This window comes from Rhodopseudomonas sp. P1, from assembly GCF_039642825.1.
GTDB lineage: Bacteria > Pseudomonadota > Alphaproteobacteria > Rhizobiales > Xanthobacteraceae > Rhodopseudomonas > Rhodopseudomonas palustris_H.
This window is the reverse complement of the sequence record NZ_CP088006.1, coordinates 4,852,501-4,908,593: the sequence shown is the minus strand read 5'-3', so window position 1 is coordinate 4,908,593 and position 56,093 is coordinate 4,852,501. Positions and strand designations below refer to the sequence as shown.

The 56,093-nt window shown below is 65.1% G+C and carries 52 protein-coding genes, 2 tRNA genes, 1 rRNA gene, 1 other RNA gene, 1 pseudogene and 1 riboswitch (2 of these 58 only partly in view); of the genes and pseudogenes, 33 read left to right on the top strand and 24 right to left on the bottom strand.

The features are described from left to right. Positions 1–33, top strand: partial view of a hypothetical protein gene (locus LRC39_RS22710; protein ID WP_346295717.1) — the end only. 420 nt of this gene lie to the left of the window's left edge; only the last 33 of its 453 coding nucleotides appear in the window; its start codon lies beyond the left edge, outside the window; its stop codon occupies positions 31–33. Here the strand turns inward: LRC39_RS22710 and LRC39_RS22705 are convergent. The 3 genes from LRC39_RS22705 to LRC39_RS22695 all read right to left on the bottom strand — a co-directional run. Then, on the bottom strand, positions 1–1,150 hold the 5' portion of the coding sequence (locus LRC39_RS22705) for a YeeE/YedE family protein (RefSeq protein WP_346295716.1). 53 nt of this gene lie to the left of the window's left edge; 1,150 of the gene's 1,203 nt are visible here — the first part of the coding sequence; it begins with the start codon at positions 1,148–1,150; its stop codon lies off the left edge, out of view. The two genes, LRC39_RS22710 and LRC39_RS22705, sit on opposite strands and share 86 nt — an antisense overlap. Positions 1,151–1,226: 76 nt before the next feature. After that, entirely contained in the window at positions 1,227–1,601 is a 375-nt protein-coding gene (locus tag LRC39_RS22700) for an ArsR/SmtB family transcription factor (RefSeq protein WP_011160008.1), read from the bottom strand. Positions 1,602–1,639: 38 nt separating this feature from the next. Then, positions 1,640–2,038: a thioredoxin fold domain-containing protein gene (locus tag LRC39_RS22695; protein ID WP_346295715.1), complete on the bottom strand. Its 399-nt coding sequence runs from the start codon at positions 2,036–2,038 to the stop codon at positions 1,640–1,642. Between the two features lie 40 nt (positions 2,039–2,078). On the opposite strand from LRC39_RS22695, the gene LRC39_RS22690 reads away from it, so the two are divergent. After that, positions 2,079–2,822: a cytochrome c biogenesis CcdA family protein gene (locus LRC39_RS22690; RefSeq protein ID WP_346295714.1), complete on the top strand. Its 744-nt coding sequence runs from the start codon at positions 2,079–2,081 to the stop codon at positions 2,820–2,822. 28 nt (positions 2,823–2,850) lie between these two features. Next, positions 2,851–3,444, top strand: coding sequence for a SoxW family protein (locus tag LRC39_RS22685; RefSeq protein ID WP_346295713.1), 594 nt, complete (start codon positions 2,851–2,853; stop codon positions 3,442–3,444). A 143-nt stretch (positions 3,445–3,587) separates the two neighbouring features. On the opposite strand, the gene LRC39_RS22680 is transcribed toward LRC39_RS22685, so the two are convergent. The 3 genes from LRC39_RS22680 to soxA form a co-directional block, all read right to left on the bottom strand. Beyond that, entirely contained in the window at positions 3,588–4,085 is a 498-nt protein-coding gene (locus tag LRC39_RS22680; protein WP_346295712.1) for a GlcG/HbpS family heme-binding protein, read from the bottom strand. Positions 4,086–4,254: 169 nt separating this feature from the next. Then, on the bottom strand, positions 4,255–4,998 hold the full coding sequence (gene soxX / locus LRC39_RS22675) for a sulfur oxidation c-type cytochrome SoxX (protein ID WP_346295711.1): 744 nt from the start codon (positions 4,996–4,998) through the stop codon (positions 4,255–4,257). Positions 4,999–5,010: 12 nt separating this feature from the next. Further along, positions 5,011–5,832 carry a sulfur oxidation c-type cytochrome SoxA gene (gene soxA, locus LRC39_RS22670; RefSeq protein WP_107356983.1) on the bottom strand — a complete coding sequence of 274 codons (822 nt, stop codon included), beginning with the start codon at positions 5,830–5,832 and terminating at the stop codon, positions 5,011–5,013. A 185-nt stretch (positions 5,833–6,017) separates the two neighbouring features. Between soxA and soxY the strand changes: the two genes are divergently transcribed. The 11 genes from soxY (at position 6,018) to LRC39_RS22615 (ending at position 16,111) form a co-directional block, all read left to right on the top strand. Beyond that, the gene (gene soxY / locus LRC39_RS22665; protein WP_107356982.1) at positions 6,018–6,482 is read left to right on the top strand and encodes a thiosulfate oxidation carrier protein SoxY; all 465 of its coding nucleotides are present in this window, start codon (positions 6,018–6,020) and stop codon (positions 6,480–6,482) included. Positions 6,483–6,517: 35 nt separating this feature from the next. Beyond that, positions 6,518–6,847 carry a thiosulfate oxidation carrier complex protein SoxZ gene (soxZ, locus tag LRC39_RS22660; RefSeq protein WP_346295710.1) on the top strand — a complete coding sequence of 110 codons (330 nt, stop codon included), beginning with the start codon at positions 6,518–6,520 and terminating at the stop codon, positions 6,845–6,847. A gap of 142 nt (positions 6,848–6,989) precedes the next feature. After that, positions 6,990–8,687, top strand: coding sequence for a thiosulfohydrolase SoxB (soxB, locus tag LRC39_RS22655; protein ID WP_346295709.1), 1,698 nt, complete (start codon positions 6,990–6,992; stop codon positions 8,685–8,687). A 69-nt stretch (positions 8,688–8,756) separates the two neighbouring features. After that, positions 8,757–10,052, top strand: a complete 1,296-nt coding sequence (gene soxC, locus LRC39_RS22650) for a sulfite dehydrogenase (RefSeq protein ID WP_346295708.1) — start codon at positions 8,757–8,759, stop codon at positions 10,050–10,052. Next, the gene (locus tag LRC39_RS22645) at positions 10,036–10,791 is read left to right on the top strand and encodes a c-type cytochrome (RefSeq protein WP_346295707.1); all 756 of its coding nucleotides are present in this window, start codon (positions 10,036–10,038) and stop codon (positions 10,789–10,791) included. The genes soxC and LRC39_RS22645 overlap by 17 nt, the downstream gene beginning before the upstream one ends. A gap of 210 nt (positions 10,792–11,001) precedes the next feature. Beyond that, complete coding sequence (locus LRC39_RS22640; protein WP_346295706.1) at positions 11,002–12,114, top strand: YeeE/YedE family protein; 1,113 nt, start codon at positions 11,002–11,004, stop codon at positions 12,112–12,114. Between the two features lie 39 nt (positions 12,115–12,153). Next, positions 12,154–12,573: a c-type cytochrome gene (locus LRC39_RS22635; protein ID WP_346295705.1), complete on the top strand. Its 420-nt coding sequence runs from the start codon at positions 12,154–12,156 to the stop codon at positions 12,571–12,573. A gap of 27 nt (positions 12,574–12,600) precedes the next feature. Continuing rightward, positions 12,601–13,866 carry an NAD(P)/FAD-dependent oxidoreductase gene (locus tag LRC39_RS22630; RefSeq protein WP_346295704.1) on the top strand — a complete coding sequence of 422 codons (1,266 nt, stop codon included), beginning with the start codon at positions 12,601–12,603 and terminating at the stop codon, positions 13,864–13,866. A 38-nt stretch (positions 13,867–13,904) separates the two neighbouring features. Continuing rightward, the gene (locus LRC39_RS22625) at positions 13,905–15,197 is read left to right on the top strand and encodes an NAD(P)/FAD-dependent oxidoreductase (RefSeq protein WP_346295703.1); all 1,293 of its coding nucleotides are present in this window, start codon (positions 13,905–13,907) and stop codon (positions 15,195–15,197) included. Positions 15,198–15,221: 24 nt separating this feature from the next. Further along, complete coding sequence (locus tag LRC39_RS22620) at positions 15,222–15,698, top strand: methyltransferase family protein (protein WP_346295702.1); 477 nt, start codon at positions 15,222–15,224, stop codon at positions 15,696–15,698. Between the two features lie 23 nt (positions 15,699–15,721). Next, positions 15,722–16,111 carry a rhodanese-like domain-containing protein gene (locus LRC39_RS22615; RefSeq protein ID WP_107346029.1) on the top strand — a complete coding sequence of 130 codons (390 nt, stop codon included), beginning with the start codon at positions 15,722–15,724 and terminating at the stop codon, positions 16,109–16,111. A gap of 86 nt (positions 16,112–16,197) precedes the next feature. Here LRC39_RS22615 and LRC39_RS22610 read toward each other — a convergent pair whose 3' ends face one another. Next, positions 16,198–16,734: a recombinase RecQ gene (locus tag LRC39_RS22610; protein WP_346295701.1), complete on the bottom strand. Its 537-nt coding sequence runs from the start codon at positions 16,732–16,734 to the stop codon at positions 16,198–16,200. 81 nt (positions 16,735–16,815) lie between these two features. On the opposite strand from LRC39_RS22610, the gene LRC39_RS22605 reads away from it, so the two are divergent. Further along, positions 16,816–16,995 (top strand): cadmium ABC transporter ATPase, encoded by a 180-nt coding sequence (locus tag LRC39_RS22605; protein ID WP_346295700.1) that lies wholly within the window; start codon positions 16,816–16,818, stop codon positions 16,993–16,995. 13 nt (positions 16,996–17,008) lie between these two features. Here LRC39_RS22605 and LRC39_RS22600 read toward each other — a convergent pair whose 3' ends face one another. Continuing rightward, entirely contained in the window at positions 17,009–17,473 is a 465-nt protein-coding gene (locus LRC39_RS22600; protein ID WP_346295699.1) for a hypothetical protein, read from the bottom strand. Positions 17,474–17,637: 164 nt separating this feature from the next. Here LRC39_RS22600 and ssrS point away from each other — a divergent pair. The 3 genes from ssrS to LRC39_RS22585 all read left to right on the top strand — a co-directional run bounded on the left by ssrS (position 17,638) and on the right by LRC39_RS22585 (position 19,304). After that, a non-coding RNA gene (gene ssrS / locus LRC39_RS22595) (6S RNA) lies at positions 17,638–17,798 on the top strand. An 83-nt stretch (positions 17,799–17,881) separates the two neighbouring features. After that, on the top strand, positions 17,882–18,475 hold the full coding sequence (locus LRC39_RS22590; RefSeq protein ID WP_346295698.1) for a 5-formyltetrahydrofolate cyclo-ligase: 594 nt from the start codon (positions 17,882–17,884) through the stop codon (positions 18,473–18,475). 1 nt (position 18,476) lies between these two features. After that, positions 18,477–19,304 (top strand): TIGR00282 family metallophosphoesterase, encoded by an 828-nt coding sequence (locus LRC39_RS22585; protein ID WP_346295697.1) that lies wholly within the window; start codon positions 18,477–18,479, stop codon positions 19,302–19,304. A gap of 207 nt (positions 19,305–19,511) precedes the next feature. On the opposite strand, the gene LRC39_RS22580 is transcribed toward LRC39_RS22585, so the two are convergent. From LRC39_RS22580 to LRC39_RS22565, 4 genes are all read right to left on the bottom strand, one after another. Further along, a complete protein-coding gene (locus LRC39_RS22580; protein ID WP_346295696.1) occupies positions 19,512–20,972 on the bottom strand; it encodes a pyridoxal phosphate-dependent decarboxylase family protein in 1,461 nt (486 codons plus the stop codon). Continuing rightward, positions 20,969–22,204, bottom strand: coding sequence for an ATP-grasp domain-containing protein (locus tag LRC39_RS22575; protein WP_346295695.1), 1,236 nt, complete (start codon positions 22,202–22,204; stop codon positions 20,969–20,971). Before LRC39_RS22575 ends, LRC39_RS22580 begins: the two co-directional genes overlap by 4 nt. Then, entirely contained in the window at positions 22,194–23,786 is a 1,593-nt protein-coding gene (locus LRC39_RS22570) for a hypothetical protein (protein ID WP_346295694.1), read from the bottom strand. Before LRC39_RS22570 ends, LRC39_RS22575 begins: the two co-directional genes overlap by 11 nt. 210 nt (positions 23,787–23,996) lie before the next feature. Further along, a complete protein-coding gene (locus LRC39_RS22565; RefSeq protein WP_346295693.1) occupies positions 23,997–25,688 on the bottom strand; it encodes a methyl-accepting chemotaxis protein in 1,692 nt (563 codons plus the stop codon). 537 nt (positions 25,689–26,225) lie between these two features. Here LRC39_RS22565 and LRC39_RS22560 point away from each other — a divergent pair. The 5 genes from LRC39_RS22560 (at position 26,226) to LRC39_RS22540 (ending at position 28,447) form a co-directional block, all read left to right on the top strand. Continuing rightward, positions 26,226–26,576: a hypothetical protein gene (locus LRC39_RS22560; protein WP_346295692.1), complete on the top strand. Its 351-nt coding sequence runs from the start codon at positions 26,226–26,228 to the stop codon at positions 26,574–26,576. Between the two features lie 4 nt (positions 26,577–26,580). Further along, positions 26,581–27,207, top strand: coding sequence for an RNA polymerase sigma factor (locus LRC39_RS22555; protein WP_346295691.1), 627 nt, complete (start codon positions 26,581–26,583; stop codon positions 27,205–27,207). Next, a complete protein-coding gene (locus LRC39_RS22550; RefSeq protein ID WP_346295690.1) occupies positions 27,204–27,623 on the top strand; it encodes a hypothetical protein in 420 nt (139 codons plus the stop codon). Before LRC39_RS22555 ends, LRC39_RS22550 begins: the two co-directional genes overlap by 4 nt. Beyond that, the gene (locus LRC39_RS22545) at positions 27,620–28,063 is read left to right on the top strand and encodes a periplasmic heavy metal sensor (protein ID WP_346295689.1); all 444 of its coding nucleotides are present in this window, start codon (positions 27,620–27,622) and stop codon (positions 28,061–28,063) included. Before LRC39_RS22550 ends, LRC39_RS22545 begins: the two co-directional genes overlap by 4 nt. A gap of 96 nt (positions 28,064–28,159) precedes the next feature. Then, positions 28,160–28,447: a cysteine rich repeat-containing protein gene (locus LRC39_RS22540; RefSeq protein ID WP_234820031.1), complete on the top strand. Its 288-nt coding sequence runs from the start codon at positions 28,160–28,162 to the stop codon at positions 28,445–28,447. 73 nt (positions 28,448–28,520) lie between these two features. Here LRC39_RS22540 and LRC39_RS22535 read toward each other — a convergent pair whose 3' ends face one another. The 4 genes from LRC39_RS22535 to LRC39_RS22520 all read right to left on the bottom strand — a co-directional run bounded on the left by LRC39_RS22535 (position 28,521) and on the right by LRC39_RS22520 (position 33,016). Continuing rightward, positions 28,521–29,366, bottom strand: coding sequence for a DUF1499 domain-containing protein (locus LRC39_RS22535; protein WP_164638915.1), 846 nt, complete (start codon positions 29,364–29,366; stop codon positions 28,521–28,523). Between the two features lie 293 nt (positions 29,367–29,659). After that, positions 29,660–30,028, bottom strand: coding sequence for an endonuclease domain-containing protein (locus LRC39_RS22530; RefSeq protein WP_346295688.1), 369 nt, complete (start codon positions 30,026–30,028; stop codon positions 29,660–29,662). A 264-nt stretch (positions 30,029–30,292) separates the two neighbouring features. Next, complete coding sequence (locus LRC39_RS22525; protein ID WP_346294990.1) at positions 30,293–31,255, bottom strand: IS5 family transposase; 963 nt, start codon at positions 31,253–31,255, stop codon at positions 30,293–30,295. Positions 31,256–31,387: 132 nt separating this feature from the next. Then, positions 31,388–33,016, bottom strand: a complete 1,629-nt coding sequence (locus tag LRC39_RS22520) for a fatty-acid--CoA ligase (RefSeq protein ID WP_346295687.1) — start codon at positions 33,014–33,016, stop codon at positions 31,388–31,390. Positions 33,017–33,136: 120 nt separating this feature from the next. Here LRC39_RS22520 and LRC39_RS22515 point away from each other — a divergent pair. Continuing rightward, positions 33,137–34,215: pseudogene (locus LRC39_RS22515) on the top strand (extensin family protein). 202 nt (positions 34,216–34,417) lie between these two features. On the opposite strand, the gene LRC39_RS22510 reads toward LRC39_RS22515, so the two are convergent. Further along, positions 34,418–35,101, bottom strand: coding sequence for a L,D-transpeptidase (locus tag LRC39_RS22510; RefSeq protein WP_107346013.1), 684 nt, complete (start codon positions 35,099–35,101; stop codon positions 34,418–34,420). 345 nt (positions 35,102–35,446) lie between these two features. Between LRC39_RS22510 and LRC39_RS22505 the strand changes: the two genes are divergently transcribed. Next, positions 35,447–36,427, top strand: a complete 981-nt coding sequence (locus tag LRC39_RS22505; RefSeq protein WP_107346012.1) for a magnesium transporter CorA family protein — start codon at positions 35,447–35,449, stop codon at positions 36,425–36,427. A gap of 107 nt (positions 36,428–36,534) precedes the next feature. Here LRC39_RS22505 and LRC39_RS22500 read toward each other — a convergent pair whose 3' ends face one another. After that, positions 36,535–37,992 (bottom strand): MFS transporter, encoded by a 1,458-nt coding sequence (locus tag LRC39_RS22500; protein ID WP_346295686.1) that lies wholly within the window; start codon positions 37,990–37,992, stop codon positions 36,535–36,537. Between the two features lie 84 nt (positions 37,993–38,076). Between LRC39_RS22500 and LRC39_RS22495 the strand changes: the two genes are divergently transcribed. Then, positions 38,077–38,919, top strand: a complete 843-nt coding sequence (locus tag LRC39_RS22495) for a helix-turn-helix transcriptional regulator (RefSeq protein ID WP_346295685.1) — start codon at positions 38,077–38,079, stop codon at positions 38,917–38,919. A 147-nt stretch (positions 38,920–39,066) separates the two neighbouring features. On the opposite strand, the gene LRC39_RS22490 is transcribed toward LRC39_RS22495, so the two are convergent. The 3 genes from LRC39_RS22490 to LRC39_RS22480 are packed head-to-tail and all read right to left on the bottom strand — an operon-like array spanning position 39,067 to position 41,990. Continuing rightward, on the bottom strand, positions 39,067–40,008 hold the full coding sequence (locus tag LRC39_RS22490; protein WP_107356958.1) for a prephenate/arogenate dehydrogenase family protein: 942 nt from the start codon (positions 40,006–40,008) through the stop codon (positions 39,067–39,069). After that, positions 40,005–41,102, bottom strand: a complete 1,098-nt coding sequence (gene hisC, locus LRC39_RS22485) for a histidinol-phosphate transaminase (RefSeq protein WP_107357621.1) — start codon at positions 41,100–41,102, stop codon at positions 40,005–40,007. Before hisC ends, LRC39_RS22490 begins: the two co-directional genes overlap by 4 nt. A 42-nt stretch (positions 41,103–41,144) precedes the next feature. Next, positions 41,145–41,990, bottom strand: a complete 846-nt coding sequence (locus LRC39_RS22480) for a chorismate mutase (protein ID WP_346295684.1) — start codon at positions 41,988–41,990, stop codon at positions 41,145–41,147. Positions 41,991–42,160: 170 nt separating this feature from the next. After that, a riboswitch (SAM riboswitch) is annotated at positions 42,161–42,240 on the top strand. A gap of 106 nt (positions 42,241–42,346) precedes the next feature. Here LRC39_RS22480 and metX point away from each other — a divergent pair. The 3 genes from metX (at position 42,347) to LRC39_RS22465 (ending at position 45,213) form a co-directional block, all read left to right on the top strand. Beyond that, positions 42,347–43,546, top strand: coding sequence for a homoserine O-acetyltransferase MetX (gene metX, locus LRC39_RS22475; protein ID WP_430624911.1), 1,200 nt, complete (start codon positions 42,347–42,349; stop codon positions 43,544–43,546). Between the two features lie 2 nt (positions 43,547–43,548). Next, positions 43,549–44,244 (top strand): methionine biosynthesis protein MetW, encoded by a 696-nt coding sequence (gene metW / locus LRC39_RS22470; protein ID WP_346295682.1) that lies wholly within the window; start codon positions 43,549–43,551, stop codon positions 44,242–44,244. A 222-nt stretch (positions 44,245–44,466) separates the two neighbouring features. Further along, positions 44,467–45,213 (top strand): TIGR02594 family protein, encoded by a 747-nt coding sequence (locus LRC39_RS22465; protein ID WP_263989719.1) that lies wholly within the window; start codon positions 44,467–44,469, stop codon positions 45,211–45,213. 188 nt (positions 45,214–45,401) lie between these two features. On the opposite strand, the gene LRC39_RS22460 is transcribed toward LRC39_RS22465, so the two are convergent. Beyond that, positions 45,402–46,190 (bottom strand): MOSC domain-containing protein, encoded by a 789-nt coding sequence (locus LRC39_RS22460; protein WP_346295681.1) that lies wholly within the window; start codon positions 46,188–46,190, stop codon positions 45,402–45,404. A 225-nt stretch (positions 46,191–46,415) separates the two neighbouring features. Between LRC39_RS22460 and clpB the strand changes: the two genes are divergently transcribed. Next, positions 46,416–49,055, top strand: a complete 2,640-nt coding sequence (gene clpB, locus LRC39_RS22455; protein WP_107356953.1) for an ATP-dependent chaperone ClpB — start codon at positions 46,416–46,418, stop codon at positions 49,053–49,055. A gap of 150 nt (positions 49,056–49,205) precedes the next feature. Here the strand turns inward: clpB and LRC39_RS22450 are convergent, their stop codons facing one another. Both LRC39_RS22450 and LRC39_RS22445 read right to left on the bottom strand, forming a co-directional pair. Beyond that, positions 49,206–50,834, bottom strand: a complete 1,629-nt coding sequence (locus LRC39_RS22450) for a hypothetical protein (RefSeq protein ID WP_346295680.1) — start codon at positions 50,832–50,834, stop codon at positions 49,206–49,208. Positions 50,835–50,979: 145 nt separating this feature from the next. Continuing rightward, on the bottom strand, positions 50,980–53,022 hold the full coding sequence (locus LRC39_RS22445) for a M23 family metallopeptidase (RefSeq protein WP_205502747.1): 2,043 nt from the start codon (positions 53,020–53,022) through the stop codon (positions 50,980–50,982). A 949-nt stretch (positions 53,023–53,971) separates the two neighbouring features. On the opposite strand from LRC39_RS22445, the gene LRC39_RS22440 reads away from it, so the two are divergent. From LRC39_RS22440 to LRC39_RS22430, 3 genes are all read left to right on the top strand, one after another. Next, positions 53,972–55,459: ribosomal RNA gene (locus LRC39_RS22440) — 16S ribosomal RNA — on the top strand. Positions 55,460–55,659: 200 nt separating this feature from the next. Beyond that, positions 55,660–55,736: transfer RNA gene (locus LRC39_RS22435), tRNA-Ile, on the top strand. A gap of 33 nt (positions 55,737–55,769) precedes the next feature. Then, positions 55,770–55,845: transfer RNA gene (locus LRC39_RS22430), tRNA-Ala, on the top strand. The last annotated feature ends 248 nt before the right edge of the window (positions 55,846–56,093 follow it).

Below are 56,093 nucleotides of genomic sequence, written 5' to 3'. Positions count from 1 at the left end.
CAGGACGACGGCTGGGCTTATTTGCGGCCGTAACGGCCGGTGTCCGGCGTCGCCGCAGCCATTCGTGCCAGGCATCGAACCGGCGGCGGATCAGCTCACGCGGCGAGCCGTCGACCAGCACCGCAATGCCGATGCGGGCGCCGAGCATCATGCCGGCGATGGCGATCGGCCACGACAGCGCCATCACCGAGCCGGCGGTGATGCCCTGGCCGATGGTGCAGCCGCCGGTCAGGATGCCGCCGAATCCCATCAGCGCCGCGCCGGCGACGTGACGGCGCATCTCGTGGTCGTCGTCGAATGCTTCCCAGCGCAGCTCGTCGGTGTGCCACGCGGCTAGAAACGCACCTGCAACCACGCCGAACACGGTGCCGACACCGAAGTCGGCGAAGTTGGCGACGTTGAGCAGCCCGGCATACACCGCTTTGCCGACCGTCGAGACGAAGGTCAGGCTTTGCGGATGTACCGGCCCGGCGAACGGATCGGCGAGCTTGGTGGTCGCGAGCCAGCCGACCACCGTCAGCACGCCGAGCGCGACGCCGGCAGCCAGCAGCCGCGGCGTCCGCCGCAGCCGCTTGTCGCCCAGCGCGATCAGGCACAGCACGCCGCCGCCCAGCGCGGCGATCACCGCGCGCAGATCCATTCCAGAGAGATGCTGCGTGAGCGCCGCCAGATCGGTGTTGACGCCCTCCGGCATCGTGATCGCGAAACGCTCCAGCACGGTGATGCGGAAGCCGGAGAACATCCCGCGCAGCGTCGCATAGGCGGCGCCGCCGAGCACCAGGATCACCACGAAGCTGCGCAGATCGCCGCCGCCGAGCCGCACCAGCGAACCGAAGCCGCAGGTGCCGACGAATGCCATGCCGATGCCGAACAGCACGCTGCCGATCGCGATCGAAATCAGCGGCAGCGCCGGGGCGGTGTAGTTGGATTGGCCGGGATCGAGCTGGCCGGCGATCACCAGCGCCTGAGTGCCGAGCAGCGCGATGCCGAGCGCCAGACCGAAGATGCGCAGGCGTCGCGTATCGCCGCCCATCAGCGCGTCTTCGACCGCCCCGAACGAGCATAGCCGCGCCAACCGCACGAAAAAACCAGCGGTGACGCCGACGCACAGGCCGGCGAGCGCGAGCATCCAGGCGGATGCATCCTGCATGGGGTTCCCTCGTTTGCGCGCAGGCGTACGATGCGCGCTTGCGTCGGCTTATTGTTAGCGTGTCGCGAGGGATGGCTTACTTCTGGCCGTCTCGCGCGGACGAGCAGAAGATATCATAGATCACCGAGATCACGCGACGGACGTCATCATTGGCGAGGCTGTAGTAAATGGTCTTACCATCCCGCCTGGTGTCGACCATGCCGTCGTAGCGCAGCCGGGCAAGTTGCTGTGAGACCGCCGACTGCCGCAGCGACAGGATGTTCTCCAGCTCGCTGACCGAGCGTTCGCGCTCGGCGAGCAGGCACAGCAGCAACAGCCGGTTCTCGTGCGACACCGCCTTGAGGAAATTGCTCGCCTTGCGCGCCCGGCGCATCAGCATGTCGAGCTCGGGCGAGTACTCCGCGCCGTCGCGCAGTTCGGTCTCGATATCGGGTTCGAGGATCGGGGGCATGGCGATCTGCTAACGTCTCCGTTGGCGTTGCGATACGATCAGATGTGACTGCGCGGCGGTACGATCTTGGTGGCAAGCGCGCCGAGCAGGCCCCAGAACGCGTCGTCGTTGATGTAGCCGGTGATACGTCCGACCTCGCGGCCCTGGTCGATCACCACGAAAGTTGGCGTAAACCGCACCGGACTTGCAAGTCCGAGGCCAGGATCTTTGTCGTGGTCGATGTTGATGCGGCGCAGCGGCAGCCGCTTGGCCTCATCGGTCTTGGGATAGATCGGGCCGACATCGCGGTCCCAGCGCGCGCACCAGACGCAGCCGTCGCGCTCGAACATCACCAACTCGGCCGCGTGCGCCGCCACAGCTGATAGCTGCGCCGCACCCAACAGAATCGCGCCGATGAGAGTCGATTTCAGCATCTTCCCGGTCATTCTATGATACATATAGACGAATTCGCATGTATAAACTAGGGGCGGAAGCGCGGTGGTTTCGAATATCTCGCTGGTCGGCGCCTTCGGGGCCGGGGTGTTGTCGTTCCTGTCGCCCTGCGTGTTGCCGCTGGTGCCGCCTTATCTTTGCTTTTTGGCCGGCGTCAGCCTCGATCAGCTGACCCGCGGTGCCGATCAGCCGTCCAAGGCGATCGACGGGCGCGTGGCCGGCGCTTCGCTGGCGTTCGTGCTTGGCTTCTCCACCGTGTTCGTCGCGCTCGGGGCGTCCGCCTCGGCGATCGGCAAGGCGGTGACCGACCATTTCGAAGCGCTCGGCATCGTGGCTGGGGTCATCATCATCGTGCTCGGGCTGCATTTCCTCGGGCTGTTCCGGATCGGCCTGTTGTATCGTGAGGCCCGGTTTCACAACGTCAGCTGCGGCGTCGGCTTCGTTGGGGCTTACGTGGTCGGTCTCGCCTTCGCGTTCGGTTGGACGCCGTGCGTCGGGCCGGTGCTGGCGACGATCCTGCTGGTTGCCGGCGTCGACGGCTCGGCGGCGCACGGTGCGGTGCTGCTCGGCGCGTACTCGCTCGGGATCGGGCTGCCGTTCCTGCTGGCGTCGCTGTTCTCCGGCGCGTTCATCCGGCTGATGGCGCGGCTACGGGCACAGATGGCGACGGTCGAGAAAGTGATGGGCGGTGCATTGGTGCTGACCGGCGTGCTGTTTCTCACCGGTGCGATGCCGAAGATTTCCGGATGGCTGCTGCAAACCTTTCCTGCCTTCGGCGAGATCGGCTGACGGCGCCCGGCAACAGGGAGGACAGGTGATGACAAAGACTGGAGTCTCGCGCCGCAGCGCCATTGCCACGCTGGGATTTGGCGCGCTCGGTGCGCTGTCGCTGCGTGCTGCGCCGGCAAGCGCGGCGGAGCCGGTGCTCGGCGACGACGGGCTGTATCAGCTCGACTGGTATCTGCAGAGCTTCCTCGATCTGAAGGAAGATCTCGAAGGCGCCACCGCCAAGGGCAAGCGCTTCGCGATCCTATGGGGGCTCAAGGGCTGCCCTTACTGCAAAAAGCTGCACGACGTGCATATGCGCGATCCGGCGATCGAGAGCTACATCCGCGATAATTTCGAGATCGTGCATCTCAATCACATCGGCGCCCGCGAAGTCACCGATTTTGGCGGCGGCAAACTGAGCGAGAAGGCATTTGCGCAGGCTTACGGCATCCGCTTCACCCCGTCGCTGCAATTCTTCCCCGAGAGCGCCGATGGCCTCGCCGCCAAGAAGCCGCAGGATCGCGAAGTCGCCCGCATGCCCGGCCTGCTCGAGCCGCCGGAATTCCTGGCGATGTTCAAATATGTCCGCGAGAACGGCTATCAGTCGATGCCGTTCACCGACTGGCTGAAACGGCCAGTGTAGCAACTCGTCATTCCGGGGCGCTCGCGCTCAGCGAGCGAACCCGGAATCTGCAGCGGGCACGGCTCGGCAGTTGCCTCGCACACTCACCTCGGGATTCCGGGTTCGCGCCTGACGGCGCGCCCCGGAATGACGCGATGTGGCGTTTAGAAATCCAGTTTGTCCTTGATCGCTTCGATGCCGGCTTTGGCGCAGGCTTCGTCCGCTTCGCCGCCGGGAGCGCCGGAGACGCCAATGCCGGCGACCAGCGAGCCGGCGGCTTCGACGATCAGTCCGCCGCCGAGCACCACGACGCCGGGCAGGTCGCGCAAACCTGATTGCGGCATGCCCGGCTTGGTCATGTTGGCGAGCTCGCCAGTGCCGGTCTTGAATGACACCGCGGTCCAGGCCTTGCCGGTCGCGGTGCTCGGTGTGTGTGCCCCGGCGAAGCGGTCGCGCAGCATCACCTGCGGCAGGCCGCTGCGATCGACGACGGTCACTGCGACCTGAAAGCCCTGCTTGCGGCATTCGCCGAGCGCCACCTTGGCGGCGTCGAGTGCCAGTTCCGGGCTGAGCGACTTACTGGTCACCAGCGCGTCGTCGGCGCGCGCTGGTGCGGCCAACAGCGTGAGGCCGACCACGACTAATCCGATCTTACTGAGCATCAGACTGCTCCATCTTCGATGAGAAATGTGTCTGGTCCGTCGTCATGGCGAGAAGCACCCAGATCGACGCTTCGCGTCTTCCGTTCACAGGCTCCGCGACGAAGCAATCCGTGTCGATAAAGAGCTGGATTGCTTCGCTTCGCTCGCAATGGCGCACGTTTTGGTGGTGCTATTCCTTGTTCACCGGCGATTCCGGATCGAACAGGAACGCCATCACGTCCTTGATCTGCTGTTCGGTGAGGAAGCCGTTGGTGCCGAACCGCGGCATGTTCGAGCACGGCACCACTGCCTGCGAATTGTAGATCTTGGTGTAGGCCTGCTTGATCTCGGCTTCGGTGTAGTTGCGGTCCTTGCCGTAGTGGGTGAGGCTCGGGCCGAGCGTGCCGAACGATACTTCCGACTTCGCCATCTGATGGCAGGCGTAGCAATTGCCGCCATGGACCGTTTCCGGCTTGTCGGAGAACTGGCCGCCTTGGCCGTTATTGGCGATCTTGGCGCCTTCCTTCCAATTGCCGAGGAATTTGCCATCGCCCGGATAAACCACCTTGGTGATCTCGCGCTTCATGATCGCATCGCCGACCTCGTGCGGCACGTCGTTGCGATACTTGTTGCAGGCCTGCATCGTCTCGTCGGGGACGATGCGCTGCTGCCAGTCTTCCGGCGCCTTGCCGAACGTCGCCTTGATGTAACCGTCGACGGTTTCGGGCGAGACCTTTGAGGCGACGGTCGCGGTCTTGGCGGGAGCCGGCGAGGGGCCGGGCTTCGTCGCCTCGGCTGTCTTGTCGGCAGCCTTGCTCATCGCACCGGCCGGCTTGCTGACCGGCTGGTCGGCGGCGAGGCTCGCGATCGGGGCGGCACAGCTCAGCGCGCCACCGAGGGCGAGCGCCAGCATCGAAACGTGCAACTTCGTCATGGCGTCGCTCCCTCAGCGCTTGATCGACGGCACGGCGAGTTCGCCGCCCGCCGCGATCTTGTTGAGATACAGCGTCAGCGCGGTGATGCCGTCGGAGCCGTACTCCGGCGCCGGCCAGCGCTGCTGGCGATAACAGTCCCACAGCCGGTGCTGGAATGTGCGTAGCGCGCTCTGCGACACGCGGTAGGTCGGCCAGCTCGCCATCGTGACTTGCGCGTCCTTGCCGGGGCCGGCGAGGTAGGGCAGGGCCTGGAGACGGATGCGCTTGCCTTCGGCGCCGTGGCAGGTCGAGCACGAGAAATCCATCACGCCGCCGCGGCGGTGGAACAACTCTTCACCGACAGCAGCCATTTCCTGCTCTTTAGGATGGCTGAGCTGCGGCTCGATCTTCATGCCGCTGGATTTGTTGGCGATGAACGCCACCAGGTCTTCCATGTCGGAAGGTTTGCCCGGACCCGAGAAGCGGCGCGCGACCACGTCCTTGGTGTCGAGCCCCTGGATGTTCTGCATGCACCACAGCAGGCGCTGCTCCAGGTCCATCACCCGGTCGGCATCTTTGAAGTAGCGCGGCAGCTGCGCGAACGCGCCTTCGAGCTTGCCGGCGCCGAGACCGAGATCGCAGCTTTCGAGCGAGACATTCTTGGTGCCGCGCTTCTCCGCCCACAATTGTTCGCCACGATCGACCGCAAGGAATCCGGGATTGGACATCGGGTCGGAAATCATCTCGCGATAGCGCTCGATTTCCTTCTCGCTGGCGTCCTGCGCCTTTGCGACGATCGGCATTGTGCAAAGCACAACAGCGATCACCGCCGATAGAGCGGTGATGGGTCTCATGTGTCCTCCCTCCTCGGCGACCGTCTTGTGAGTTGCGGCCGACGATACCTCGGCGCGCTGCCTGGCATCTTTACATTCAAGAAAAACAATATAATGATGTTTGCGGATCATGACCGATCGCGCTTGCAAACGTCAAGCGTTAGTATGGCAAGGGACGCGAAAGACTCCCTGATGGAGGATGCCCAATGGTGTTCATGAAGACCGAGACGAGCCGTCGCGAGGCGTTGGCGTTGGCGGGCATCGCCGGCCTTGCCGCGCTCCTGGCGCCGCGGATGTCCTTCGCCGATGCGGCGATGGTCGATGCCGAGATCAAGAAGCTGTACGGCGACAAGAAGTTCGACAGCGGCAAGATCAAGCTCGATGTGCCGGAGATCGCCGAGAACGGCCTAGTGGTGCCGATCACCGTCGATGTCGAAAGCCCGATGACCGATGCGGACTACGTCAAGGCCGTCCACGTGTTCGCCGATGGCAATCCGCTGCCCGGCATCGTCAGCTACAAGTTCACTCCGGCGTGCGGCAAGGCTTCGGCCTCGACCCGGATGCGGCTGGCGCAGACCCAGAACATCATCTGCATCGCGGAGATGTCGGACGGCAAGCTGTACTCGACCAAGTCGAGCGTGAAGGTCACCATCGGCGGCTGCGGCGGCTAATCCGGCAACGGCAACAAATAGGCGAGGAAATTTCAATGTCCGTCAAACCGACTCCGCGCGTCCGCGTTCCGACCCAGGCCAAGCCGGGCGAACTGATCGAAATCAAGACGCTGATCTCCCACGAAATGGAATCCGGCCAGCGCAAGGACGCGTCCGGCAAGATCGTGCCGCGCAAGATCATCAACACCTTCACGGCCCAGTTCAACGGCAAGACCGTGTTCGAGGCCGATTGGAATCCGGCGATCTCCGCCAACCCATATCAGTCGTTCTTCTACAAGGCGTCGGAGAGCGGCGAGTTTGCCTTCCTGTGGAAGGACGATGACGGCTCGGTGTACGAGTCCAAGCACAAGCTGACCGTCGCCTGATCGCGACCAACGTCACGACCTAACTATCCGTCGCAGACCACCGGGAGCCGGATCGGCTCCCGGAACGAGGATCTGCGGCTGAATCAACGGTTGCCAGTCACGGCGGCGGTGCCGAACGCGGCGCGAAGCAAGGGATGAAACGATGATCTCGAGGCGGGAATTCCTGCAGGCGACGGCCGCCGCATCGGCTCTGACGATCACCGGCGGCCTGGGGCCGATCGGGCGGGTGGCGGCTCAGCAGCGGCTGACGCAGGCCGACATCCTCAAATTCGATCCGCTCGGCACGGTGACGCTGCTGCACATCACCGACACGCACGCTCAGCTCGTGCCGCTGCATTTCCGCGAGCCCTCGGTCAATCTCGGCGTCGGCGAGGTCAAGGGCAAGCCGCCGCATCTCACCGACGAGGAATTCCGCAAGTACTTCCATATCGCCACCGGCTCGCCGGATGCGTTCGCGCTGACCGCGGACGACTTCACCGCGCTTGCCCGCAACTACGGCAAGATGGGCGGCTTCGACAGAATCGCCACGCTGGTCAAGGCGATCCGCGCCGAGCGCGGCGCCGACAAGGTGCTGCTGCTCGACGGCGGCGATGCGCTGCAGGGCAGTTGGAGTTCGCTGAAGAGCAACGGCCAGGACATGATCGACGCGCTCGCCGGGCTCAAGGTCGATGCGATGACCGGTCATTGGGAGTTTACCTACGGCGCCGACCGCGTAAAAGAAATCGCCGAGAAGGCACCGTTTGCTTTCCTGGCGCAGAACGTCCGCGACATCGAATGGCAGGAGCCGGTGTTCGAGGCGCGCAAGATGTTCGAGCGCGGCGGCGTCAAGATCGCGGTGATCGGCCAGGCATTGCCACGTACCGCCGTCGCCAATCCGCGCTGGATGTTTCCGAACTGGGAGTTCGGCATCCGCGAGGAGGATATGCAGAAGCAGGTCGACGATGCGCGCGCCGAAGGCGCCGCGGTCGTGGTGCTGCTGTCGCACAACGGCTTTGATGTCGACCGCAAGCTCGCCGGCCGGGTGAAGGGCCTCGACGTCATCCTCACCGGCCACACCCACGACGCTATGCCCGGCGTGGTCAAGGTCGGCGACACCGTGCTGGTGGCGTCGGGCTCGCACGGCAAGTTCGTGTCGCGGCTGGACATCAAGGTCGACGGCGGCAAGGTTGCGGACATCCGCTTCAAGCTGATGCCGGTGTTTGCCGACGCGATCGCGCCGGACCCGGAGATGGCCAAGCTGGTCGAGAAGCTGCGCGAGCCTTACGCCAAAGATCTCGCCCGCGTCGTTGGCAAGACCGACTCGCTCTTGTATCGCCGCGGCAATTTCAACGGCACCTTCGACGATCTGATCTGCGACGCGATGCTGAAGCAGCGCGACACCGAGATCGCGCTGTCGCCCGGCTTCCGCTGGGGCGGCACGCTGCTGCCGGAACAGAGCATCACCTGGGAGGCGATCGCCAACGCCACCGCGATCACCTATCCGAACTGCTACCGCACCGAGATGACCGGCGAGCAGCTGAAGAACGTGCTCGAAGACATCGCCGACAACATCTTCCATCCCGACCCGTACTATCAGGGCGGCGGCGACATGGTGCGCACCGGGGGCATGGGCTACGCGATCGACGTCTCCAAGGAGATGGGCTCGCGCATCTCCAACATGACGCATCTGGCGACCGGCAAGTCGATCGAGGCGTCGAAGAAGTACACGGTGTCCGGCTGGGCCAGCGTCAACCAGGGCACCGAAGGGCCGCCGATCTGGGAGGTGCTGGAGAAGCACGTCGCCAGCGCCGGCCCGGTGAAGATCGAACCCAACAGCGCGGTCAAAGTCTCCGGCGCCTGATCCGCGCCGGAGGTGCGGACTGGTGCGTTCCATACATTCACGTATCGCAATGAGAAAGAGGCTAGCGGCATGAGTGAAAAGCCCACATCCGACGTCCTCAACCGCCGCCGGTTTCTCGGCGCGGCGGGGCTTGGTGCGGCCGGTCTCGCCGGTGCTGGGTCGATGCTGCCATCGCTTGCGGCCAAGGCCGGTGAGGCGGCCAAGCCCGACCCGGCGATCACCGAGATCCAGGATTGGAATCGCTATCTCGGCGACGGCGTCGACAAGCGTCCCTACGGCGTGCCGTCGAAATTCGAGAAGGACGTGATCCGCCGCGACGTGTCGTGGCTCACCGCGTCGCCGGAGTCCTCGGTCAACTTCACGCCGCTGCATGCGCTCGACGGCATCATCACGCCGTCCGGCCTGTGCTTCGAACGGCATCACGGCGGCGTCGCCGAGATCGATCCCGCGCAGCACCGTCTGATGATTCACGGCCTGGTCGACACCCCGCTGGTGTTCACCATGGATGACATCAAGCGGATGCCGCGCGTCAACAAGATCTACTTCCTGGAGTGCGCGGCGAACTCTGGGATGGAGTGGCGCGGCGCGCAGCTCAACGGCTGCCAGTTCACCCACGGCATGATCCACAACGTGATGTACACCGGCGTCACGCTGAAGACGCTGCTCGACCAGGCCGGGGTGAAGTCGAACGCCAAATGGCTGCTGCTCGAAGGCGCCGACTCTGCCGGCATGGATCGGTCGTTGCCGCTGGAGAAGGCGCTCGACGACGTGATGATCGCCTATGCGATGAACGGCGAGGCGCTGCGTCCGGAAAACGGCTATCCGCTGCGCGCGGTGATCCCCGGCTGGCAGGGCAATCTGTGGGTGAAATGGCTGCGCCGCATCGAAGTCGGCGACATGCCGTGGCAGACTCGCGAAGAGACCTCGAAGTACACCGACCTGATGCCAGACGGCCGCGCGCGCAAGCATACCTTCGTGATGGACGCCAAGAGCGTGATCACCAGCCCGTCGCCGCAGATGCCGCTGAAGTTCAGGGGTCGCAACGTGCTCACCGGCATCGCCTGGTCCGGGCGCGGCACCGTCAAGCGCGTCGACGTCTCGATGGATGGCGGACGCAACTGGTCCGAGGCGCGGATCGACGGCCCGGTGCTGAACAAATCGATCGTGCGGTTCTACGTCGACTTCGACTGGAACGGCGAAGAGCTGATGCTGCAATCGCGCGCGATCGACGAGACCGGTTATGTGCAGCCGACCAAAGCGGAGCTGCGCAAGATCCGCGGCGTCAACTCCGTGTACCACAACAACGGCATCCAGACCTGGCTCGTGCATCCCGACGGAGTGACCGAAAATGTCGAAATCGCTTAAGGCTCTCGCTGGGTTCGCCGTCGTCGCCGCGATGGTGCTGCCGCTGGCGCAGGCCGGCGCTGAACACAAGCCGGGTCACAAGGCCAAAGACGCGGTGAAGGAAGCCAAAGCACCGGCGCAGGCCGCCGTGCCGGCTGCGCCGCCCGCGCCGGTGAAGCTAGGTCTGGGCCGTCCGGCGCTGCCGGAAGAGATCGCGGCCTGGGACATCGATGTCCGTCCCGATGGCCAGGGGCTGCCGCCGGGGCGCGGCACCGCCAAGGAAGGCGATGCGCTGTTTCAGGAGAAGTGCTCGACCTGCCACGGCGAATTCGGCGAAGGCGTCGGCCGCTATCCGGTGCTGTCCGGCGGTCACGGCACGCTGAAGGCGGATCGTCCCGATAAGACGATCGGCTCGTACTGGCCGGACGCCACCACGGTGTACGACTACGTCCGCCACGCGATGCCGTTCGGCAACGCGCGCTCGCTCAGCAACGACGAGATCTACGCACTGACGGCGTACATCCTCAACATGAACGACGTCATCAAGGATCAGGACTTCGAGCTGAACCAGACCAATCTCGCCAAGGTGAAGATGCCAAACGCGGACGGTTTTTACGAAGACGATCGCGATACGGCCGAGAAGGCATTCTGGAACAAGAATCCGTGCATGAAGGATTGCGGGCCTGCCCCGAAGGTGATCGGCCGCGCGATCGCAGTCGACGTCACGCCCGACGACAAGGCCGGGCCGAAAGTCGATTGATACGTGATGGCGTACGCTGTGGTTCCAGCGCGGCGCCCGCCAAGTAATTGCACCAGCGTTCGGCTGGCTGATTAGTTCGGTTGCGCCAGATCAATGTCGATCGGCGCATGCGGAGGACAATCTGTCGTTCCGCGGCCGCTGTTTGGAAGATCGAAGACGACCGACGACGGGTTGCAGTCGAGCGTGCCGCAAAGACGAGGAACGCTTCTTTTGGATCTCGACCTTCTCATCGAGCGCTTCGGCGAAACCACACTGCTGACCGCGGGCGGTCTGCTGGTGGGGCTGGTGTTCGGCGCGACCGCCGAACGCAGCAAGTTCTGCCTGCGCTCGGCAGTCATCGAGTTTTCCGAAAGCTCGTTCGGTCCCAAGCTCGCGGTGTGGCTGCTGACGTTCTCGGCCGCGGTTGCCGCGACACAAGTCGCAATCACCTCCGGCGTGCTCGATGTGTCCGAAGCGCGGCAGCTCGCCGCCACCGGCAGCCTGTCGGGCGCGATCATCGGCGGGCTGATGTTCGGCGCCGGCATGATCCTGTCGCGCGGCTGCGCCAGCCGGCTGCTGGTGCTGTCCGGCACCGGGAACTTGCGCGCGCTGGTCACCGGTCTGATCCTCACCATCGTGGCACAGGCGTCGCTGCGCGGCGTGCTGTCGCCGGTGCGCGAGTTCCTGACGTCGCTGTGGACGCTGCCGGGCGGCGCATCGCGCAACCTGCTCACCGTGGTTCACGCCGGTCCGGTGATCGGCGCCGCCTTCGGCTTTGCCGTCCTGGTGTGGGCGCTGTGGCTCGGCTGGCGCAACCGGATCGGGATCATCACCGGCATTGCCGCGATCGGCGTCGGCCTCGCCGTCACCGGCGGCTGGCTGGTCACTTACATTCTGGCCCAGCATTCGTTCGCGCCGACCCAGATCAAGAGCGTCAGCTTCACGGGGCCCTCGGCCGATACGCTGATGGGACTGATCAACTCGCCCTCGGTGCCGCTCGGCTTCGACATCGGGCTGGTGCCGGGCGTGTTCGCCGGCTCGCTGCTCGCCGCCTTGATCAGGCGGGATTGGAAGCTGCAGGGCTTCCATGATGGTCTCAGCATGGGTCGCTACGCGGCTGGGGCTTTCCTGATGGGATTCGGCGGCATGCTGGCCGGCGGCTGCGCGGTCGGCGCCGGCGTCACCGGTGGTTCAATTTTTGCGGTCACCGCCTGGTTGGCGCTGGCTTCGATGTGGCTCGGCGCGCTGGCGACGCATACGCTGCTCGACGCGAGAGCGGCGGCCAAAGTGGCCGCGGCCCCGGCGATCGAGCCGGCTCTTTCGGCGAAACAGACCGGCAACTAAGCCGGCACGCCACGACGACTTTGTCTCGGGAGGATGACGATGGCCGTGCTCGGCCGATATTTCGATCGTTCGGATTGCGCCCGCTCGCCGGCGCTGCAGATGCGTGCCGTGTTGCGGGCGCGGCTCAGCGCCGCAGCGATGCTGCTCGTCTGCGTGCTTGCGGGGCCGGCGCTGGCCGGCGGTGACCGCGAGCTCGGCGAGTATCTGTCGAGCGAATGTGTCACCTGCCATCAGATCAGCGGCCGGTTCGACGGCATCCCGTCGATCGTCGGCCGCGACGAGCCGGAGCTGATCGCCGCGCTCACCGAATATCGCGACAAGGTCCGCGACAATCCGGTGATGCGGGCGATCGCCGCCAAGTTCAACGACGAAGAGATCGCGGCGCTCGCGAGCTACTTCGGCAGCATCGAAAAACAACAAATCGAGCGCACCGCGGACCGGAGTGGAGACATCCGGTAGTCGATCAACATAATTGGAGGGGACGAGATGAGGATCAATCGGCGCCATTTTTCGGCTGTCTTATTGGCGGCCGCGGGTGTGGTCGGAATGCCCGGCGTGCTGCGTGCACAGGCCAAGCCGCGCGTGGTGGTGATCGGCGGCGGGCCGGGCGGCGCCACCGTGGCGAAATATGTGGCGCGGGACTCGCAAGGCGCGGTCGAGGTCACGATGATCGAACCGCTGGAGACGTTCGTCACCTGCTTCCACTCCAACCTCTATCTCGGCGACATGCGTTCGTTCGAGTCGATCAGTCATGGCTACAAGCTCGGCAGCTACGGCGTGAAGCATGTCCGGCAGTTCGCCGCGGCGATCGATCGCGACAAGAAGGAGGTCAGGCTCGCCGACGGCTCTGTCGTGCCCTACGATCGGCTGGTGATGGCCCCCGGCATCGATATCAAATTCGACTCGGTGCCCGGCTATTCTGAAGCCGCGGCCGAGATCATGCCGCACGGCTGGAAGCCGGGGGCGCAGACCAAGCTGGTCAAGCAGCAGCTCGACGCGCTGCAGGATGGCGCGACCATCGTGATGGTGGCGCCGCCGAATCCGTATCGCTGCCCGCCGGGTCCGTATGAGCGCGTCTCGGTGATGGCCAAGGTGCTGAAGGCCAAGGGCCATACCAAGTCCAAGATCATCGTGCTCGATCCGAAGGACAAATTCTCCAAGATGGCGCTGTTCCAGGAAGGCTGGCAGAAGCACTATCCGGGCATCGTCGAATGGATGGACCCGAAGATGCACGGCGGCATCAAGGGCGTCGATCCGGCCGCGATGACGGTGACGACCGATTTCGAGACCATCAAGGCCGACATGGTCAACGTCATCCCGGCGCAGATGGCGGGCAAGATCGCGCGCGAGGCCAATCTCGTCAATGAAACCGGCTATTGCCCGATCGACGCCACCAACATGAAGTCGGCGATCGATCCCAACATCTACGTGCTGGGCGACGCGTCGATCGCCGGTGCGATGCCGAAGTCGGCGTTTTCGGCCAACAGCCAGGCCAAGGTGGTTGCCAATGCGGTGCGTGGCGAGCTGACAGGATCGCGCACCTTCCCGGCGCGTTATGCCAACACCTGCTGGTCGGTGCTGGCCCAGGACGATACGGTGAAGATCGGCGGTCGCTATGAGCCGAAAGACGGCAAGATCGCCGAGATCGAAGGGTTTGTGTCGAAGACCGGCGAAGACGCCGGCATTCGGCTGCAGACCTCCGAAGAGAACATGGGATGGTATGCCGGCATCACCGCCGACATCTTCTCCTGACGTCACTGCGGGCCGGCGCTTCGCGCGTCGGCCCGCGCTTGAATTTGCGGAGCTACGACGTGTCCAAGCCGAACCTGATCAGCCGCCGCGGCGTGATCCGCGCCACCGCGGCGGCAACGGCGATGTTCGCCTGTCCGGTGATCGCCAAAGCCAAGCCGCGCGTGGTCGTGGTCGGCGGCGGGGCGGGCGGCGCGACGGCAGCGAAATATCTGCGTCACGGCAATGATGCGATCGACGTCACGCTGATCGAAGCCAATCGCCGCTACGTGACGCCGTTCACCTCGAATCTGTATCTCGGCGGCCTGAAGTCGTTCGACACCCTGACGTTCGGCTACGAAGGCGTCGCCGCGCATGGCGTCGGCCTAGTGTTCGACCAGGTCTCGGCGATCGATCGCGACAACAAGGAAGTGCGCACCGCCAGTGGCGCGCGGCTCGGCTACGACCGGCTGGTGCTGTCGCCGGGGATCGACTTCCGCTGGGATGCGGTCCCCGGCTATTCCGAAGCCGCTGCCGAGCGGATGCCGCACGGCTATCGCGGCGGCGCGCAATTTCAACTGCTGAAGAGCCAGCTCGATGCGCTCGGCGATGGTGCTCTGATTGTGATCATCGCGCCGCCGAATCCGTATCGCTGTCCGCCGGCGCCGTACGAACGCGCCTCGATGATGGCGCACGCGCTGAAGAGCCGCGGCGTCAAGAATGCACGCATCGTGATCCTCGACGCCAAGGATCACTTCGCGATGCAGACCTTGTTCATCGACGGCTGGGAGCGGCACTACTCCGGCATAATCGAGTGGCAGGATCCAACCATCCACGGCGGCATCAAGGCTGTCGATCCGAAGGCGATGACCGTGACCACCGATTTCGAGACCCACAAGGCGGCGCTGGTCAATGTCATCCCGCCGCAGATCGCCGGCAAGCTCGGCCGCGACGCCGGGCTCGCCGATGCCAGCGGATTCTGCCCGGTGGATGCCGGCACCATGGCGTCGCTGATCGATCCCTCGATCCATGTGATCGGCGATTCTGCGACCGGCGGCGAGTTTCCCAAGTCCGGCTTCGCCGCCAACAACGAGGGCAAGACCGCCGCGATGATCATCCGCGCCGATCTGATCGGCGACCGCCGGATGCCGGTGCGCTTCACCAACCATTGCTGGAGCGACATCGCACCCGATGACGCGATCAAGAACGGCGCGCGCTATACGCCGCAGGACGGCAAGATCGTGATGTCCGACCCTTATACCTCGCAGCTCGACGAGAGCCCGCAGCTCCGCGCCAAGCAGGCGCGTGAAGCGGCCGGCTGGTATATCGGCATGACCACCGATATATTCGGTTGATCGAATGTACGCCGACGAGTTGCAATGACTGGTTCCGAGGGCTCCCGCCCGAACAAACTACCGTGGCCGCCGATGCTGCTGGCGATCGCGGCCGTGATCGCGATCGGGCTCGGCATGGTGCTGCCGCTGCCCTTGCCGCGCAGCGACATCGTGGTGTGGGCCGGCTATCTTGTCGCCGCACTCGGCTTCGCGCTCGACGGCTGGGCGATCCTGACGATGCGGGCTGCCCGCACCAACATCCTGCCGCATCGCGCCGCCGACCGGTTGGTGACCTGGGGCCCATTCCGCTTCAGCCGCAACCCGATCTATCTCGCCAACACGCTGCTGTTGATCGGCATCGGGCTTGCCGCCGGCAATGGCTGGTTCGTGCCGCTCGCTTTGTTGATGGCGGTGCTGGTCGACCGGCTGGCAATTCGCCGCGAGGAGCGCCATCTCGCGATTCGTTTCGGCAACGCCTGGATCGACTACGCGGCGGCGACGCCGCGCTGGCTGATCCGCTGAGCCATGTCCCACAGGAGACTGCCATGACCACGTTGAAGCAGATGATGGAAGCCGCCAACGCCGCGGTGCCGCGGGTGAGCGTCGACGACGCACGCCATCTGATCGAGCAGGGCGCGCTGGTGATCGACGTCCGCGATGCGCCGGAAGTCGGCAACACCGGCAAGGTCGCCGGCGCCGTCAACATCTCGCGCGGCATGCTGGAATTCCGCGCCGATCCGGATTCGCCGTTCCACGACAAGCACCTCGCCAAGGATCGCCCGGTAATCGTGTACTGCGCCTCGGGCGGCCGCTCGGCGCTGGCCGGCAAGGTGCTGAAGGATCTCGGCTATGAAAAGGTGTTCAACCTCGGCGCCTTCAAAGACTGGGCCGAAGCCGGTGGCGCCGTCGAACAGCCGATCGAACGCGGCATGTAATCTCCGCGACCAAGCAATCCAGCGGTGCGAGACGCTGGATTGCTTGGCTTCGCTCACTACGGCGTCGAACTGACGTTCTGGTCCTCTCACCGCTTTTTCGTTTTTGCAGTCTTCGCGGACTTCGTCTTTGCTTTGGAAGCCGCAGACTTCGTCGTCTTGGACTTCGCGCCCGACGCCTTGGCGGTCTTTGATGACGCGGTCTTTGACGTTGAGGTTTTAGACTTCGTCGTTTTGGCCTTCGACGTCTTGGCCTTGGAAGCTCCAGACTTGCTGGCAGCCGACTTCGTCGCGGTCTTGGCCGCTGTCTTCGCGCCCGACGTTGCTCCCGCCTTCGCGGCGGTCTTGTTCTTGTTCGGCGAGGGCTTGGCCAAGGGCTTGGTGAATTCGGCGAGGCCGGCGCGCGCCGCAGCCTTCGTCACCGTGGCCTTGACCGGACCGCTGACCAGCCGCCGCACCGCGCGCTTGGCCGCGACCTTGGTGATCTCGACCGCGCCGTCCACCACCATGTCGATCAGATTGTCGACCAGCGGCAGGCGTTTCTCGGCTGATTTGCGCGGCCCCGCCGCGGCCTTGTCCTGGTTCGGCGCCTGATCGCGCCCGTCGTCGTTCACGCTCTCGTTCACGCTGCTGTCTCCCGCGCTTGGCTCGGCTGAGGAACGTTTCAGTCCACCTGTCCTTGACCTTCTTTGCGAAGGTGTCGGCAGATGACGGGTGAGGACCTGAATTGGTTCCAGACCGCGGTGCGCGTGCTGTTCCTCGCGGCGGTGTTTTCCTACGCGGCAGTGATCAGCGTTCGGCTGCTCGGCCGGCTCGGCGGCATCTTCCGCCGCGGTCCGCGCGTGGTGCGTTTGGGCAAGTATCGAGAACTGGGGCGTCGGCGCTGAGCTGCCGGCTGCGCTACTTGGTCAGAAACTTCCACGCCACCACGATCGCGCACAGGGCGGCGAAGATCAGCAGCGCGGGGATCGGGCGACCGGCGCCGCCGGATGGTGCGGGACGAGCGCCGCGATCGGCCATCCGCGTCACCTTCGGCTTCTGCGGCTTCTTGAAGCGGACGACGTTGTCGACCACCGCCTCACCGCGGTCGGCCGGCGGCGGCGAACGTGGCTCGGGCTCGGGAGCTTCGCCGGTGCCGCCCATGTCGCTGTAATAGGCCTGATAGGTCTCGCGCACCGCGATCGTCTTGGACTCGATTTCGCTCATCCGGTCGAGCCGCTCGCGATATCCGTTCAGCACCTTCTGGGCATTGTCGGGCAGGGTGTCGAAGCTGCCGAGCTTGGCCATCATCAGCCAGGTCGCGAAATCGGCTTCGGCCCGGGTTCGGGCTCTGCGGGCGATGGTGGTGCTGGACTTCGAGGCCATGGCGATCCGGGTTGAGCGTCCTCGCTTTGAGTCGCCGAGCTTCGTGGCGATCGTGGGACAGCTCTTGATAGCCGAAACGGTTGTCCACGTCAGGTGGTTCATCGTTGCCGCGAATTCCCCGGAGCGGGCTGGCGAACCGGCGGTATGATCGCTACATTGGCAGGGCGAAGCTGCGGGACGCGTCAGGAGCCATATATCCCCGGGGCCTTATCGATCCTTTCGGGAACTGTCCCTGGCCGGGTCCGTGGACCCGGTCATATGGTGCCCACCTACTTTCGTAGGGAACTCCGGGATCGAGTGCTTCAACGGTCACCGCGGCCTCGCACTTTAACCATCTTGTCCGGCGGCAAGCCGGACTGACGGTCGCCCGAGCTTCATCCCTGCGCCGCGGCCGCCTATAACCCGCCGATGTCCGATCTTTCCGCCGCTCCCAGCGATGCCAAGACCGCGCTGCGCGCCGCCGCTTTGGCGCGCCGGTCGGCATTGAGCGAGGACGACCGCAGCGCCGCAGCCGCGGCGATCGCTGCGCGCGGGCTGCCGGTGCCGCTGCCGGACGGAGCGATTGTCGCCGGCTATGCGCCGATCCGCGGCGAACTCGATCCGTTTCCGTTGATGCACGCGCTCGCCGCCCGCGGTGCCCGGCTGGCGCTGCCGGTGGTGACGCGGCAAGGCACGCCCCTGGTGTTCAGGGCTTGGCGGGACGGTGATGCGTTGCCCCGCAGCGTGCTCGGCATTCGGGAGCCGTCGCCGGATGCGCCGGAGGTGACGCCCGACATCGTCCTGGTGCCGCTCGCCGCATTCGACGCCAGCGGCCATCGCATCGGCTACGGCGCCGGTCACTATGACTGCACGCTGGACTATTTGCGCGCGCGCGGGCCGGTGGTAGCGATCGGCTTGGCGTTCGCAATGCAGCAAATCCCCACCGTTCCGGCCGCCGCCCACGACGTGGTGCTGGATTATGTGCTAACGGAGCAAGGCCTGCTCACTTTCCGGAGTCGATAGTTTGCGCATTCTGTTCATTGGCGACGTGGTCGGAAAATCCGGCCGCACCGCAATCGCCGAGTATCTGCCTGGCCTGATCCGCGACTGGCAGCTCGATTGCACCATCGTCAATGGCGAGAATGCCGCCGGCGGTTTTGGTATCACCGAGGCGATCTACAACGATTTCATCGATGCCGGCGCCGACGCCGTGACGCTCGGCAACCACGCCTGGAATCAGAAGGAAGCGCTGGTGTTCATCGAGCGCGCGCCGCGTCTGGTCCGCCCGATCAACTTTCCGCGCCACACGCCGGGCCGCGGTGCCGCGCTGGTCGACACCCGCAGCGGCGCGCGGGTGCTGGTGATCAACGCGATGGGCCGCGTGTTCATGGAGCCGCTCAACGATCCGTTCGCTGCAATCGCGCGCGAACTCGAAGCCTGCCCGCTACGCGATGCTGCCGATGCCATCGTGGTCGATTTCCACGGCGAGGCGTCGAGCGAAAAGCAGGGCATGGGGCATTTCTGCGACGGCCGGGTCAGCCTCGTGGTCGGCACCCATACGCATGTGCCGACCGCCGATCATCAGATCCTGCCGAACGGCACCGGCTACATGACCGACGCCGGCATGACCGGTGACTATGATTCAGTGATCGGCATGCACAAGGACGAGCCGGTACATCGCTTCCTCACCGGGATTCCGCAGGGCCGGTTCGAACCGGCCAACGGCGATGCCACGCTGAGCGGCGTCGCGGTCGAAACCGACAACGCCACCGGCCTCGCCATCAAGATCGCTCCGGTCCGCATCGGCGGAAGGCTGGAGCCCGCCAAGCCGGCGTTCTGGACGGCGAACTAACAACCTCTCCATCGTCATTCCGGATTGCGCGCGACGCGCGCAAGTCCGGAATCCATACTCGCGGGACTCGCCATAAGGCACCGCGCGTCAGGCGCCGTTCTTCACCGCAAGCGCGGTGTTTATGGATTCCGGGCTCGCCGCTGCGCGGCGCCCCGGAATGACGAACGAGAGCTCATTTGTCCCAGAGCTCGATGGGTGCAGAGCGGACTACTCGGCCCGCTGCGCTCCAAACTTCAGCACCGCATCCACCATCCGGTCGACATCCGCAAACGTTGTGCGGTGGTTGACGATCGCGGCGCGGATCGCCAAAGCGCCGTCGACCGTGGTCGAGGATGGCGCGGCGATGCCGGATTCGTGCAGGTCGGCGACGATCTCGGCGTTGAGCGAGTCCATCACGTTCGGTGCGGCGCGATAGCGGAAGCAGACGATGTTCAGCGTCACCGGCGCCAGCATCTCGAGCTGCGGCTCGCGTTCGACGCGGGCTTCGAGATAGCGCGCCACCTTGCAGGTCTGGGCGATCATCGCGCCCATCCGGTCGGCGCCGAAGGTCTTCAGCGTGAACCATGTCTTCAACGCGCGGAAGCCACGCGACAGGTCGGGACCGTAGTCGCACGGCCACGGCGAGCCGCCGGCGAGGCCGCGGGTCTCGCGCCGCAAGTAAGCGGCCGGCGCCGCGAACGTGTCCCGGTGCTGCTCGCCATCGCGCACGATCAGGAAGCCGGCGTCGTAGTTGACCTGGCCCCATTTGTGGAAATCGAGCGCGATCGAATCCGCTTCCGACAGCCCCTTCAGCTTGGGTGCGATTTCGTCCGACAGCATGCCGAGCGAACCGTAGGCGCCGTCGACGTGAAACCACAGCCCTTCGTCGCGGCATAGGTCTGCAAGCGCTGCGAGATCGTCGATCGCGCCGACATCGACGGTGCCGGCCGAGCCGGTCACCAGGAACGGCTGACAGCCGGCGGCGCGATCCTGCGCGATCCGCCGTTTCAGCGCGTCGATATCGATGCGGTGATCCTTGCCGAATGGAATCCGCCGCAGCGCGCCGCGGCCGAGTCCGGCCAAATCGGCGGCCTGCACCACGCAGCCGTGGGCGGCTGCGGAGGCGTAAGCGGTGAGCCGTTCGCCCGGCAGCCCGCCCTCGCGCACTTGGGGGCCAACGGCTGCGGTGCGCGCGACCAGCAGCGCCATGAAGTTCGCCATCGACGAGCCGGTGACGAACACGCCACTGGCGGTTTGCGGAAAGCCGAACAATTCGCGCAGCCAGCGCACGATCTGGCGTTCGACCTCGATGCCGATGTGGTCGCGGCCGCCGCAATTGGCGTTGAGCCCGGCCGCCAGCATTTCGGCCAGCATCCCGACCGCAGTGCCGCCGCCATGCACCCAGCCCATGAAGCCGGGGTGGACGTTGCCGGTGGCGTAAGGCGCGATCTCGTCGGTGAAGCGGCGATACACTTCGGGCAGCGGCGTGCCTTGGCGCGGCAGCGGCTCGGCAAAGCCGGCGCGCACCGCGGGCGGGATCGGCTGCCACACCGGACGGTCACGCACGCCCGCGATGTAGTCGAGCATGTCGTCGAGCATGCGATGCGCATCGGCGCGCAGCGCGTCCCAATTGTCAGGATCGAGGCTCGTTGCGCCGGCATTCGCGCCGGCGCGGTCCGCGTCGCTCACGCCACGCTCGTCAGACGCGACGCCACGCGGCGCTCCAGCATCGACGCGAAGGCGTCGAAGATCTTGTGCATCTGCGGCGGCTTGTAGGGATAGAGCTCCGGGCTGTCCATGTCATGGACCACCGCGGTGTTGTCGATCTCGAAGACCAGCAGATCGCCGCGCGGGGTCTGGGCGCAGTCGATCGTGAAGTAATCGAGCCCGATCCGCTCGATCATGCCGTCGAGCGCGGTCTTGTGGCGGAGCGCAAAACCGAAATCGAAGGTGTGGAAGAACGCAGCTTCCTCGAGGCGCTTGACCTCGTCCTCGGCCATGCCGGCGTTGAGGTACCAGATGTCCCAGCGATTGGCGATCGCCATGTGGCAGGCATACGGTTTGCCGTCCACCACCACGACGCGATATTTTCGGAACTGGCCGTCGTCGCTGGCGTAGTCGACGTAGCGGGCGATGAAGTAATCGCTCTCCTGGCGGTCGCGCAGATAGTCGAGCAGCGCGACGCTGTCGGTGATGCGGGCGAGGCCGAAGCCGGCATGCGAGCCGCGCGGCCGGACGATGATCGGGAAATCGACCCCGCCGGTCATCTCCGGCAGCATCGCCGAGCCGTTGGCGGCGGCGACCAGCGTGTCGCGTCCGACCGAGATGGTGTCGGGGATCTCCAGCCCTTCGATGTCGCCGATCAGCCGGTACAGCTTGTCGCGGTCGAGATGGCGGATCAGGTGCGGCGGGTTGAGCAGCGGCGCCGGCCAGTCGGCGACGCGCGCTTCGATCGCCGCGAGCGCGCTCATGCATTCGTCGGAGTCGGAGGCGATCACGATCGCGACGTCGTGCGCCGGCAGCGGATCGGGCAGCGGCACGCCGTCGATCACATACAGCGTCTGCAGTTCAATGCCTGAATCCTGCAGCAGGAATTCGATCGGGGTGTTGCCGCCCATGTCGATGTCGGCGGCCAGCGCCAGCACGCGCAGCCGCGGATTGTCGCTGGCGCAGGGCGAGCGGAACAGCTGCTGCTGCTTCAGCGTCTCGGTCTGCACCGACAGGCCGGCCTGCTTGTGGCCGAACAATTGCGTGATCAGCGCCAGATCAAGCTGCTCGCCGGGCGTCGCGGTGCCGGCGTCGGTCTTGCTCATCAGCTCCTGCCACAGCGGGTAGAGGTTTTCGCCGTCGAAGGCGCGCTTGGTCAGGCGGGCGAAGCCGATCCGGTCGGCGGCGACAAGCTGGGAGGGGTTAGTGGACATGATGTTCCTTGGCGGCGTTTTCGGTGGAAACAGAGGGCTGGCGCAGCAGCGCTTCGAGCGTGGCCATCGCGGCTGCGGCATCCGCGACGATGCGGCCCTGCGCGCCGGGATCGGCGTGAATGTCGATGATGTGGCGGGCGCTGATACACAGCCGCAGCGCCGCCACCGCGTCGTCGTGACGGCCGCCCCAGCCGACCGGCTGGCCGAGCAGGCACGCGGCGTGGCCCGAGGTGCCCTCGGCGAGGGCGCGGTGCAGCGCGCGGCAGTCGGCCAGAGAGAGCGGGTGTCCCTCGCTGTGCAGCGTGAAAGCGAAGATCGTCGGCCGGGCGAATTCATCCCCGCGCCCGGCGGGGGATTGCGGCGGCAGTAGCCGCGCCGACGGCGAGGCGGCAATCAGTTTGGCGAAGTCTTCGCCGAGCTGGCGTACGACATCGCGGCGCAGCTTTGCGGGCACCGCCGCGTAGGCGCGGATCTCTTCGAGCGCAGCTTCCCAGCGCAGCCATTGGCCGAAATTCGGCTCGGCCGGAAACTGCGCGCGCAGCGCCTGCCAGCGCTGCGGCCAGTCGCTGCGGCCGAGATAGTCGGCAAGTCCCGGCGCCAGCCGCGGCTGCGCGCCGAGGGCTTGGGCGAGCGGCGGCGGCAGCAGCACCGCGCCGCTGAATGCGGGACCGGCGAAGTACTTCGATCCGGTCAGCAGCACGATGAAGCCGCGGTCGAGCAGCGCCGCGATCCGGCGGTTGCCGAGCCGGGCCTGGCAGGCATCGATCACGATCTGCACCCGGCCGGGCCAGCGTGTGGCGATCTCGGCGAGGCAGCGGTCGCTCGGGCCGGTGTGGCCGAGCTTGGAGCAGTCCATCGCTTCGAGCATCACCCGCGCGCCTTGCGCCACCGCGGATTCGACGATGTCGAGCGTCTCGGCGTCCAGCGTCGAGGGCGAGCGGATGCGGCCGTCGGTGTCGCGCAATCGCAGTCCGATGCTGCGGACCGGTCCGAGTCCGGCGATCGGTGCGCCGCGCGTGGCGACAACTCCATTGGCGCTGCGGGCGCCGAAGTGAAGGCCGCGGGCTGTGAACGCGGTGCCGGTGCCGGTCTGATCGGAGGCCGCGATCACGCTGACGAGGTCGTCGCCGAGCAGGGCGCGGGTGATCGCCAGCGCCACCAACTGCGCGTCGGTGCCGGAGGAGGTGAACACGATCTCGGTGGCGGTGTGATCGAGCCCGAGCAGCGCTTTCAATTCGCCGCGCATCGCTTCGACGCGGTCATCGAAGCATTCGATCAGGCCATGCAGCATCGCCGATGACATCAGCGCGTCGCGGGCGCGGCTGGCGGCTTCGTAGCCCCGCAGCGAGATCGTGCTGGCGGTGCAGGACGAGAAACTGGGAATCTCCGGCGCCGGCGACAGGCTGCAGCCATAGGCGTTGCGGCGGGTCGCGGGATCGAGGTCGATCCGGGCATCGCCGCCGCAGGCGAGCAGCTGGTCCAGCGGAGCGAACAGCTCGCGCAGCGGTGATTGCGGCCGCAGGGCCGAATCGATCGCCGGTCGGCTGTCCGCCGGGCGGATGAGACTTCCGGGATGGGCCATTGTTCGCTTACCTCGCCCGGCGCTGATCCGTCGCGCCGAGAGGCGGCGACGGTGGAACCTCACCAATCTGTAAACGGGCTTGGTTAATGCCGGCTTTACCAAGACCTCGTGCGGTTACGGGTAGGGGCAGGCGGGCCGGCTTAATGACCCCGAAATGCAAACGGCCGGCGCCTTGGGGGGCGCCGGCCGCAGTAATGGGATCGGAGACGGTCAGGCCGCGCGGACCGAGTCCAGGAAGTTCGAGACTTCGACCTTGAGCCGGGTGGAGTCGCCGGACAGCGACTTCGCCGCCGCAAGCACCTGGGACGAGGCCGCGCCGGTCTCGGTGGCGCCGCGCTGCACATCGGCGATGTTCGACGACACCTGCTGGGTGCCGAGCGAAGCCTGCTGGACGTTGCGGGAGATCTCCTGCGTCGCTGCGCCTTGCTCCTCGACCGCAGCGGCGATCGTCGACGAGATCTCCGACATCTTGGCGATGGTCTCGCCGATCTCCTTGATGGCCGCGACCGACTGGTCTGTCGCCGCCTGGATGCCGTTGATCTGCAGCGTGATCTCGCCGGTGGCCCTGGCGGTCTGCTCGGCCAGCGCCTTGACCTCGCTGGCAACCACCGCGAAGCCGCGGCCGGCTTCACCGGCGCGCGCCGCCTCGATCGTGGCGTTGAGCGCCAAGAGGTTGGTCTGACCCGCAATGGTGCTGATCAGTTCGACCACGTCGCCGATCCGGGACGCCGCCTTGGCGAGCTCTTCGACCCGGCCGTTGGTCTGACGCGCCTGGTCGACCGCCTCGTGGGCGATCCGGGCGGATTCCTGGACCTGGCGGCTGATCTCGTTGACCGAGGACGACATCTCTTCGGTCGCCGACGCCACCGACTGGACGTTGGTCGAGGCTTCTTCAGAGGCCGCGGCCACGGCGGTCGCGAGTTCCTGCGATTGCTCGGCGGTGCGGGTCAGCGTGGTGGCCGAGGCTTCGAGTTCGTCCGAGGCCGCCGAGACGGTCTCGACGATCTCGCCGATGGCGCGTTCGAACGCTTCGGCGACCTGATTGGCGTGGGCCCGGCGCTCGGCCTCGGCGCGCGCTTCCATCTCCTGCCGCTCGCCTTCGAGGCGCCGGCGTTCCTGCGCGTTGACCTTGAACACCTCGACGGCTTCCGCCATCTCGCCGATTTCGTCGTGGCGGCCGATGCCCGGCACCTCGATGTCGATGCGGCCGCCGGCCAGATCCTTCATCGCGCCCGTCATCGCCAGGATCGGCTTGGTGATCCGCCGCGCGATGAACACCGACACCGCGATGGTGATCAGGAGCACCAGGGCGGCTGCGATCAGCGAGTGCTGCATCGCGTTCCAGGTTTGGGCGTCGAGGTCGTCGATATAGACGCCGGTGCCGATCACCCACCCCCACGGTTCGAAGCCGGTCACGAAGGTCAGCTTCGGCTGCGGCTTGTCGGAGCCCGGCTTCGGCCAGACGTAGTCGACGAAGCCGCTGCCGCTGCGGCGAACCGTGTTGACCATCTCGGCGAACAGCATCTTGCCGTTCGGGTCCTTGGCATTGGATTGATCCTGCCCGATCAACTGCTTGGCGATCGGATGCATGAGCATTTTGCTCTGCATGTCGGTGATGAAGAAGTACTCGTTGCCGCCATAGCGCAGCTTGGCGATCCGCGCCTGGGCGCGCTTCTGCGCCTCGTCGGTGCTGATCTCACCGCGCTGTGCGGCATCATGTTCGTCCTTGACGAAGCTGACCGCCAGTTCGGCAAGATGTCGGAGCTCGATCTGCTTCTGTTGCTGCAGGCCGGTCGCCAGCTCGCGGGAATCCAGCAATGTGAGGCCGAGAAGGCCGATAAAACCGAGGCCGATCAGCAAGTAGATGCGTCGGCCGATCGTCAAGTGCAGTCGAGACAGCATTAATCGTGCTCCAAAATAACAACATGCGGCCGGCCTCGCAGCCGGTCCGTGCGCAGCATAATTTCCGATGGGTGCTCACAGGCCGGCTCGCGCCCTGTGTCTTGCCTCGCGTCTCACTCGGGATCGCATCGACATCGCGATGCTGATCGGTCCGGACTCGTCGGGCGCGCGCACGCAACGCCCAGCGGATGCGGATGAGGAGATCTCCTGTGTCACCCAAGGGTATCAGCAGGTCTGGCCGTTGCGACGAATAGGTAGCAGGGCCAGTATTTCCACAAACCATGCGATCCAAACATTATCGTTTTAGTAAAGACGGGTCTCAACTAATAGGAGTGCTACTCAACTTCAGCTTGAGAATGGTTCGGAATTCTACACATGGATACCGTGATTGAGCATTCCGTACTCCGGTATTCTACGAAGTGATACCTTTAGTCGCAGACCTGTCACCGCCCTCGCGAAGGAAATCCCCCTTGGTCCCGTATTCCCGACATCGGCCCGGCTCACCGGGTCTGGCTCCAACCAGGGAAGGATGTCGTGATGCGCAAACCGATCAGGACTGCGGCGCTCGCCGTCTCTGCAACACTGGCCTTCGCCGGTTCGGCCGCGATCGCGGCGCCGCTGGCCCCCGTGAGCCCCTCGGCGGCGGTTGCCGCCGCAACCGCGCTGCCGATCGAAACGGTGGCCTGCGTCCGGGGCGGCTGGCGCGGCGTCGGGGTGTACCCCGGCTGCGGCTATTATCGCCGGCCGTACTACCGGCCCGCACCTTATTATGTGGTGCGGCCGTATGCAGTGGCGCCGGTTTACGGCGCGCCGGTGGTGGTCGCGGGCGCGCCCCTGGTGCCGGTGCCGCGGCAATGCTGGATCGCCGGCGCCTGGCGGCCGTGCTGACCGCGTGTCGGCTGTCATCATCAAGCTCGACCGCGCGGCGCCGGTTCAGGCCGGCGGGCTGCGACCGTTGAGCATCGAACACGATAGCGACGAGGTGCTGATGCTGGCGGTCGCAGAGCGCCGGCAGCAGGCCTTTCGCGTGCTGATGGCGCGACACATGCCCCGCGCCATCCGGCTCGCGCAGCGCATCGTCCGCGATCCCGCCGAAGCCGACGATATCGGCCAGGAGGCGTTTCTGCGGGTCTGGAATAAGGCATCGTCGTTCGATCCGAAGATCGCGCGGTTCTCGACCTGGCTGTACCGGATCGTGCTGAACCTCAGCTTCGATCGCACCCGCAAGCCGCGGCATGCGCCGATCGAGGACGCCGCCGAGGTGGCGTCGGCCGACCCGGCGCCGGTCGAAGCCCTGATCGCCGCGCAGCAGCAGCGGCTGCTAGAGGTGGCACTGGCCGACCTGCCGGAGCGGCAGCGCGGCGCGATCGCGCTGTTTCATATGGAAGGGCTGTCCGGCGAAGAGGCCGCCCGCGCGATGAATCTCAGCCCGAAGGCATTCGAGTCGCTGCTCGGACGGGCGCGGCTGACGCTCAAGAAAGCAGTCGAGAAACGACAGGACGACAGGAGGCGGGCATGACGCTCGATCAATTCAGGCAGTTGGCCGACACTTGGGGCGGCGACATCGAACGCTGGCCGGCGGAGGCGCGGAGCGCCGCGCGACTGGTCGCCGCCACCGAACCGGGTGCGGCGGTGCTGCGCGAAGCGAGCGCGTTCGACGCGCTGCTGGCGATGCCGCCGGAGGTGGTGCCGGCTCGGGCAGGGCGGGTCGCGCTGGGGGTGCTGCAACGGATCGGCGCCGGCGAAGCGCGCGAGCCTTGGTATCGCCGGCTGCTGCAGCCCACCTCGCTGCTGCCGGTCGGCAGCCTCGCCTGCTCGGCGCTGGTCGGCCTGTGGCTCGCCGGCACGCTACCCTATCACCATTCGCAGGAGGCGATCGCGGCGATGGATGCGGTGTTCGATTCCTCCGCCGTGCCGCTGTGGAGTCCACAATGACGATCTCGTTCGGCCGCTTCACCCCGGAGCGCTGGCTGCTGCTGGCCTCGCTGTGTATCAACGTCGCGCTCGGCGCCTATATCGGCGCGCAGTGGCTGCGGCCGCAATGGACGCCCCCGCATGCCGGCATGCCGATGCGGCTGATCGAGCGCGTCGCTTCGCGCCTGCCGCCGGCCGATGCCGACATCCTGTGGCGCAACTTCAACGCCAAGCAAGTGACGCTGCAGCCGCTGCAGCGCGACTATGTAGCGGCGCTGCGCACCACCTTGAATCTCGCCGCGAAGCCCGAGCTCGACAAGCCGGCGCTCCGCGCTGCGGTCGAGAACGCGCGCGACAAGCGCAGCAAGGTCGGCGACGCGATGATCGACACCTTCGTCGAGACGCTGGAGCAGATTTCTCCGGAAGGACGCCGGCAACTCGCCGGCCGGCTGTTTCGCTGACCTGGCGCGCGAAGGATCGGACGGGCTCGAAGGTATCAACTACATCCGCCGCGACGGCGTCCACTTCGAACCCAAGGATTCGCCATGGTGCAACGAATGAACACTTCGAATCGGTCCGATCGTCCGGCGCCGCTGTTCCGGGCGCCCGACGTGCTGGTGCGGGCGACGCTCGCCGCCGCCTGCGTGGTCGCGGCGCTGATGCTGACGCTGCAGATGGCGAGCGCGCAGGATCGCGGTGCGGCGCGCGAAGCCTGCAAGGCGGACTATCAGAAGCTCTGCAACGGGGTGTCGCCCGGTGGCGGCCGCATCAAGAAGTGCCTGAACGACAATTTCAGCGCGCTGTCCGATCCGTGCAAGCAGGCGCTCGGCGGCGCCGACAAGTAAGCGGCGCGGGTTTCGGCCTCTGCTGAATTCAGTCCATTGCGGGCGTCGGCGCGCGGATCGTGCCGGCGCCTGATTACTTCTTGGCCTTCGCCTTGGCCGGCTGCTTGGCGGCCGGATCGGCCTTCGGGGTCGGCGCGTTCTCGACCGCGGTGTTGATGTCCTCGGTGAGCTTGGCGATCCGCGCCGCGTTGCTGCCGAGGTCGCTTTCGAAATAGCGCGACGACGATCGGATATCGATCCGGGTGTCCTCGCCGTCCGGCCGCAGCCGGATCACCACGTCCTCGGGCAGGCTCAGGATGGTGGTTCGCGCCACCGCCTCGATATGGCCTTCGCGCTTCGGCAGCTGCGGCGGGCGCTCGTCGACCACCCGCCATTTCCGCCGGTTCACCAGTTGCAGCACGATGTCATAGGCGCGCTGAACCGGCATCTCGACCTGAAGCGTCTCGATGTTCGGATAGGCGGCGCGCTGCCGCTCGGCGGAGTACAGGCCGGCATAGACCGCGGTGTTGACGTCGTCGCCGACCCGCAGCCGCGCCAGGGTCTCGAACTGCGGCGGATCGATCGAATCGGTGGTGATGTCGTGGATCGCCGGCAGGCTGCGGTACTGCCAGCCGAGATAGGCCGGGTAAGCGAGGATCAGCGCGTCGAGCAGCAGCGCCAGCAGAATGCGCGGGATGCCGCGCGAGCCGTTCTGCCAGATCGCCGCGAAGCCGGCGAGCGCCAGCAGGATCGACACCCCGGCGAGCGCCAGCGCGCCGAACCAGGTGGCCATCGCCGGGCGCATTTCGAGAAAGCCGAATCGCACCACACCGATCGACACCAGCGTCGCCACCGCGGAGAACACCGCGAGATTGCGGGCCCAGGTGGCGAGTCCGGAGACGGGCTCCTTCAGATACGGAGCGGAAAATCTGCGCGCCATCGCGTCACGACTGCCGGGTTGATCGCGGCAGACATCGCGCCGCAGGAGCCTCCGTTGAGACCACGGGCGGCAGCCGAATTCAAGGCCGGAGAGGAAACCGCTTGTCTGACGGGCGCGCAGGGCGGCCGTTCTGTAGGAGAGTTAGAGGGCGATCGGGACCCAAGGACGAGAATCGCCTCGTCCGCCGTGAAGGTAAGTAGTTGTCGCGAACGCAGCGCGCTCCCTCTCCCCGCTCTTGGCGGGGAGAGGGGTGGGGTGAGGGGCTGGGCACGGCCTCAAAGACGCTGGCGCGCTCAGCCAGCTTCGTCCTGCTGGCCGTGATCCCGGAGCGCGCCCGCGATCACGTCCAGCACGCCCTCAGCATTGCCAAGCACTTCGTTGTTCCAGAACCGCAGCACGCGGTAGCCCTTTTCGCGGAGGAATCGGTCGCGAACGGCGTCGCGGGATGAGCCCGCATGCTGGCCACCATCGACCTCGACGATCAGCATCCGCTCGCGGCAGACAAAGTCGCAGATGTAGTAGCCGATCGGCATCTGCCGGACGAATTTGCGTCCGTCGATCTGGCGATTGCGCAAGCGATGCCACAACGCGCTCTCAGCGTCGGTCTGATTGCCGCGCAGCCGCCGTGCAAATCCGATGGTCTTTCGGCTGGGCCCACGCATTGCCATGCCCCTCACCCGGATCGCATCTCACGATGCGATCCGACCTCTCCCCGCCAAGAGCGGGGAGAGGTTAGGGCGCGGCGGACGAGGAGTCACTCTGTTAGTTGGGAAGGTAAGTAATTGCCCCAACCGCAGCGCGCTCCCTCTCCCGCTTGCGAGACCTCTGCGAAACTTGTTGATTTGGCGAGTTGGCAGCTGGAGGGGTGATGGCGTGATGCGATTTGGCTGCGAGCGGCGGTTTCGGCCGCCGTGGCCGGAGATTGGTCAGCGGATGGCGGCTGCGGTTCGCAGGTTGTAGGCGATCGAGATTAGATCGAGGTGGAATGCGTTGGCGGTGATGCCGGCGTAGCGCATGCGGGTGAAGCCGTAGCGGCCTTTGAGTTGCGAGAAGGTCCGTTCGATCGCCTGCCTCACGCGCCCGATCAGCTTGTTGCGTACGGCCTGCCATCGCGGCAGCGTCTTCTGGTGTTTGTTGCGACGATGCTGGATGCGATCCTTGATGCCACGAGCTTTGAGGGCTTGGCGGCGCGCACGCTTCTCGTAGGCCTTGTCGGCATAGACCGCCTTCTCGTCGCCGAGGACGAGATCGTCGGCGACTTGGCTCTCATACGTCTTCGCCCCGGTCAGTTTGCGGGCCCGGATCAGCCCCGATCCCTGATCGATTGCGATGTGCGCCTTGTAGCCGAAGAACAGCTGGCGCTTGGGGCCCTGCCTTGTCCAGTTGGCTTCCGGATCGTGTGACGAGCGGCTCTCGACCTCGCGCGGGGTCGATCCCGAGGCAGGCGTCCGCCCTGAACTTTGAACCAGGGTTGCGTCGATCAAAGTCCCTGTCTTCAAGACATATCCAGCCGCTTCGAGCTGCCGGAGAACTTCCTGAAACAGGGCGTCTCCCAGGCCGGCCTGCTGCAAGGCATTGCGAAACCGGCAAAGCGTCGTCTCGTCGGGTGTCTGCGCATCCAGCGCGAACCCGCAGAAGCGCCGGAACGAAACTCGGTCGAGCAGGGCCTCTTCGAGACCGGGGTCGGACAGTCCGTACCACTGCTGCAGCAACAAGGCTTTGAACATTGTCAGCGGCTCGTAGGGCGGCCGACCGGTCTCGCCCGGCCGCACCTTCCGGATCAGGACGGCAAGACGGCCCCAATCGAGCAGGCCCGAAATGCGCTCCAGCCGCTCGTTGCGCCCAAAGCCCGCCGGCAGCAAAGCCTCAATGAAACTGTCCTGCGCCATCCCGTTCACCTCCGACTAAGCGCAAGTGAATCACATCTGGATAGAACAGTCAGGTTTTGCAGAGGTCTCGCTTGCGGGAGAGGGTTGGGGTGAGGGCGACCCGGGCAGTGAGCCTGCGCCCTGACCGAGTGCCTACGCCGCTGCCCCAGGCAGCGTGTAGGTTTTGAACTGATCGCGCAGCGCGGTTTTCAGGATCTTGCCGGTGGCCGTGTGCGGGATGGCGTCGACGAAGACGATGTCGTCGGGCATCCACCATTTGGCGATCTTGCCGTCCATGTACTGCAGGATCTCGTCGCGGGTGCAGGTGACGTCGGGTTTGAGCTGACAGATCAACAGCGGGCGCTCGTCCCATTTCGGGTGATACACGCCGATCACCGCCGCTTCCGCCACCTTGGGATGGCCGACCGCGAGGTTTTCGAGGTCGATCGAGGAAATCCACTCGCCGCCGGACTTGATCACGTCCTTGGAGCGGTCGGTGATCCGCATGTAGCCGTCCTTGTCGATGGTCGCGACATCGCCGGTGTCGAAGAAACCGGCGTCGTCGAGGATCTCCTTGTCGACGCGATAATACGCCTTGGCGATCGCCGGGCCCGAGACTTTCAGGCGGCCGAAGGTCTTGCCGTCCCACGGCTGATCCTTGCCGGCGTCGTCGGTGATCTTCATCTCGACGCCGAACGGCGGGTAGCCCTGGGTCGCCAGCACGTCGAGCCGGGCGTCGCCGGTGGTCTGGTCGAACGGCGGCTTCAGCGTGGCGAGCGTGCCGAGCGGGCTCATCTCGGTCATGCCCCAGGCGTGGCGCGCTTCGGCGCCCATGTCGACGAACGCCTTGATCATCGATCGCGGCATCGCCGAGCCGCCGCACACCACCATCTTCAGATGCGGCAGCGTCAGCTTTTCCTTCTGCATGTATTGCAGCAGCATCAGCCACACGGTCGGCACGCCGGCGGTGTGGGTGACCTTCTCGGTCGACAGCAGCTCATAGACGGACGCGCCGTCGAGCTTGGCGCCGGGCATCACCAGCTTGGTGCCCATCGACGGCGCCGAGAACGCGATACCCCAGCTATTGGCGTGGAACAGCGGAACCACCGGCAGCATGGTGTCGGCGGCGCGGGTGCCGAGCGCGTCGGGGTTGTTGGCCATCAGCGCATGCAGCACGTTGGAACGGTGCGAATACAGCACGCCCTTCGGATCGCCGGTGGTGCCCGAGGTGTAGCACATCGCCGCCGCGGTGTTCTCGTCGAACGTCTTCCATTCGAAATCGCCGTCGGCTTCCTTCAGCCACTCTTCATACGCGATCGCGTTCTTCAGCGTGGTTTGCGGCATGTGCTCGGCGTCGGTGAGCACGACGAAGCGCTCAACGCTCGGAATCTGGTCGGCGATCTTCTCCAGCACCGGGATGAAGGTGAGATCGGTGATCATCACCCGGTCCTGGGCGTGGTTCACGATCCAGGCGATCTGGTCCGGAAAAAGCCGCGGATTGACCGTATGGCAAATCGCGCCGATTCCCATAATGCCGTACCAGCATTCCAAATGCCGGGCGGTGTTCCAGGCGATCGTCGCGACACGGTCGCCGAGCTTGATGCCGGCGCGGTCCAGCATCTGGCTGACTTTCAGTGCCCGCTGATGGATCTGCGCATAGGTGGTGCGGACGATCGGACCCTCGACCGAGCGGGTGACCACCTCCTGGTTGCCGTGGATCCGGGCCGCGTGCTCGATGATCCGATGACACAGCAAAGGCCAGTCTTGCATCAGTCCAAGCATCCGAATTTTCCTCCTGTTCGTTATCCCCTTGGGATTGGTGCTGACTTTAGCGCTTACCCGCTTTGCGGAAAACGGTCTTGTTTTCAGGCGCTCCGCGGCAAAGCGCCATTCTGGGTGCTGATGATCGCGCTGGTTGCAGGCGGCACCTCGGCCGCCGGCGCGCGAGAACACGTGCCGCTGCCGAAGCCGCGTCCGGCCGAAGCGCCGCAGATCAATGCACGCGAGGCCGAGCCCGGCGAGGACGAGTCAGCGCCCGCCGAAGCCGCTGCGCCGGACAGCGCGCCCGCCGCCAGAGCCGACGCGGCGCCGGCTGCCAAGCCGCCGTCTGAATGCCGGCTGGCGCTGACCGAGCAGATCGCGATCGCGCCGAGCATTCCGGATATCACCGGGCCGGGCGCCTGCGGCGGGCCGGATCTGGTGCGGCTCGAAGCGGTGGTGCTGCCGGACGGCCGCCGCGTGTCGGTGTCCCCGGCCGCGACCCTGCGCTGCGGGATGGCGCGGGCGATCGCCGATTGGGTGCGCGCCGACATCGCGCCGCTGGGCGCCTCGCTCGGCAGCCGGGTCGCCGATCTCGACAATTTCGATTCTTATGAGTGCCGCGGCCGCAACCGGGTGCGCGGTGCCAAGCTCAGCGAGCACGGCCGCGCCAACGCGCTCGACGTCCGCGGCATCAAGCTGGCCGACGGGCGGATGATTTCGCTGACCGACCGCGACGCCCCGCGCGCCCCCGCGAAGCGGTGATGCAGTCGGTGTGCGCGCGTTTCACCACCGTGCTCGGCCCGGGCTCGGACGGCTATCACGAGGACCACATCCACCTCGATCTCGCCGAGCGCCGCGGCGGCTACCGGATGTGCCAATGGGCCTTGTACGAGGGGCTGCCGAATATTGCCCCGGTGATGCCGCTGCCGCGCCCGGCCGAAGCGCCGCCGCGCGAAGTCGCCGCCGACGAGGAGCGCGCGCCGCAGCAAGCTGCTCCGTCACAGCCCGAGGCTGCCGAGCAGGTCCCGGCCGAGGAGGCCGAACGCGAACAGGCCGAGACCCCGCCGCCTGCGCCGCCGAAGCCGACCAAGCGCGCCAAGGCCAAAGCTGGCGCTGCGAAGCCGGCCGCGAGCAAGCCGATCGACCTCAAGCCGCAAGCGGCACCGGCCGCAAAGCCAGCGGCTCGCAGCAAGCCGGCGCCGACACGACCACCGGCCTGATCTTTCCCCGCGGCGAGGCGCCCTTTACCCGCAGCGAGGCTTACCGCGCACGGGGCGAGGGAGCGCTCAGCAACTGCGGAGCCACCGCGGATCATGTGCGGCCCACCGCTGGGCCGAGCCCCACCATCACCTCACCGCCAATAAAAAAAGCGCCGGTAAACCGGCGCTTTTTCAAACTCTGGCGGGGTGAGCCGCGGCACGATTACTGGGTCGCGGTGCCACTGCCGCCCTGCAGGGCCATCTTCGAGTTCATCGGCGAGTCGCCCTGCTTCGGGTCGAGCACAACGACGATGGTGCCCATCTTCACCCGATTGTACAGGTCGATGACGTCCTCGTTGGTCATGCGGATGCAGCCCGAGGAGATCGAGGCGCCGATATATTCCGGCTGGTTGGTGCCGTGGATCCGGAACAGGGTGTCCTTGTTGCCCTGGTAGAGATACAGCGCGCGGGCACCGAGCGGGTTGTCGATGCCACCGGGCACCGAAGCCGGCAAGCCTTCGATTCGCTTGTGGATGTCGGCGGTCGGGGTCCACTTCGGCCATTCGGCCATGTTGCCGACCCGGGCGATGCCGGAGAACGCCAGCGCCTCTTCGCCCACGGTCACGCCGTAGCGGAGCGCCTTGCCGTTATCGAGCACGTAATACAGAAAGTGGTTGTCCGAATCGACAACGATGGTACCGGGGGCTTCCTTGCGATGATAATCGACGATCGCGCGACGGAACGGTTCCGGCACCGACACCTTGGCGTAGCGCGCCTTGGCGAGCTGGGCCTTGTCATTGGGTTTCAGGTTGGCTTCCGGGGCGGCCTGATAGGTCGTCTGCATGCAACCCGACAGCAGCAAGCCGGCAAGCGCCAGCAGTCCCAGCTTCGTTCCGTTCAAGGCCATTATCAATTCCAATCACGATCAGGCGCGCCACCGCACGCCGGGAGACACCGCGAAACTCCACGATTCTTCTTGTTAGTATCTCGCAAACCCGCTGGTTTGCCAGCATTTCGGCGAGCCGTTCGTAACGTGGCCGCAGCGTTGTTGCATTTCTGCCGCATAGAATCCGGCCGCCGATTAATTTTCGAGCAACGGGTGCGGTGTTCGGCGGTGCATTGTCATGCCGCTGCCACGCCCTGGCCACAAAATGCGTCGGCTGTCCCGCCGCGCTGTGTCACACTTGCCGCCGGCGGCCGCGGTCCCCGGCCGCGCCCCCTCTGACCAATTCTGTCCCAGCCTGGAGTTGCCATGCTTGCTTTCTTCGCCCCCGCCGAAGCCACCCTGAAGCGCGCCACTGCGGAGGATCTCGCGGCGCTGCCTGAGGACACGGTGTGGGTGGACCTCGATCGGCCGACGGCCGACGAGGACAAGGCGGTGGAGCGGCTGGCGCGGATCGAGGTTCCGACCCGGGAAGACATGCAGGAGATCGAGATCTCCAGCCGTCTCTATATCGAGAACGGCGCCCGCTACATGACGGCCAGCTTGATGTGTGGTGCCGACACTACCTCGCCGCGGCTGTCGCCGGTGACTTTCATTCTGGCCGGCCGCCGGCTGGTGACGGTGCGCTATGACGAGCCGCGCCCGTTCGCGGTGGTCGAAAGCCGGCTGGCACGGGCTCCCGGCTCGGGCAGCAGCGGCGAAAGCGTGCTGTTCGAACTGCTCGACGCGGTGATCGACCGCTGCGCCGACATCCTGGAGCGCGCCGGCGCCGACGTCGATGACGTCAGCCGCCAGATTTTCGAGCCGGAAGGGGCGGCCCGTACCGGCCACCCCAAGCGCTATTCCGACATCCTGATCGCGATCGGCCGCAAGGGCGACTTGGTTTCCAAGGTCCGGGAAAGCCTGGTCTCGATCGGCCGGGTGGTGGCGTTCCTCTCGGTCGAGGGCGACGGCGTCAAACGCACCAAGGAACTGCGCACCCAGCTCAAGACCATGCAGCGCGACGTGCTGTCGCTGACCGACCACGCCAGCTACCTGTCGAACAAGATCACCTTCACGCTCGATGCGATGCTCGGCGTCGTCAATCTCGAGCAGAACAACATCATCAAGCTGTTCTCGGTGATGGCCGTGGTGCTGATGCCGCCGACGCTGATCGCCTCGATCTACGGCATGAACTTCAAGATCATGCCCGAGCTCGAATGGCAGCACGGGTACACCATGGCACTCGGCATGATGCTGCTGGCCGCGGTGCTGCCGTACATGTTCTTCAAGTGGAAGAAGTGGTTGTGAGCCGGAGTGATCCGGCTAGATCTAAAGTGGAGCCCGGGATTTCGCACCCACATTTCTCGGCTCGTTATTCCGAGTTGCGCGCGACCGCTGCGGCGCGAGGCCGCGCATCACTGCGGTTTACGGCGTGATATCAAAACGAGCAGGATGGCGGCGCTAATCACCGCTGTAAAATTGTAGAGCATCGCGCCGGCGAAAGCGTCAGCGTAATCAAGTGGACGCGCGACGATCCTGGAGTCTTTTGCCGCAACGATGGCGACGAAGAACATGCCGGCAATGGATACGCCAAAGGCGCCTCCGATCTGTTGCATCGTCGAGATGATTCCTGCAGCCATGCCGGCATGGCGCTCCGCAACGGTGCCGATCACCATGTTCAGGAGCGGCGTCATCGAGAGGCCCTGTCCGAAGCCGAACAGGATGAGCGGCGAAAGCAAGGCAAATACATCGCCGCGATCCGTGAGGCTGTTGCCGGTCACAATCAGCCATCCGATGCCCCCGGCATAGGTCAACGCTCCGAACACAAGGACGATGGGTCCGAACCGGACTACCAGTGCCGGCGCCAGCAGCGAGGCAATCACGAATCCGACGCTGGCCGGTGCGAACAGCAGGCCGCTTTCGAACGCAGTCAATCCGAATCCCGACTGGACCAGCAGCGCGAAGCTCAAGAACAGCGACGTGGCGGTCGAATAGATCAGGAAGACCACAAGCGAGCCGATAGAGAAGTTGGTATTTCGGAACAGGCGGATGTCGATCGTCGGATCACCGCCCTGCTTTCCGAGCTGATCCTCCCACCGCAGGAATGTCGTTATCAGGGCAAAGGCCGCAGCTCCGCTGGCAAAAGTCCAGAGCGGCCACTTGAGATTCGGCCCCTCGAGCAACGGCAGCAGCAGGAACAGAAGCCCTGCTGTGGCGAGACAGATTCCAAGCCAATCCACGCCAGGCGCGTTCGCCGTGCGGGATTCCGGGATGTGCTGCGCCAGAAGCGCGGCGGTGATCCCGATCGGTAAATTGACGAGAAAGATCATTCGCCAGCCCAACCCAAACAGGTCGGTGGCAACGATGAGCCCGCCGAGCACCTGGCCGGAGATTGCCGCCAAGCCGAGAGTCATGCCGAGCAGGCCGAAGGCCCGGCTGCGCCCCCGCTCGTCATACATCACTCGCAACAAAGCGTAGATCTGTGGGAACAGCATCGCGCCTGCTGCGCCCTGCAAGAACCGCGCGAATATCAGGCTCTCGATATCGGGCGCGATGCCGCACAGGAGCGAGGTTGCAGCAAAACCGATCATGCCGACCGAGAACAGCCGGCGCCGGCCGTAACGATCGCCCAGCCGACCGCCCGCGATCAGCAGAACGCCAAAGGCCAGCTCGTAGCCGGCGATGACAAAACCGATCTCGGCAAAATCGGCCCCGAGACTGCGCTGCATCGACGGAATTGCGACGTTGACGACGAACAGGTCGAAGACAGTCAAGAATCCTCCGAGCAACAGGATTGCGAGTGCCAGTCCGGAGGGGCTTGTGCGGGGCGAGCAGGGTGCGGCGGAAGAGCGCGTCGAAATATCGGTAGTCATGGCAACTCCAGAAGCGATGAAGGTTGCCTCGCACGCAATTTTATCTGTTACTATGGATTAAGTTATGCTGTTACTGAGAGCGATATGATCGAAAGCCGTCTTGATCGGACACGCGTCGAATTGGCGGATTTCTTGCGCCGGCGACGAGAGAGCCTGTCGCCGCTCGATGTCGGATTGCCGTCGGGCAAACGGCGCCGCACCCCGGGGCTGCGCCGCGAGGAAGTGGCCGCGCTGGCTGGCGTTGGCATCACCTGGTACACATGGCTTGAACAAGGCCGTACCATCAAGGTGTCGGCGGCTTTTCTCGACAACGTCGCGCGTGTTCTGAAACTTGACGAGGTCGAGCGCAGACATTTGTTTCTGCTTGCCCATCAGCGCCCGCCACCAATGGCCGGTCACGCATGGTGCGAACTGTCTCCGTTGGTTCGTCGCCTGCTTGACGATCTGACGCTCCGGCCCGCTTTCATCCTCAACCTGCGCTGGGATGTGATCGGTTGGAACGTCGCGGCACAACAACTATTCGGCTTCGCCGATCGCAATCCATCGGAGCGCAATATGCTCTGGATGTTGTTCGGTGACGACCGCCTGAGCGGTCGCATGCTGGACTGGACGGCGCAGGCGCCACAGGTGCTGGCGAGCTTCAGGCGGGACTTCGCTCAAGCGCCCGAGGATGCCGCCATGCTGAGTCTGGTGGAGAGCCTCGAGGCCGTATCGCCTGCGTTCACGATGTTATGGCGACGACACGACGTTCATGGCAAATGCGAGGGCCGAAGGAGCTTTCTGCTCGACGGGATCGGGCCGGTTACTTTCGATCATTCGTCCTTCATCGTGGACGCGGAGAAGCATCTCCGGCTGGTGTATTACGCCGCTGTCGCCGATCATCCCCGGAGTGTTGCATTCGAGGAGATCGTGGCGACTGCTCCTTGAGCTCGTTGGTCCCGCCGGCGATCCGACTGCCAAAGCGGTGCCGTGCTAACCGTAATCTCGTGGCCAATCCCCTTCGGCGCGGCGCCCATCAGTCCACGACCACTTCGATCTGCAAGAGGCGGACGCGCCGACTTGTTACTCCGCGTCTTACTCCGCCCCTTGGCCGAGCTGCTTGTGCCGCCGCCCGAAGTCTGGGGCGGCTTCGTCCTGACCGATCTGGACGATGCCGCGGCGGATGGCGCGGGTGCGGGTGAAGTGGTCGAACAGCGCGTCGCCGTCGCCGCGGCGGATGGCGCGGGTCAGCTTCGACAGGTCTTCCTGGAATTCGCCGAGCATCTCCAGCACGGCGTCCTTGTTGGTCAGGAACACGTCGCGCCACATCGTCGGATCGGACGCGGCGATGCGGGTGAAATCGCGAAAACCGCCGGCCGAGAACTTCAGCACTTCCGATTGCGTCACGCCTTCGAGTTCTTCGGCGGTCGACACGATCGTGTAGGCGATCAGATGCGGCAGATGGCTGGTCACCGCGAGCACCAAATCGTGGTGTTCGGGCGTCATGATCTCGACATTGGCGCCGAGCGCGCGCCAGAACGCGGCGAGCTTTTCGGTCGCTTCGGCGTTGGTGCCTTCGGGCGGCGTCAGAATGCACCAGCGGTTAATGAACAGCTCGGCGAATCCGGAATCCGGGCCGGAGTTCTCGGTTCCGGCGACCGGATGCGCCGGCACGAAGTGAACGTCCTCCGGCAGGAACGGCGCCATCGCCTTCACGACCGCGGCCTTGACCGAGCCGACGTCGGAGACGATCGCGCCATGCTTCAGATGCGGCGCGATCTCCTTGGCGACATCGCCGCAGGCGCCGACCGGGATGCACAGAATGACGAGATCGGCGCCCTCGGCGGCTTCGGCGTTGCTCTCGACCACGCGGTCGACGATGCCGAGTTCGCGCACCCGCGCCCGGGTCTCTGCCGAGCGCGCGGTGGTGACGATCTCGCCGGCAAGGCCGAGCGACTTCGCTCCACGCGCAATCGAACCGCCGATCAGGCCGAAGCCGATCAGCGCGACTTTGCGAAACATCGGCGCAGAGTTCATGGCTGGCCCATGAACTCGCGCAAGTTTTCCAGCACCAGCGCGTTGGCTTCGTCGGTGCCGATGGTCATGCGCAGCGCATGCGGCAGGCCGTAATTGTTGAGCGCGCGCAGCACCAGGCCACGCTTGGTCAGGAACGCGTCGGCTTCCGCCGCGGTCTTGCCCTTGGTGGTCGGGAAGTGGATCAGCACGAAGTTGCAGACGCTCGGCGTCACCGTCAGCCCGAGCTTCGGCAGCTCTTCGGCCAGGGTGTTGCGCCACTTGTCGGTGTGGGCGCGCGAGCGCTCGACATGGCCGGTGTCCTGGATCGCCGCGACCGCAGCGAGCTGCGCCGGCACCGAGACGTTGAACGGCCCGCGAATGCGGTTGACCGCATCGACGATATTGGCCGGGCCGAACATCCAGCCGACGCGCAGCGCGGCGAGGCCGTGCACCTTGGAGAAGGTGTGGGTCAGCACGGTGTTCTCGGTGGTCGATACCAGTTCGATGCCGAGCTCGTAGTCATTCTTCATCACGTAGTCGGCATAGGCGGCGTCGAGCACCAGCACCACATGGCTGGGCAGGCCGGCGCGCAGCCGCTTGACCTCGTCGAACGGGATGTAGGTGCCGGTCGGATTGTTCGGGTTGGCGAGCCACACCAGCTTGGTGTTCGGCGTCACCGCTGCCAGGATCGCGTCGACGTCGGTGGTCAGGTTCTTCTCGGGCGCGACCACGTTCTTGGCGCCGTTCGCCAGCGTGGCGATCGGATACACCAGGAAGCCGTGCTGGCTCGAAATCGCCTCGTCGCCGGGCGCCAGATAGGTGTGCGCCAGCAAATTGAGGATCTCGTCCGAGCCGGCGCCGCAGACGATGCGGTCGGGATCGAGGCCGTAGGCCTTGCCGATCGCTTCGCGCAGAATCCGCGAGGTGCCTTCCGGATAGTCCTCGAGATGATCCGCCGCGCTCTTATAGGCCGCGATCGCGTGCGGCGACGGGCCGAACGGGGTCTCGTTGGCCGAGAGCTTGAACACCTTGCGGCCGGGTTCGGCCACCGGGCTTTTGCCAGGGGTGTAGGGCGCAATATCGAGGATGCCGGGATTCGGCACGGGACGTGACATCGTCAACTCCGGAAAAATCGTCGGGCGGCTGAGAGCCGGCAATTACGCGGACTTGCCGCTCGGGGGCACCGTATAGCGCCTTGCGTGGCTGCCGACGAGGGCCGACGAACGGAGGGAGGCCCCCGCTGCGATCAGAGCAGCCTTGATCTGATCGAGGCCGCCGGGCGCCGGGATCGACACCAGCAGGGCGGCGCCGTCAAAAGCGGTATCCGGCACCGCCACGACCTCGGCCAGCGGTGACAGTGCCCGGGCGGTATCGGCGCTCCAGCCCGACACCCGGATGCTCCAGGTCTCGACCTCGGTGACCATGGCGCTGTCGGCGACCCGGGACACCACGAAGACCGGCAGCGCGGCCGGGTGGTCGGCGCGCTCGATGAACGGCAGCCGGGCGATGATCTTCGGCGCGCCGTCGGCTTCCAGCGCCAGCCACCACGGATTGTTGCCCGAGGTCGCCGACACCAGCGCCAGGTCGCCCTTGGATTTCGCCACCGCCTCGACCGCCGCCGACGCCGAGAAGTGCGCCACGTAGGGCACCGTGAAGCCGAAATGGAAGCGGGCGGAATCCCGCATCGCCGACTCGCCGAGCGACTGGTCGGCGTGCACCGAGAACGGCGCCTGCACATAGGTAAAAGTCGCGATGATGACCCGCCAGATGCTCTCGACGGTGTCGAGCGGCAGGATGCCGTGGTGCCGCTGCACCAGCCGCCGCATCATGTCGGCCTCGCGCGCCGGGCGGAATGCCGAGCCGACCTCCTGGGTCTGCTTCACGGCGATCAGCCGGTCGATGATCTCGCCGCGCTGCATCAGCAGCTGGTGCACCTGCTCGTCGATGCTGTCGATCTCCTGGCGCAGGTCGGCGAGCGACGGCGGCGAGGGCGGCTTGGTCATTGCTTTTAGAACCTCGGACAGAAACGGGGATCGGCAGTCGCGGCGGTGCCGCGGTGCGTCCTTCTGCTTAAGAAACGGGGGCAGCGAAGGCAAAGGAAACATTGACCCTTTCCGGGCCAGGCTGCGCGGCCGTCGTGTTGACGGCTTTCGGCTTTGCAATTATCGTCCGGACCAGAACTCGTGGTCATTTGAGCCGGCCGGCTTGCAGCCACGTTAAACAACTCGCTAAACAGGCCGGGGACAGTTCCGATCCCGGCCGAACCAATGTTCAGGCCGGGTTTTTTATTCGCCCTGCCGTTCTTATCTGAGGTCGAACCGGGGCATCCCGGGATGTCGAGGCCGTTGGCAGGCGTATGATGAATATCCATTCGGTGAAGGGACAGAAGATCGCCGCCGGCGAGCGGACCCAGGAGGTCGACCACCCGCATTCGCTCATCGCGCAGTTCGGGGCCGACCAGCCGCTGCCGCTGGATTGCGGCATCGAGCTCAGCCCATTCCAGATCGCCTACCAGACCTACGGCACGCTGAACGCCGACAAGAGCAACGCCATCCTGGTCTGCCACGCCCTGACGATGGATCAGCACATCGCCAACGTGCATCCGATTACCGGCAAACCCGGCGGCTGGCTGACCCTGGTCGGCCCCGGCAAGCCGATCGATACCGACCGCTTTTTCGTGATCTGCTCGAACGTGATCGGCGGCTGCATGGGCTCCACCGGCCCCGCCTCCACCAACCCCGCCACCGGCAGGCCCTGGGGGCTGGATTTCCCGGTCATCACCATCCCCGACATGGTGCGCGCCCAGGCGATGCTGATCGACCGGCTCGGCATCGACAAACTGTTCTGCGTCGTCGGCGGCTCGATGGGCGGCATGCAGGTGCTGCAATGGTCGGTGGCGTTCCCGGAGCGGGTGTTCTCGGCGCTGGCGATCGCCTGCGCGACCCGGCACTCGGCGCAGAACATCGCCTTCCACGAGCTCGGCCGCCAGGCGGTGATGGCCGATCCGGATTGGCAGCACGGCCGCTACTTCGAGCACGGCTGTTTCCCGCATCGCGGCCTCGCGGTGGCGCGGATGGCCGCGCACATCACCTACCTGTCGGACGCGGCGCTGCATCGCAAGTTCGGCCGCAAGATGCAGGATCGCGACCTGCCGACGTTTTCGTTCGACGCCGATTTCCAGGTCGAGAGTTACTTGCGCTATCAAGGCTCCTCCTTCGTCGAGCGGTTCGACGCCAACTCGTATCTGTATCTGACCCGTGCGATGGATTACTTCGATATCGCGGCCGACCATGACGGCGTGCTGGCTGCCGCGTTCCGCGGCACGCAAACGCGGTTTTGCGTCGTGTCGTTCACCTCGGACTGGCTGTTTCCGACGTCGGAATCGCGCGCCATCGTGCATGCCCTGAACGCCGGCGGCGCACGGGTTTCGTTCGCCGAGATCGTCACCGACAAGGGCCACGACGCGTTCCTGCTCGACGAGCCGGAGTTCATCGATATCGCGCGCGCTTTCCTGCAATCGGCCGGCACTGCGCGCGGCCTCGGCAAGGCGGAGCACTGATCATGTCGGTGCAGGAAGGTTTGCCGCTGGAAGATAACGCGCGTCCGCAACTGCGCGTGCATCGTGCCGACCATCTGCTGGTCGCCGATATGGTCGAGACCGGCTCGAAGGTGCTCGACGTCGGCTGCGGCGAAGGCGATCTGATGCAGCTCCTCGAATCCCGCGGCGTCGATTGCCGCGGCATCGAGCTGTCGCGCGAGGGCGTCAATCGCTGCGTCGCGCGCGGCCTTGCGGTGGTGCAGGGCGACGCCGACACCGACCTCGATCACTACGTCGACGATGCGTTCGACTACGTGATCCTGTCGCAGACGCTGCAGGCGACGCGGCAGCCGAAAGAGGTGCTGGAGAATCTGCTGCGGATCGGTCGCCGCGCGATCGTGTCGTTTCCGAACTTCGGCTACATCAACATGCGGCTGCAGCTGCTGATCCACGGTCAGATGCCGCGCACCGAGAACCTGCCGGCGACCTGGTACGACACGCCGAACATTCACTTCTGTACGATCAAGGACTTCATCGGGCTGTGCGATGAGATCGGCGTCAAGATGGAGCGCGCGGTGGCGCTCGACCGCTACGGTCGGCCGCTGCGGCTGAATGCGCCGTGGTGGTTCTGGAATATGTTTGGTGAGCAGGGGGTGTTTTTGCTCAGCCGCGCGCAGAAAAAACCGCCGCTGCAGGCCGCCGACTACGTGGCACCTTAGTCGTACTTAATAAGTCGTTAATACGTGCGGTGATCAGTTCACCGCACGCGATACGTGTACAAATGTTGCGTATCATGAAATTTCCTCGAAATTTCCCCTAAAATCTGACTCTCGCTTTCTCAAAGCCATCCTCTCGCCATCCCTGATCGATTAACGCGTCGACCCCGATGTCGGCCCGTGCGGGTCGGCGCGTCTCGAGGAGTTCCGGGAGAGAGAGTCTGTATGGTTGTGTTTTCTGCGTTTGGATTGTTCCGCTTCGTCGCTGCCGCCCTGTCGTTCGTGGCGCTCGCGGCGATCGCCGCTCCCGCATCGGCCAAGCCGCTGCATCGTCACCACGCTCACGCGTCCAGCTATTCGCATCACTCCGCGTCTCGTCACGCGCACCATCATCGTCGCTCGCACGCTTGGCGCCGTCACGGCCGCATCGCGCAGCAGCAGGCGGAGGTCGCGCCGTCGGCTTTCGGTTTCCCCGCTAACGATCCGGCCATGGATGTCTCGGCCGCGATGGCGCAGCCGCAGCTGCAGCCCGCGACGCAGAAGCGCACCAGCCGTCGTCAGCGCCTCGCCGCCCAGCAGCAGGACTTCCAAACGCAGTCGTGGAATGGCGGCGGTACCGGCTCGAGCCTGGTGGAAGCTGCGCGCAGCTACATCGGCAGCGGCAATCCGACCGGCCGTCGTGCGCTGTGGTGTGCGCGGTTCATGAACATGGTGCTTGAGCGCACCGGCCATCAGGGCACCGGTTCGGACATGGCGAGTTCGTTCGCGCGCTACGGCCAGCGCATCTCCGGTCCGCAGGTCGGCGCGATCGCGGTGATGTCGCGCGGCAAGCGCGGCGGCCATGTCGGCGTCGTCAGCGGCATCGATGCGAACGGCAACCCGATCGTGGTGTCTGGCAATCACAGCCACCGCGTCGCCGAGTCGGTGTATTCGAAGAGCCGCATCTACGCCTACGTGATGCCGTCGAGCTGAGGCGAGGAGCTTCCCTCAAGGCACAACGTCATCCGCGGGCTCGACCCGCCTGCGCGGCCGAAGCCGCTTCGGCGCGGCGAAGGCCCGCGGATCCATCGCGCGCGGAGCGCGCCTCTTCGAAGAAGATGGATCGCCGGGTCGAGCCCGGCGATGACCTCAGGGGTGTTGAGCGCGATCCTGCAAGCACGCTACGCGAACAACGCCGCCTGCTCGACCTGCACCGCATCGCCCTGCGCGAGGTCGCCGGCTTCGATCACTTCGGCATAGACCCCGCAATCGGCGTGGCCGAGGTTCTGCTGCAGGGTCTCGGGGATCGCCATGTCGCGGGCGGCGGTCTGCGGGTCGACATTAGTGGCGGCGCAGCGGACGATGCGTTTGACCACCTTGAGCTTGACGTTGCCGATCAGCAGCGTCAGGTCCATCAGGTCGAATTCGTGCCAGGCCGGCCAGCCCTGGACATAGAGGTTGCCGCGGAAGCGCAGCGGATCGACCGGGCGGCCGATCATGGCTTCCAGCGCCGCGACGCTGGCGAGGTTGATGATCGACACCACCTTGCGCGCGACGTCCGAGAAGCTGTGGCCTTGGCCGGCCAGCAGCTTGGGCGGTCCGCGCAGCTCGTCGGCGCAATAGCCGGCGAAGAACCCCTCGATCGCGGCCCGGCCGGGTTCGGTCCGAAGATCGCCGCGGGCCAGTTCGGCGCCGTCGCGGGAGATGCTGAGCTCGCCGGTCGCGGCGTCATAACGGCTGCGCAGGGCGGCGAGCCGCTCGTTGCGCATCAGCATCAGAAACCTGATCTTGGGGAAGTAGCGGGGATTGGCCGGGTCGAACCCGATCGGCCCGTTTTCGATCGCGAACGCCCGGTCGCCGGGCAAGGTCTGGCCGACATCCAGGGCGACGGTGGGTAACGGCTCGGGCGACAAGCCCTTGACCGGATAGCGGTAGATCGAGGCGACGGAGGCGAGTGCAAGGTCTGTCATGGCGGGTCTTTAAGGGATCGCGCCGGCTTCGGCAGCCCACGAAAATGTGAGCCGGGGCCTTCCGTTTGCCGGAACAGATGCCCACATTTCCGTCAAGCCGATGCGGTCCGCACGGTGACGACCGCCCCCGGCTGAGGAATGTCAGCGCGGCCGGCGGAACCCCAATGAAGATGCCGTCGGGCGCGCTTTTCGAAGGCGCCGAGGGCAGGCTGAGGGACCGAACCAATGAACGTAGAAAAATATACCGAACGTGTGCGCGGCTTCATCCAGTCGGCGCAATCGCTGGCGATGCGAGAGGGCCATCAGCAGTTCTCGCCGCTGCACATTCTGAAAGTGCTGCTCGACGATTCCGAAGGGCTGGCGGGCGGTCTGATCGACCGTGCCGGCGGCAATTCGCGTGCGATCCTGAAGGCGACCGAAGAGGCGCTCGGCAAGATGCCGAAGGTGTCCGGCTCGGGCGCCGGCCAGGTCTATCTGGCCCCGGCGACCGCCCGGGCGTTCGACGCCGCCGAGAAGGCCGCCGAGAAGGCGGGCGACAGCTTCGTCACCGTCGAGCGGCTGCTGCTTGCGCTGTCGCTGGATAAAGACAGCGAGGCCGGCCAGCTGCTCACCAAGGGCGGTGTCACCCCGCAGAACCTCAACGCAGCCATCAACGCCCTGCGCAAGGGCCGTACCGCGGATTCGGCGACGGCCGAAAACGCCTATGACGCGCTGAAGAAATACGCCCGCGATCTGACCCAGGCGGCGCGCGACGGCAAGCTCGACCCGGTGATCGGCCGTGACGAGGAGATTCGCCGCACCATCCAGGTTCTGTCGCGGCGTACCAAGAACAACCCCGTGCTGATCGGCGAACCCGGCGTCGGTAAGACCGCGATCGTAGAGGGCCTGGCGCTGCGCATCCTCAACGGCGACGTGCCGGAGAGCCTGAAGGACAAGAAGCTGCTCGCGCTCGACATGGGCGCGTTGATTGCGGGTGCGAAATATCGCGGCGAGTTCGAGGAGCGGCTGAAGGCCGTGCTCACCGAGGTCACTGCGGCCGAGGGCGGCATCATCCTGTTCATCGACGAGATGCACACCCTGGTCGGCGCGGGCAAGGCGGACGGCGCGATGGACGCGTCGAACCTGCTGAAGCCCGCGCTGGCGCGCGGCGAACTGCACTGCATCGGCGCCACCACGCTCGACGAGTATCGCAAGCACGTCGAAAAGGACGCCGCTTTGGCGCGGCGCTTCCAGCCGGTGTTCGTCACCGAGCCGACGGTCGAGGACACCATCTCGATCCTGCGCGGCCTGAAGGACAAGTACGAGCAGCACCACGGCGTGCGCATCGCCGACTCGGCGATCGTGGCGTCGGCCACGCTGTCGAACCGCTACATCACCGACCGCTTCCTGCCCGACAAGGCGATCGACCTGATGGACGAGGCCGCGGCGCGGTTGAAGATGCAGGTCGACTCCAAGCCCGAAGAGCTCGACTCGATGGACCGCGAAATCGTGCGGCTCAAGATCGAGCAGGAGGCGCTGAAGAAGGAAAGCGATCCGGGCTCCAAGGCGCGCCTGGTGACGCTGGAGAAGGAGCTTGCCGATCTCGAAGAGAAGTCGGCGGCGCTGACCCAGCGCTGGAGTGCCGAGAAGAACAAGCTGTCGGACGCTCAGAAGCTGAAGAGCGAACTCGACGCTCTGCGGATCGAGCTCGCCAACGCGCAGCGCCGCGGCGAGTATCAGCGCGCAGGCGAGCTCGCCTATGGTCGGATTCCGGAGCTCGAGAAGAAGATCGCCGAGATCGAAGCCAACGAGAACTCCGGCGCGATGGTGGAGGAGGCGGTCACCGCCAACCACATTGCTCAGGTGGTGTCGCGTTGGACCGGCGTGCCGGTCGACAAGATGCTCGAAGGCGAGAAGGAAAAGCTGCTGCGGATGGAAGAGCAGCTCGGCCAGCGCGTGGTCGGGCAGTTCGAAGCCGTGCACGCGGTCTCGACCGCGGTCCGCCGCGCGCGGGCCGGCCTGCAGGACCCGAACCGGCCGATGGGCTCGTTCATGTTCTTGGGTCCGACCGGCGTCGGCAAGACCGAGCTGACCAAAGCGCTCGCCGAATATCTGTTCGACGATGAGACCGCGATGGTCCGCATCGACATGTCGGAGTTCATGGAGAAGCACTCCGTGGCCCGGCTGATCGGCGCACCTCCCGGCTATGTCGGCTACGACGAAGGCGGCGTGCTGACCGAAGCGGTGCGGCGCCGGCCGTATCAGGTGATCCTGTTCGACGAGATCGAAAAGGCGCATCCGGACGTGTTCAACGTGCTGCTGCAGGTGCTCGATGACGGCCGCCTGACCGATGGTCAGGGCCGCACCGTGGACTTCCGCAACACGCTGATCGTGATGACCTCGAATCTCGGCTCGGAGTATCTGGTCGCCCAAGCGGAGGGCGAGGACACCGGCGCGGTGCGCGAGCAGGTGATGGGAATGGTGCGGGCGCACTTCCGCCCCGAATTCCTCAACCGCGTCGACGAGATCATCCTGTTCCACCGATTGCAGAAGAGCGAGATGGGCCGGATCGTCGACATCCAGTTCGCGCGGCTCACCAAGCTGCTCGAGGACCGCAAGATCGTGCTCGATCTCGATGCTGCGGCCCGCGACTGGCTGGCCGAGAAGGGCTGGGATCCGGCTTACGGCGCCCGCCCCTTGAAGCGGGTGATCCAGCGCAGTGTGCAGGACCCGCTCGCCGAGATGATCCTCGAAGGCACCGTCAAGGACGGCGACCACGTCGCGATCTCGGCCGAAGGCGGCGTGCTGACCTTCAACGGCAAGCCGCCGCACAGCGCGGACATCGAGCCGTTCACCGGAAGGCCGCCGAAGCGGATGCTGAACTGACGCGCGTCGTCATTGCGAGCGCAGCGAAGCAATCCAGAGGCTCCGTGGACCGAGCCTGGATTGCTTCGTCGCTTCGCTCCTCGCAATGACAGGATGAGAAGTTGACGACGTGCTCCGCAGTGATCGCTGCGGAGCACGTCGCGTTTCGGCCTACTTCTTTTCGATCTTGTAGATCGCGTTCTCGATGTCCGACGACACGTAGATCGTGCCGCCGGCACCGACACCAACTCCGGTCGGCATGTTGGTCGGCGGCAGGCCGGGCGCGCCCACGAGGCCGATCGGCAGATTGCCGGCGATTTCGGTGACGCTGCCGCTGGCTGGATCGACTTCGACGACGCGCTTGGCGCCGACTTCGGCGACGATCAGCTTGCCGGATGGCGTCAGCGCAATCCCTTCCGGCATCTTCAGGTCCTTGGCGACGACGGTCTTGGCGCCGGTCGCCGGGTCGATCTTACTGATCTGGCCGGCAAACGCTTCGCTGACATACACCGCGTTGTCCTTGCCGAGCACCAGGCCGACCGGACCAGCCAGATCGGTGGCGATCGCCTTGCGGTCCTTGCCGTGCTCGCCGGAGACTTCGACGAGCGACTTGGTGCCGAGTTCGGCAACCAGCAGCTTGCCGTCGCCGAGCCGGATCGCGTCGTAAGGCGCCTTGAAGCCATGCAGCATGTCGCGGCTCTGACCGGTCTTGCGGTCGATCGTCTGCACCGTGCCGGTGAACCAGCTCGACAGGATCACCTCGTCGCCCTTGGCGGTGGCGCTCATCGGATATTCGAGCGTGGTGCCGTCAGCGTGCATCCGCGCCACTTCGCGCACGTCGCCGCTGGCGCCGTCGACGGTGCGATAGGCGAAGACGTCGGCGACATAGATGGTGTCCTTGCCGCCGTCGGACACGACGCCGATGCCGCCGGGAAATGCCAGCTTGCCGATGATCACCTGCTTGGCCGCGCCGGTTGCGGGATCGACTTCCTGGATGCCGTTGTCGGCCATATTGGAGACGTAGATGCGGTCATTGGCATCGATCGCGAGATTGTCGAGCGACGGTTTGAGCTGCGCCACCATCTGTTTGGCGCCGGTCTTCGGATCGATCTTGACGAGCTGACCCTGCGCCGTATCGAGCGCCCACAGATTGCCCTTGGAGTCGAAATTCGCGGCTGCCGGCACCTTGAAGCCGTCGGCAACGACGCTGAGCTCGCCTTTGTCGACGTCGACCTTGACGATCTGCCCCTTGAACCACAGCGGGCCGTACAGCTTGTCGTCGGGGCCGAACTCGAAGCCGTTCAGACCGCCCATCTTCTCCATGATCTTGCGTGGCGGCTTGGCGCCCTCGACGTCGATCTCGTACAGCGCGTCGCCGAGAAACACCTGGGTCGCATAAAGCCGCCCGTCCTTGCGGAAGGCCAGCGAGTTGATGCCGGGCAGGCCGGAGGCGAGCTTCTTGATCGGGCCGTCGCCGTTGCGTGCATAGAGATCGCCGGTGAGGAAGCCGGTCCACGCCATCGTGCCGTCCGGCGCGATCGCGATATCGTCGGCCATGCCTTCCGGCGTTGGCACCGCGATCTTGGCCGTGCCGGCGGCGCGATCGACCTCATACAGCGCCGCGCCGGCGACGCTGCCGGCGAACAGTTTGCCGGCCTTGTCGACCGCAAGGCCGTGCACGCCGTGAAACGCCGAGCCCGGGACCAGCTTGGTCACCTGATAGCTGTCGGCGTGTGCTGCGGACAGCATCAGCAGGCCGATCGTCAACGCGCTCGCGCCGCGCGCAAGTTTGCCCTTCATTGCATTCCCTCCGAGATCTTCTCGTTGTTATGGCGAGAGTATTCGGCGGGGCTAGGAAGTTGGCAAATGGAATCGAAGCCGCGCTGCAGCAGATTCCTCGCCGCGGAATGCTGCGCGGCGGGACAGGCTTCGAACTAAGCGAGGATCAGCGCCGCGCTTGCGCGGTGGAGGAGGTGCGAACCGGGGCCGAGGCGGTGAGATCTTCCGCCAGTCGTCCGCCGCCGCGGCCGGTCATCATCGCGTCGAGCCGGTCGCGTTCCTTCTCGAAGCCGGCGAGCATCGGGCCTTCGAGCGACCGGCCGCGCGGCAGGCGCACGCGCATCGGATCGACGAAGCGACCGTTGACGATGATTTCGTAGTGGACGTGTGCGCCGGTCGACAGGCCGGTCGAACCGACGAAGCCGATCACCTGGCCCTGGCGCACGCGCTTGCCGGGCTCCATGCCCTTGGCGAATGCCGACATATGGCCGTAGGCGGTCTCGTAGCCGTTGGCGTGTTTGATACGGATGTACTTGCCGTAACCGCCTTCCCAGCCGGACTTTTCGACCACGCCGTTGCCCGAGGCGAAGATCGGCGTGCCGTAGGGCGTCGACCAGTCGACGCCGGTGTGCATCTTGACGTAGCCGAGGATCGGATGGCGGCGGGCGCCGAAGCCGGAGCGCATGATCGCCTGGTTGACCGGCTTGCGGACCAGGAACTTCTTCGCGCTCTTGCCGGTCTCGTCGTAGAAATCGACCGCGGCGTCGTCGGGGGTCTGGAAGCGGTAGTACTTCTTGGTTTCGCCGCCGACGGTGAGGGAGGCGAACAGCACGTCGTTCTTTTCGACCGTGGAAGTGGTTTCGTCGTCGCCGGCGTAGAATACTTCGAACGAGTCGCCGGCCTGGACTTTGCGCTGGAAATCGACGTCGTAGGAGTAGATCCGGATCATGTCGTCGATCACCGACTGCGGCACCTTGTTGCGGAGCGCGGTCTCGTAGATCGACTGATACAGCCGGACGCCGGTGCCGTCGTCCTCGTCCTCATCGCTGTTGTCGGCGGTGTCGCTGACGGTGTTGAGGCTCTGAACGTCGACGGCGACGTAGCGGCCGAGATCGGAGAGCGCTGCGACCGCTTCGACCGCGGAGTCGTTGGCGACGATTACGCGGAACGGTTGGGGCGCTTTGCCGGGGCCTGACGATTCCATCAGGATGCGTAGTTTCTGGCCTTCCTTCAGGCCGCCGTCGCGACCGCGCGCGCCGAGCGCAGCGGCGACCGCACGGGCATCTTCTTCAGCGGCACCCTGATCGCGCAGCACCGAGACGACGCTGTCGCCCTTCTTGACGATGTGAGTCCGTTCACCGGTCGGATTGCCGCCGGTGACCTGCTCCTTGGTCTTCGGCAGCAGTGTCACGTTTTCCGGGATGATCCGGGTTTCGAAGCCGGCGTAAGGATCGGCGGATGGACCTTCGGGGGCGTAAGCGAGTTTCACGTCACCGCCGAAATCGCCGGCGGCGCTGGCGTAACGAACGCCGCTGTTGCCCTTCCAGTTCGCGGCGTCGCGCACGCGCATCAGGATTTCATCGGGTGCGATCTGGCCGGCGATCTTGGCGCGCGGCAGCACGGTGCCGAGATCGCGGGTGACGAAGGAGACTTCGGCGTCGGGCTCGACCGCGTCGGGATTCTGCGCATCTTCGGCGCTTTGCGCCGGGGCGCCGACGTCGCTCAGCATGCGCTGGGCATTGAAGGCGGGAATCTTGGCGGACAGATCGCTGGTGGTCAGCGACAGGTTGCCGGAAATCTTGACGAAGGGGCGGACCCGGACGACATCGCGCTGGCCGACCCGCGATACTGTGGAGACCCGGATCACGCTGCGGGCCAGTGCGGCTTCGCTCGGCGGCGGCAGGCGGTCGCTCTTATGCAGGGCGGCGGTCTTGTCGGCTCCGAACGCGCCGCGGAGGGCGGCCTGAACCAGTTCGGGAGCTTTGGCGAAGGTCGTCTCGCCGTCGAGCGAGGCGAAGACCGCGCCGCCAATCAGCGCGGCACCACAGAGACCGGTCAGGATCGTGCCGCTGAACCACTGCACCGATACGCGTCGGCGATCGATGACTGCGGCCTCGGAGCCGTCGACGGAAAGCGGCGGCTCGTGACCAAGGTCGATATAGCCGACCTCGCGCCCGGTGCTGCGCCCGCGTGACACCCTTTGGCTCAATCCGTCGTCCCCCGATTTCGCAATCGGCCACGCTCGCGGCCGGTCGGCTAGTCTGAACGATCAGGCCATCGGCCGATCCAACGTCCCCGTTCCGCGCCCGCGGACCGGAGCCTTCTACCTGATTGCCGCCGGCTTGTCCGCCTCTGACGGCGTACGCCAACAGTCACAGGTCTGACACTTGTCACGGGCAGCCAAAGTGCTGGCGCCGGCGATTTGCGTCAATCGAAAGCGGCAATTGCCGCATTTGCTGCTCCAAGACGGCTGTCTTCACCCGAAGGAGCCGCGCTGAGGCCCAAAGACCCCGTCCGCCGACCCGGAGAGCCGAACAGTTCTTTTCGATCTGCCTGGGGAGAACGCCTCCGGAATGTGGCCTGAGTGCGGCGTTGGGGACGAGAAAGCCTTGGGAAAACTACAGAAATTGAATCATCCCAACCTGCACGACATTTTTCTGACGAGGCCGTTGACAGCTCCAAGGGGGCGGGCCTATAAGACGGCCACTGAGCGCGGCGCCGCTGAGCCCTTCGGGCCCCAGCGAGCTTCCGTGCCTCTGGAACATCCATCGAATTCGATGAGTGCAACAGCAGCCGATAGTTGTCGGTTGCCATTCGCCGTCGGTCTGGATTTCCAAGCTCCTATTAAGTGTAGGAGTTGAAGTCTCGAAGGTCTTCGTGACCTCAGGCTTCGTTGAGATCTTCGGATCTCGGGCTGTTTGACAAGTGAAGAAGAAGAAAGAGAAACGTGGACGGCGAAGTCCTTGCGGGTCTCGGTTTTGGGAAGCTTCGGCTTTCTGGGGTTGGGGCCGGACGAAAGACTTCGGCGGTACACGTTTTCAAGGAAACACCATGTTCGCGAGCGCTGTGAAGCGCTGCGACGAACTGGCGATCTTCGGATTGCTGGTGATGGTGGGACCTCGTCAAACGTTGTGATCAGCCGGTTCAAAGTTCAAGTCCAACTTGAGAGTTTGATCCTGGCTCAGAGCGAACGCTGGCGGCAGGCTTAACACATGCAAGTCGAACGGGCGTAGCAATACGTCAGTGGCAGACGGGTGAGTAACGCGTGGGAACGTACCTTTTGGTTCGGAACAACACAGGGAAACTTGTGCTAATACCGGATAAGCCCTTACGGGGAAAGATTTATCGCCGAAAGATCGGCCCGCGTCTGATTAGCTAGTTGGTGAGGTAATGGCTCACCAAGGCGACGATCAGTAGCTGGTCTGAGAGGATGATCAGCCACATTGGGACTGAGACACGGCCCAAACTCCTACGGGAGGCAGCAGTGGGGAATATTGGACAATGGGCGAAAGCCTGATCCAGCCATGCCGCGTGAGTGATGAAGGCCCTAGGGTTGTAAAGCTCTTTTGTGCGGGAAGATAATGACGGTACCGCAAGAATAAGCCCCGGCTAACTTCGTGCCAGCAGCCGCGGTAATACGAAGGGGGCTAGCGTTGCTCGGAATCACTGGGCGTAAAGGGTGCGTAGGCGGGTTTCTAAGTCAGAGGTGAAAGCCTGGAGCTCAACTCCAGAACTGCCTTTGATACTGGAAGTCTTGAGTATGGCAGAGGTGAGTGGAACTGCGAGTGTAGAGGTGAAATTCGTAGATATTCGCAAGAACACCAGTGGCGAAGGCGGCTCACTGGGCCATTACTGACGCTGAGGCACGAAAGCGTGGGGAGCAAACAGGATTAGATACCCTGGTAGTCCACGCCGTAAACGATGAATGCCAGCCGTTAGTGGGTTTACTCACTAGTGGCGCAGCTAACGCTTTAAGCATTCCGCCTGGGGAGTACGGTCGCAAGATTAAAACTCAAAGGAATTGACGGGGGCCCGCACAAGCGGTGGAGCATGTGGTTTAATTCGACGCAACGCGCAGAACCTTACCAGCCCTTGACATGTCCAGGACCGGTCGCAGAGACGTGACCTTCTCTTCGGAGCCTGGAGCACAGGTGCTGCATGGCTGTCGTCAGCTCGTGTCGTGAGATGTTGGGTTAAGTCCCGCAACGAGCGCAACCCCCGTCCTTAGTTGCTACCATTTAGTTGAGCACTCTAAGGAGACTGCCGGTGATAAGCCGCGAGGAAGGTGGGGATGACGTCAAGTCCTCATGGCCCTTACGGGCTGGGCTACACACGTGCTACAATGGCGGTGACAATGGGAAGCTAAGGGGTGACCCTTCGCAAATCTCAAAAAGCCGTCTCAGTTCGGATTGGGCTCTGCAACTCGAGCCCATGAAGTTGGAATCGCTAGTAATCGTGGATCAGCATGCCACGGTGAATACGTTCCCGGGCCTTGTACACACCGCCCGTCACACCATGGGAGTTGGCTTTACCTGAAGACGGTGCGCTAACCCGCAAGGGGGCAGCCGGCCACGGTAGGGTCAGCGACTGGGGTGAAGTCGTAACAAGGTAGCCGTAGGGGAACCTGCGGCTGGATCACCTCCTTTCTAAGGATGGGTCTTCAACAGCTTGCTGTTATCGACCTGTTTTAGAAACATCAGAGGCTCTAAGTCATACGAGCCTCATTGGCGGGATTTCGCCGTCTTCGTTTCTCTTTCTTCGCGGACGAACACGCGCCTGGGGTGCGCGCAAGTCGATCGGCCTGGCGCCAGCCGGCCGGTGGTTTGCTTGCGGCCTCTCGTGCTGAGGGCTTGTAGCTCAGTTGGTTAGAGCGCGCGCTTGATAAGCGTGAGGTCGGAAGTTCAAGTCTTCCCAGGCCCACCATTTTGTCGAGCGCTGCATTCGTCTTCTGGTTACGGGGCCATAGCTCAGCTGGGAGAGCGCGTGCTTTGCAAGCATGAGGTCGTCGGTTCGATCCCGTCTGGCTCCACCAGCCTTCGCTGGCGGGACGCCAGTTACGGCTCGGCTGGCCTTCGAAGGCTGCCGCGGCGAAGCTCTTTGGAGCGTAGCCGGGCTGATCGCCATGACCATGCTCGCGCCTCGTTGCTGTCATCCGGACAGCGACGATGGCTCATCGTCCGCAACTTGTATTCGCCGGCTTTGCGCAATGCGCAGCCTGGCGGGTTTTCTGACATCGTGAAGAGGAGATCGATCCGGGTTCGGGTCTTGTAGAGCAATCTG

Excerpts from the sequence above, each read along its gene's own strand:
- LRC39_RS22570 (WP_346295694.1), bottom strand. The coding sequence starts at position 23,786 with ATGGCCCATCCCGGAAGTCTCATCCGCCCGGCGGACAGCCGACCGGCG.
- LRC39_RS22685 (WP_346295713.1), top strand. The coding sequence starts at position 2,851 with ATGACAAAGACTGGAGTCTCGCGCCGCAGCGCCATTGCCACGCTGGGA.
- LRC39_RS22545 (WP_346295689.1), top strand. The coding sequence starts at position 27,620 with ATGACGATCTCGTTCGGCCGCTTCACCCCGGAGCGCTGGCTGCTGCTG.
- LRC39_RS22535 (WP_164638915.1), bottom strand. The coding sequence starts at position 29,366 with ATGGCGCGCAGATTTTCCGCTCCGTATCTGAAGGAGCCCGTCTCCGGA.
- hisC (WP_107357621.1), bottom strand. The coding sequence starts at position 41,102 with ATGTCACGTCCCGTGCCGAATCCCGGCATCCTCGATATTGCGCCCTAC.
- soxX (WP_346295711.1), bottom strand. The coding sequence starts at position 4,998 with ATGACGAAGTTGCACGTTTCGATGCTGGCGCTCGCCCTCGGTGGCGCG.
- LRC39_RS22550 (WP_346295690.1), top strand. The coding sequence starts at position 27,204 with ATGACGCTCGATCAATTCAGGCAGTTGGCCGACACTTGGGGCGGCGAC.
- LRC39_RS22560 (WP_346295692.1), top strand. The coding sequence starts at position 26,226 with ATGCGCAAACCGATCAGGACTGCGGCGCTCGCCGTCTCTGCAACACTG.
- LRC39_RS22615 (WP_107346029.1), top strand. The coding sequence starts at position 15,722 with ATGACCACGTTGAAGCAGATGATGGAAGCCGCCAACGCCGCGGTGCCG.
- LRC39_RS22480 (WP_346295684.1), bottom strand. The coding sequence starts at position 41,990 with ATGACCAAGCCGCCCTCGCCGCCGTCGCTCGCCGACCTGCGCCAGGAG.
- LRC39_RS22635 (WP_346295705.1), top strand. The coding sequence starts at position 12,154 with ATGGCCGTGCTCGGCCGATATTTCGATCGTTCGGATTGCGCCCGCTCG.
- LRC39_RS22465 (WP_263989719.1), top strand. The coding sequence starts at position 44,467 with ATGGTTGTGTTTTCTGCGTTTGGATTGTTCCGCTTCGTCGCTGCCGCC.
- LRC39_RS22630 (WP_346295704.1), top strand. The coding sequence starts at position 12,601 with ATGAGGATCAATCGGCGCCATTTTTCGGCTGTCTTATTGGCGGCCGCG.
- soxZ (WP_346295710.1), top strand. The coding sequence starts at position 6,518 with ATGTCCGTCAAACCGACTCCGCGCGTCCGCGTTCCGACCCAGGCCAAG.
- soxA (WP_107356983.1), bottom strand. The coding sequence starts at position 5,832 with ATGAGACCCATCACCGCTCTATCGGCGGTGATCGCTGTTGTGCTTTGC.
- soxY (WP_107356982.1), top strand. The coding sequence starts at position 6,018 with ATGGTGTTCATGAAGACCGAGACGAGCCGTCGCGAGGCGTTGGCGTTG.
- LRC39_RS22680 (WP_346295712.1), bottom strand. The coding sequence starts at position 4,085 with ATGCTCAGTAAGATCGGATTAGTCGTGGTCGGCCTCACGCTGTTGGCC.
- LRC39_RS22695 (WP_346295715.1), bottom strand. The coding sequence starts at position 2,038 with ATGTATCATAGAATGACCGGGAAGATGCTGAAATCGACTCTCATCGGC.
- LRC39_RS22510 (WP_107346013.1), bottom strand. The coding sequence starts at position 35,101 with ATGGCCTTGAACGGAACGAAGCTGGGACTGCTGGCGCTTGCCGGCTTG.
- LRC39_RS22700 (WP_011160008.1), bottom strand. The coding sequence starts at position 1,601 with ATGCCCCCGATCCTCGAACCCGATATCGAGACCGAACTGCGCGACGGC.
- LRC39_RS22645 (WP_346295707.1), top strand. The coding sequence starts at position 10,036 with ATGTCGAAATCGCTTAAGGCTCTCGCTGGGTTCGCCGTCGTCGCCGCG.
- soxB (WP_346295709.1), top strand. The coding sequence starts at position 6,990 with ATGATCTCGAGGCGGGAATTCCTGCAGGCGACGGCCGCCGCATCGGCT.
- LRC39_RS22460 (WP_346295681.1), bottom strand. The coding sequence starts at position 46,190 with ATGACAGACCTTGCACTCGCCTCCGTCGCCTCGATCTACCGCTATCCG.
- LRC39_RS22600 (WP_346295699.1), bottom strand. The coding sequence starts at position 17,473 with ATGGCCTCGAAGTCCAGCACCACCATCGCCCGCAGAGCCCGAACCCGG.
- LRC39_RS22530 (WP_346295688.1), bottom strand. The coding sequence starts at position 30,028 with ATGCGTGGGCCCAGCCGAAAGACCATCGGATTTGCACGGCGGCTGCGC.
- LRC39_RS22520 (WP_346295687.1), bottom strand. The coding sequence starts at position 33,016 with ATGCTTGGACTGATGCAAGACTGGCCTTTGCTGTGTCATCGGATCATC.
- LRC39_RS22575 (WP_346295695.1), bottom strand. The coding sequence starts at position 22,204 with ATGTCCACTAACCCCTCCCAGCTTGTCGCCGCCGACCGGATCGGCTTC.
- LRC39_RS22605 (WP_346295700.1), top strand. The coding sequence starts at position 16,816 with ATGACGGGTGAGGACCTGAATTGGTTCCAGACCGCGGTGCGCGTGCTG.
- LRC39_RS22490 (WP_107356958.1), bottom strand. The coding sequence starts at position 40,008 with ATGAACTCTGCGCCGATGTTTCGCAAAGTCGCGCTGATCGGCTTCGGC.
- LRC39_RS22620 (WP_346295702.1), top strand. The coding sequence starts at position 15,222 with ATGACTGGTTCCGAGGGCTCCCGCCCGAACAAACTACCGTGGCCGCCG.
- LRC39_RS22590 (WP_346295698.1), top strand. The coding sequence starts at position 17,882 with ATGTCCGATCTTTCCGCCGCTCCCAGCGATGCCAAGACCGCGCTGCGC.
- LRC39_RS22450 (WP_346295680.1), bottom strand. The coding sequence starts at position 50,834 with ATGAAGGGCAAACTTGCGCGCGGCGCGAGCGCGTTGACGATCGGCCTG.
- clpB (WP_107356953.1), top strand. The coding sequence starts at position 46,416 with ATGAACGTAGAAAAATATACCGAACGTGTGCGCGGCTTCATCCAGTCG.
- LRC39_RS22540 (WP_234820031.1), top strand. The coding sequence starts at position 28,160 with ATGAACACTTCGAATCGGTCCGATCGTCCGGCGCCGCTGTTCCGGGCG.
- LRC39_RS22525 (WP_346294990.1), bottom strand. The coding sequence starts at position 31,255 with ATGGCGCAGGACAGTTTCATTGAGGCTTTGCTGCCGGCGGGCTTTGGG.
- LRC39_RS22500 (WP_346295686.1), bottom strand. The coding sequence starts at position 37,992 with ATGACTACCGATATTTCGACGCGCTCTTCCGCCGCACCCTGCTCGCCC.
- metX (WP_430624911.1), top strand. The coding sequence starts at position 42,347 with ATGAATATCCATTCGGTGAAGGGACAGAAGATCGCCGCCGGCGAGCGG.
- LRC39_RS22495 (WP_346295685.1), top strand. The coding sequence starts at position 38,077 with ATGATCGAAAGCCGTCTTGATCGGACACGCGTCGAATTGGCGGATTTC.
- LRC39_RS22505 (WP_107346012.1), top strand. The coding sequence starts at position 35,447 with ATGCTTGCTTTCTTCGCCCCCGCCGAAGCCACCCTGAAGCGCGCCACT.
- soxC (WP_346295708.1), top strand. The coding sequence starts at position 8,757 with ATGAGTGAAAAGCCCACATCCGACGTCCTCAACCGCCGCCGGTTTCTC.
- LRC39_RS22565 (WP_346295693.1), bottom strand. The coding sequence starts at position 25,688 with ATGCTGTCTCGACTGCACTTGACGATCGGCCGACGCATCTACTTGCTG.
- metW (WP_346295682.1), top strand. The coding sequence starts at position 43,549 with ATGTCGGTGCAGGAAGGTTTGCCGCTGGAAGATAACGCGCGTCCGCAA.